The organism is Pinisolibacter sp. DMC19 (genome assembly GCF_056313985.1).
In genome coordinates this window covers 1-55,753 of the sequence record NZ_JBQUZF010000004.1, presented here as the reverse complement: position 1 = coordinate 55,753, position 55,753 = coordinate 1, and the positions used below count along the sequence as shown (strand labels likewise).

Here is a 55,753-nt window from a genome sequence, read left to right as displayed (position 1 = left end):
GCGACATCGAGGCGACCGGCCTTTCCGAAGGTCTGCGCATGGCTTTCGCCGAGGAGCCGGAACTGCAGGTCGCGACGCGGACGAAGGCGACCGCCGGTCTGGTGCGCGACGGCGAGGCCGAATGGCTCGGCCAGTTGCCCAAGCACCTCACCGAGGGCAAGCCCGACTTCGTCGTCTCGATGATCGGCATCAACGACTGGCAGCCGATCACCGTCGGCGGCAAGAGCCTCGAGCCCGGCTCCGACGATTGGAACCGCGTCTACGGCGAACGCATCGACCGCCACCTCGCGGCCCTCAAGGCGACCGGCAAACCGTTCTGGTGGGTCGGCCTGCCGCCGACCGCCGATCCCGACCTCGGTCCGACCCGGCGCGCCGCCTTCTCCGCCTTCCTGTCGTCGCTGAACGATCTCGCCCGCCCGCGCGTCGCCGCGGCCGGCGGCACCTTCGTCGACATCTGGTCGGCCTTCACCGACGAGGAGGGCCACTACACCCAGATGGGTCCGGACGTCGACGGTCAGGTGAAGCGCCTGCGCCTCAACGACGGTGTCCTCTTCACCCGCGCCGGCCGCCGCAAGCTCGCCTTCTTCGTCGAGAGCGGCATCCTGCGCCTGAAACGCGGCCAGTCCGCCGACGTCGCGACGAAGACGCCGGAGCTTCCGACCGCCCAGCCCAAGACCGAAGAGATCATCGTCGGCGCTCCGCCGCCGCTGCCGCCGGCACCCTGGGCCAAGGCCGGGCCGATGGTGCCGCTCAACGAGCCGGCACCCGGCACGGAGACCGTGCTCGCCGCCCCCGGCGCCGCCGAACCGACGGTGCTGCCCGGCGGCTATCCGGTCGCCGCCACACCGGCCCACCGACTGATGGTCGAGGGCCTGCCGCTCGATCCCCCGCCCGGCCGCGTCGACGCCGGGGCCAGACGCCTGCCCTGAGCCGGGCCGAGGAGGCAAGTGCATGTCCCAGATCGTCCCACCCTGGCTCGTCTGGGCACTCGCCTCGGCGGTCTTCGCCGCGGCGACGGCACTCTTCGCCAAGATCGGTGTCGCCGACGTGCCCTCGGGGTTGGCGACGTGGATCCGCACCCTCGTCGTCGTCGCCCTGCTCTCCGGCCTCCTCGCCGTCACCGGCGATTGGCGTCAATTGCCCGCCATTCCCTCGCGAACCTGGATCGCGCTGGCGCTGTCGGGACTGGCGACGGGCGCCTCGTGGCTCTGCTGGTTCCATGCGCTGTCGCTCGGCGACGCCGCGCGCGTCGCGCCGATCGACAAGCTGAGCGTCGTCTTCGTCGCGGTTCTGGCGACCGCCTTCCTCGGCGAACGCCTCTCGGGGCTGAACTGGGCCGGCGTCGGCCTGATCGCCGTCGGTGCGACACTGGTCGCCCTGCGCTGAGCCGTCTCTCGCACCCGACCGCACGCCATCCCGGCACGCGGATTGCTAATTCTCCCGTCGACCGGCCGAAATCCGGGCGAGATCCCGGCAAATGCTGCCGTTCTCGCGCGGTCTCGGCAGGAAATGCCGGCAACGGGAGAGTTTCGCGTCCATGTCCACCACCACCATGAGCCCGGTCGAACGAGCCGGCTTCTCCGCCGCCATCCGCGGTCGCTACAATCCCGACTTCTCCGCCCCCTTCGCGCTGGGTGACGACGACCGCGCCATCATGACGATGCGCGGCCTGTCGACCACCGAGCAGGACACCGCCGCCACGATCTGGAGCGGCGCCCGCGACGCCGTGGCGAGCGGCTCGGCACTCTCCTACCTGAAGGGGCTCGACGCTTCGTCGCTGCAGGTGCTGCAGCACGCCGCCTGCCTCGCCGACCCGATCTCGACCGGAAGTCTCTCCGAAGAAGGGGCCGAGAACCTGTTGGTCAAGCCGACCGAGGGCATCGACCGCAACCACGACGGCCTGCTCGAGGTCGGCGTCGCCCGGACGATCGCCTTCCCGCCGCCCGACGCCTCGCCGTCGCTGCGTTCCGCCTGGAATACGACCGTCGACGGCATGAATTCGCAGGACGCGCTGATGCTGGTCGCGAACATCGCCTTCCCGGCGACCTCCGTCGACGGCTCCACGACCAGGGCGGTGGACTTCTCGTCCAAGGACTTCGACTGGTCGAGCTGGATGGCCTCGGTCATGGAGGGCACCAAGGCCTCGGCGCCCTACAACACCGAGGAAGCCACACGCCGCACCATGGCCCGCCTCGAGCGCTTCCTCGACGCGCTGAAGGACAACGGACTGGCGTGAGGCCCGGGCTGTCGGGCTGCGAATTCGGTGCTGGACAGAGGCCCTTCATCCTGAGGTGCCCGACGTAGTCGGGCCTCGAAGGGCGAAGGGCCGAGAGGCACGGCCCCGTCGAGGCTTCGTGTTTCGAGGCTCGGCTTTGCCGAGCACCTCAACATGAAGCCGAACGGATGCGACGAGACGATCACCATCCCTTCGAAAGAAGCCGAAAGCAGCCCCCGAAAACGAAGACGGCGCGCCCCGCGGGACGCGCCGTGATCGTTTGGCGAGGACCGATGCCGATCAGCGCGGCAGTTCGGTCTTGCCCATCAGGTCGAGGTCGATGGCACGCGCCGCCTGACGGCCCTCGCGGATCGCCCAGACGACCAGCGACTGGCCGCGACGCATGTCACCCGCCGCATAGACCTTGGGGATCGAGGTCTTGTAGGCCTCTTCGTTCGCCTCGACGTTGCCGCGGCCGTTGAGCGCGACACCGAGCGACTGCAGCATGCCCTCGTGGACCGGCGAGACGAAGCCCATGGCGAGCAGCACCAGATCGGCCTTGATCACCTTCTCGGTGCCCGCAACCGGCTGGAACCGGGCGTCGACCTCCTGGATCGTCACTTCCTTCACCCGGCCGTCGACACCCTCGAACTTGGTCGCCGTGACGCCGAAGATGCGCTCGGAGCCCTCTTCGTGCGAGGAAGACGTGCGCAGCTTCAGCGGCCAGTTCGGCCACGTCGCGAGCTTGTCTTCCTTCTCGGGCGGACGCGGCATGATCTCGAGCTGGGTCACCGAGAGGGCGCCCTGACGCACCGAGGTGCCGATGCAGTCCGAACCGGTGTCGCCGCCACCGATGACGACGACGTGCTTGCCGGCCGCCAGGATCGGCTCGACGTCGCCGAGCGGCTCGTCGGAGACACGGCGGTTCTGCTGCGGCAGGAACTCCATGGCGAAGTGGATGCCCGAGAGCTCGCGGCCCGGCGCCGGCAGATCGCGCGGCTTCTCGGAGCCGCCCGACAGCAGCACCGCGTCGTGATCGGCGACGAGGGTGGCGGCATCGACGTCGACGCCGACCTTCTTGCCGAAGTGGAAGACGACGCCTTCCGCCACCATCTGCTGGACGCGGCGCTCGACGACGGACTTGTCGAGCTTGAAGTCCGGGATGCCGTAGCGCAGCAGACCGCCGGCCTTGGCGTTCTTCTCGAAGACGTGGACCTCGTGGCCGACGCGGGCGAGCTGCTGGGCGGCCGCCAGACCGGCCGGACCGGCGCCGACGATCGCCACCTTCTTGCCGGTCTTCGTCTTGGGCAGTTCCGGCGCCAGCCAGCCCTTCTCCCAGGCGTTCTCGACGATGGTCGCCTCGATCGTCTTGATGGTGACCGGCGAGTCGAACAGGTTCAGCGTGCACGACGCCTCGCACGGCGCGGGGCAGATGCGGCCGGTGAAGTCCGGGAAGTTGTTGGTCGAGTGCAGGTTCTTCGACGCGGTCTCGTAGTCGCCGTCGTAGACCAGATCGTTCCAGTCCGGGATCTGGTTGTTGACCGGGCAGCCGCGGTGGCAATAGGGCACGCCGCATTCCATGCAGCGCGCCGCCTGACGTTCGACGTCGGGCTGGCCGAGCGGCAGCGTGAACTCGTTGTAGTGGCGAATGCGATCCGCCGCCGGCTGATACTTCAGCTCCTGACGGTCGTATTCGAGAAAGCCGGTGACCTTACCCATCGTGTCACTCCGATCATCGTTTCGTCCGGCTCGACAGACCCGCCCTCTCGTCCGAGGGGATCGTCGCCGGGTGTTGTCTGATGTCGAGGGCCGACCGTGGTCGGCCCTCCGTTCACCCGTGGCCGAGGATCACTCGGCCGCCTGACGCTCCGCCGCCATCCGCTGCAGGGCCTTGCGGTACTCGACCGGCATGACCTTGACGAACTTCGGCCGGAAGACCTCCCACTTCTCCAGGATCTCCTTGGCGCGGGCCGAACCCGTCCAGTGGAGGTGGCTGGAGATGAGCTGCCACAGACGCTCGTCGTCGTGGCGGGTCATGTCGCCGGTGACGTCGACCTTGCCCTTGAAGTCGAGGTCGCCGCCCTGGTGGTGCAGCTTCTCGAGCAGGACGTCCTCTTCCGGCACCGGCTCGAGCTCGACCATCGAGAGGTTGACGCGCTTCACGAAGGAACCGTCCTCGTCGAGCACGTAGGCGATGCCGCCCGACATGCCGGCGCCGAAGTTGCGGCCCGTCTGGCCGAGCACGACGACGATGCCGCCGGTCATGTACTCGCAGCCGTGGTCGCCCACGCCCTCGACCACCGCGATGGCGCCCGAGTTGCGGACGGCGAAGCGCTCGCCGGCGAAGCCACGGAAGTAGCACTCGCCCTCGATGGCGCCGTAGAGCACGGTGTTGCCGACGATGATCGACTTCTCCGGCACGATCTTGGAGACCGGGTTCGGCTTGACGATCAGACGGCCGCCCGACAGGCCCTTGCCGACGTAGTCGTTGGCGTCACCGACCAGTTCCAGCGTCACGCCGCGCGCCGCCCAGGCGCCGAAGGACTGACCCGCGGTGCCCGTGAGGGTGACGTGGATCGTGTCTTCCGGCAGACCGGCATGGCCCCAACGCTTCGCCACTGCGCCCGACAGCATCGCGCCGACCGAGCGGTTGACGTTGATGACGCCCGTCTCGATGCGGACCGGCTTGCGCTCTTCGAGCGCTACCTGGGCTTGCGCGATCAGCTTGCGGTCGAGCACGTCGTCGATCGGGTGCTTCTGGTTCTGGGTGTGGAACATCTCGGTGCGTTCCGCCTTGGGCAGGTAGAACAGACGCGAGAAGTCGAGACCCTTGGCCTTCCAGTGGGCGATCGACGCCTTCTTGTCGAGGATGTCGGTGCGGCCGGTGATCTCGCCGAGGCTGCGGAAACCGAGGCTGGCGAGGATGCGACGCACTTCTTCGGCGACGAAGAAGAAGTAGTTGATGACGTGCTCGGGCTGGCCGAGGAAGCGCTTCCTGAGCACCGGATCCTGCGTGGCGATGCCGACGGGGCAGGTGTTCAGGTGGCACTTGCGCATCATCAGACAGCCGGCGGCGATCAGCGGCGCGGTGGCGAAGCCGAAGGCGTCGGCACCGAGCATGGCACCGATCACCACGTCGCGACCGGTACGCACGCCACCGTCGACCTGGAGCTCGACGCGCGAGCGCAGACCGTTGATGACCAGCGTCTGCTGCGTTTCGGCGAGGCCGATCTCCCACGGCGAACCCGCGTGCTTGATCGAGGTGAGCGGGGACGCGCCCGTGCCGCCCTCGAAGCCGGAGATGGTGATGTGGTCGGCGCGCGCCTTGGCGACGCCGGCGGCGACCGTGCCGACGCCGACTTCCGAGACGAGCTTGACCGAGACCTCGGCGGTCGGGTTGACGTTCTTCAGGTCGAAGATCAGCTGCGCCAGATCCTCGATCGAGTAGATGTCGTGATGCGGCGGCGGCGAGATCAGCTGCACGCCGGGGGTGGCGTGACGCACCTTGCCGATGACCGCGTCGACCTTGTGGCCGGGCAGCTGACCGCCTTCGCCGGGCTTGGCACCCTGCGCCATCTTGATCTGCATCTGGTCGGAGTTGACCAGATACTCGGTCGTGACGCCGAAGCGGCCCGAGGCGACCTGCTTGATCGCCGAACGGAGCGAGTCGCCGTTGGCGAGCGGCACGAAGCGATCCGCCTCCTCGCCGCCCTCACCGGTGTTCGACCGACCGCCGATGCGGTTCATCGCGATGGCGAGCGTGGTGTGGGCTTCGCGCGAGATCGAGCCGTAGGACATGGCGCCGGTGGCGAAGCGCTTGACGATCGAGGCGGCCGATTCGACCTCCTCGAGCGGGATCGCCGCGCTGCCGATCTCGTCCGCCGACTTGATGCGGAACAGGCCGCGGATCGTCGTCAGACGCTCGTTCTGCTCGTCGATCGGCTTGGAGAACTCCTTCTGGAAGGTCTCGAAGTCGTTCTTGCGCACGGCGTGCTGCAGACCGGCGACGGTGCCGGCGGTCCACACATGGGCTTCACCACGCATGCGCTGGGCGTATTCGCCGCCGACGTCGAGCATCGAGGCCAGCACCGGATCGGCGCCGAACGCCTTGGTGTGACGCTCCACCGTCTCCTTCGCCACCTCGTCGAGACCGATGCCCTCGATCTTGGTCGCGGTGCCGAAGAAGTACTGCTTCACGAACTTCGACGACAGGCCGACGGCGTCGAAGATCTGCGCGCCGCAATAGGACTGGTAGGTCGAGATACCCATCTTGGACATGACCTTGAGCATGCCCTTGCCGATCGACTTGATGTAGCGATAGACGATCTCGTGCTCGTCGACGTTCTCCGGGAACTGATCCTTCATGGCGATCAGCGTGTCGAAGGCGAGATAGGGGTTGATCGCCTCGGCGCCGTAGCCGGCCAGCAGAGCGAAGTGATGCACCTCGCGCGGCTCGCCCGATTCCACCACCAGACCGGCGCGGGTGCGCAGGCCCTTGCGGATCAGGTGATGATGCACGGCGGCGGTGGCGAGCAGCGCCGGGATGGCGATGCGCTCACGCCCCACCATGCGGTCGGAGAGCACGATGATGTTGTAGACCTGACCGGTCGCCGAGATGCGGACGGCCGCCTCCGCCTGGATGCAGATCGCCTCCAGCGCCGGACGCATGCCGGCCGGACCGTTGGCCGCCGGATAGGAAATGTCGATGGTGATCGACTTGAAGCCCGAACCCTCGACGTTCTCGATGGTGCGGATCTTCTCCAGATCCTCGTTGGTGAGGATCGGCTGACGCACTTCGAGACGCTTCTGGGCTTCGGCGCCCTCGAGGTCGAACAGGTTCGGACGCGGGCCGATGAAGGAGACGAGGCTCATCACCAGCTCTTCGCGGATCGGGTCGATCGGCGGGTTCGTCACCTGCGCGAAGTTCTGCTTGAAGTAGGTGTAGAGCAGCTTCGACTTGTCGGAGAGCGCCGAGATCGGGGTGTCGGTACCCATCGAGCCGACCGCTTCCTGACCGGTGACGGCCATCGGCGGCAGCAGGACCTTGAGGTCCTCCTGGGAGTAGCCGAAGGCCTGCTGCAGATCGAGCAGGCTCTCCAGCGTCTTCGGCGCGCGCGCCGGCACCTCCGGCAGGTCTTCGAGCACCAGCTGGGTCTCGTCGATCCACTTGCCGTAGGGGTTGGCGGTCGAGATGGTCTTCTTGATCTCGTCGTCGGAGACGATGCGACCGGCATCCATGTCGATCAGCAGCATCTTGCCCGGCTGCAGACGCCACTTGGCGACGATCTTCTCCTCCGGGATCGGCAGCGTGCCGGATTCCGAGGCGAGGATGACGCGGTCGTCGTCGGTGATGACGTAGCGGGCCGGACGCAGGCCGTTGCGGTCGAGCGTCGCGCCGATCTGGCGGCCGTCGGTGAAGCAGACCGCGGCCGGTCCGTCCCACGGCTCCATGATGGCGGCGTGATACTCGTAGAAGGCCTTGCGGTCCTCGTCCATCAGGTCGTTGCCCGACCACGCCTCGGGGATCAGCGTCATCACCGCGTGCGGCAGCGAATAGCCGCCGCGCAGCAGGAACTCGAGCGCGTTGTCGAAGCAGGCGGTGTCCGACTGACCTTCATAGGAGATCGGCCAGATCTTCTCGATGTCCGCGCCGAAGAGCTTCGACGTGGTGGTCGCCTGACGGGCATACATCCAGTTGACGTTGCCGCGCAGGGTGTTGATCTCGCCGTTGTGGGCGACCATGCGATAGGGATGGGCCAGCTTCCACGACGGGAAGGTGTTGGTCGAGAAGCGCTGATGCACCAGCGCCAGCGCCGACACGAAGCGCTCGTCCGACAGGTCGGGGTAGTAGGCCGCGACCTGGTAGCTGAGGAACATGCCCTTGTAGACGACGGTGCGCGACGAGAAGGACACGACGTAGAAGCTGTCCTGGTCGCGCTTGGTCGCGCCGTTCCAGTCCGCCTCGTAGACGTCGCCGGAGAGCAGCTTGCGGGCGATGTAGAGCTTGCGCTCGAAGGCTTCCTGATCGGCGAGCGGCTGGGTGCAGCCGACGAAGATCTGCTTGTGGACCGGCTCGGTCGCCTTCACGCCCTCGGAGAGCTTGGAGTTGTCGACCGGCACGTCGCGCCAGCCGATGATCGACATGCCCTCGGAGCCGACGGCACGCTCGATGATGCCGATGGCACGCTCGCGCTCCGCCGCGTCGCGCGGCAGGAAGAACTGGCCGATGGCGTAGCGGCCGGCCTCCGGCAGGGTGAAGCCGAGCTTGGCGCATTCCTCGGCGAAGAACGCGTGCGGGATCTGCACGAGGATGCCCGCGCCGTCGCCCATCAGCGGATCGGCGCCGACCGCACCGCGATGCTCGAGGTTCTCGAGCACGTAGAGCGCATCCTTGACGATGCCGTGGGACTTGCGGCCCTTGATGTCGGCGACGAAGCCGACGCCGCAGGCGTCACGGTTCTCGGCCGGATCGAACATGCCCTGGGCCGGCGGCAGCGCCGACACTTTGGCCTCGGCCGCCGCGGTCGTCTCGGGAAGGCCTGCGCCTTCGAGTTCGGGCAGGGGCGAAATGCTGTCCGACGCGATCCGTTCCATGGGGATCCATCCTCGCTTCTGGCCGGACCCGTCGGGTCGCGGCGGCAGTTCATACGGGGCGGAGACGGGTCTGCCGCAGGCCTCTCACGAGACCCGCGGGATCGCCGGAACACCCCCCGCTTCCGGGAGCAACCCATTCGCAAGCCTCGGGCCGTTTCGGGTCCACCCCGTTCCGGTGCGTCGCTCGCCCTCTTCAAGACCCTGAAAAAACCGCAGAAATCAGCCGCTTTTCCGGTCTTCGAAGAAAATAGGTCAGCAAGACTGTCCTATTGGGTTCGCCCGGAACATCGCAGAAAACCGCGTCCTTCGCAAGAAGTGTTGAAAAGAAGAAATGCCGAGGGCGTCGTCAGAATGCCTCCAAACTGGGCGGAGCGGGCGGGCGCTGTACGACCGTCCGGCTTGTCGACGCCTCGTCGTGATGCCAAGCTCGGCCCATGATCTTCTCCTCCGACAACTGGGCGGGTGCCCTTCCCGCCGTCCTCGACGCCGTCGCCGCGATCGGCCGCGAGGGCCCCGCCGCCGCCTACGGCACCGACTCGACGACCGCCCGCCTCGAGGCGCGCCTCGCCGAGCTCTTCGAGCACGAGGTGACCGTCCTCCTGGTCACGACCGGCACAGCCGCCAACGCGCTGTCGATCGCCGCCCTCGCCCCGCCCTGGGGCGCGGTCCTGGCACACGAGGAGGCACATCTGGCGATCGACGAATGCGGCGCGCCGGAGTTCTTCGCCGGCACCCGCACGCTGCGCCTGCCCGGCACACGCGGCAAACTCGACGCGGAAGGCCTCGCCGCCCGCCTCGCCGAGATCCCGCGCGGGCTCCATCACGGCGAGCTCTCGGTCCTGTCGCTGACCTCACCCAACGAATATGGGCTGGTCTACGCGCCCGGCGAGCTCGCCGCCCTCTGCGACGTCGCGAAGGCCCACCGCCTCGCCGTCCATCTCGACGGCGCCCGCTTCGGCAACGCCATCGCCCGGCTCGGCTGCACCCCGGCGGAAGCCACCTGGAAGGCCGGCGTCGACGTCCTCTCCTTCGGCGGCACCAAGGGCGGCTGCCTGATGGCCGAGGCGATCGTCGCCTTCGATCCCGCGCTGAAGGAGAAACTCGCCTTCCTGCGCAAGCGGTCGGGCCAGCTCGTCTCCAAACAGCGGCTGATCTCGGCCCAGTTCGAGGCCTGGCTCGCCGACGATCGCTGGCTCTCCGCCGCGGCCCACGCCAACGCCATGGCCGACCGCCTCGCGACCGCCCTCGCCGCCGCGCCGCGCGCCCGCCTCGCCTGGCGCCCGCAGGCCAACGAAGTCTTCGCCTTCATGAGCGGGACGGAAGCCGAGCGCCTGCAGGCGGCAGGCGCCCGCTTCTACGACTGGTCGACCGCCGCCCTCGGCCCCGAGGACCGGCCGCAGGCGGGCGAAAAGCTCTGGCGGTTCGTCACGTCCTTCGCCACGACGGAGATGGAAGTCGCCGCCTTCGCGCAGCTGCTGCGGGGGTGACGGCGCGATTTCGCGCGTGCCGCGGCGTGGGCGCCGCCGGTCAGTCGATCACGAAGTCCGCAGCGAAGCGCTGGTCGCGCAACGGCCGTACCAGCGCCGTCGATTCGGCATAGACCGGATGCGCCTTGTAGGCCGTCAGCGCCGCCTCGTCGTCGAACTCGCCGTAGACCACGAAGTCGACCTCGTTCGACCAGATGTCGCGCTTCAGGTTGGCGCTGACCACCAGCCGGCGGGCATGGGGATTGGTCTCGAGCAACCTCAGACCCGCCTCGACCTGGGCGCGGTTCGCCGGATCGGCGACGGTGAAGAAGACGACGTGTCGGATCAAGATGCGGCCTCTCGGCTCGATCGGAGCGTTGCGGCAACACCTCTATCCGGTCCCGTCGGGCTTTCAAAGGGGGCGAGGCCCCGCGAAACGAAGGCGCCCCGCCGTCCGTGGGGGACGACGGGGCGCGGGAAACCGACCGGGGGGCGATCGGGTCTCGGGGTCGAGCCTCCGGGGGGAGTGAGGCGCGACCCCCGTTCGCCGTCAGGCGGCGGCGACGGTCGGCGCTGCTTCGATCGCAGGCGAGGCGGGGGTGGCCTCGATCGGCTTCGCCGAATTGGTCTCGGCGGCCGTGGCGATCGGAATGCGGCGCGACTTCAGGGTCTCGGGAATTTCCCGGACGAGATCGATGTGGAGCAGCCCGTTCTCCAGTCGAGCCCCCCGCACGATCATGTGATCGGCGAGCTGGAACCGACGTTCGAAGCTGCGCGCGGCGATGCCGCGATAGAGATAGTCGCCACCTTCGGTCTTCGCCTCCTTGGCACCCTTCACCGCGAGCACGTTCTGCTCGAGTTCGATGCCGAGTTCGGCCTCGCCGAAGCCCGCCACCGCCATGGTGATGCGCCAGGCGTTCTCGTCGGTGCGAGCGATGTCGTAGGGCGGCCAGTTCGGCTGCGAGGTTTCGCCCGAGCCGATCGTATCCATCAACGAGAACAGACGATCGAAGCCGACGGTGGAGCGATAGAGCGGAGAGAAGTCGATACGCATGGGATGTCCTCCTTCAAGTCGAGCGACATGAATCGAGTCTTCGCCGTCTTCTCCTCACGCGACCCTCTGACCTTCCGGTCTTTCTCTGGCGCCGCCGGGAGAGGCGAACACTCTCGCGGACCCGTTCGGCGTCCGCTGGACTGATCTGGGAAGGGGGGCGAGACCTTTCAAGAGGCGTCCGCGGAATTTCGCCGATCCCCCCGCGCGCGACCGCGCGCTCGGTTGTGGAGCGGTCGCCCCCGCGCTATGTCCGAAGGCAGACCCGGAGACGCGACCCACGATGCCGGCCCTCGATCGCCTGTTCGACCATCCCGACAATCCGATCCCGCCGGGTGCCGCCTGCGGCACGCTGACGGCGCCCGACGGCACGGGCCTGCGCTGGGCGACCTTCCCGCCGCTGGCGGCGCGAACGCGCGGCACGGTGCTCCTCCTCCAGGGGCGCGGCGAATACATCGAGCGCTGGTTCGAGACGATCCGCGACCTCCAGGTCCGCGGCTTCGCCGTCGCCACCTTCGACTGGCGCGGCCAGGGCGGCTCGGAGCGGCTGACCCGCCACCCGCACAAGGGCCACGTCGGCTCCTTCCGCGCCTATGGCCTCGACCTCGAGGCCGTGCTGGCCGGCCCCGTCGCCGCGCTGCCGCGACCGCTCTTCGTCCTCGCCCATTCGACCGGCGGCCTGATCGCCGCCGCCGAGATCGGCCGCCTCGCGCCTCACGTTTCGCGGATCGTCATGGCCTCGCCCTTCTTCGGCCTGGGCGACTTCGGCGTACCGGTCGGCTTCGCCCGCAAGCTCGCCAAGACGCTGCGCAATCTCGGCTTCGGCCGCAGCTGGGTCTTCGGCGGCGGCGCCACCGCCGTCCACACCCGCCCCTTCGCCGGCAATCGCCTGACCTCCGACCCCGTCCGTCACGCCCGCGCCGCGGAACTGTCGAGCAGCCATCGCCAGGTGGCGATCGGTTCGCCGACCATCGGCTGGCTCGCCGCCGCCTTCGCCGCGCAGGACCGCGTCTTCGCCCCCGACGCGCTCGACGCCTGGCGCGTGCCGACGCTGGTCCTCACGGCGAGCCGCGACGAGGTCGTCGACGGCCGTGCCGCCGAGCGCTTCGTCGTCGCGACCCGCATGACCGAACTGATGGTGATCCCCGGCGCCCGCCACGAGCTGCTGCACGAGCGCGACCTCTACCGCGAACAGGTCTGGGCCGCCTTCGACGCCTTCGTGCCCGGCACGCAGATCGAGGAACCGAAGGCCGCACCGACACCGGCGCCCGTGCCGGAACCGGAGGCCGAGCCGACCCCCGCCCCTGTCACCGCGAGCGAAGCGCAGGTCGCAACGGGCGTGGCCGCCGCCGTGGTCACGGCCGCCGCTGTCGCGGCGACCGTCGTCGCGGAGGAACCCGTCCCGGCCTCAGCCGAGGGCGAGACGACGAAGGACGATGTCGTGGAGCCGGGGATCGCCGGAGGCGACGACGCGGCCGCCGTCGGCGGCGCTGCCGCCGGTCCAGGAGGTGACGACGCCGCCGGCGCCCTCGATCACCGGGATCAGGGCGACGATGTCGTAGGGCTTGAGCCCGCTCTCGATCACCACGTCGACGAAGCCCGCGGCGACCATGCAGTAGGCGTAGCAGTCGACCCCGTAGCGCGACAGCCGGACCGCTGATTCGACCCGGTCGAAGGCCACCCGTTCCTCTTCGACGAAGATCGACGGCGAGGTGGTGAAGAGCACCGCGTCCTCGAGCCGCGCGCAGGCCCGCGTCTTCAGATCGCGCGCGCCGTCGGGCCCGCGATACCACGCCCGCTTGCCGTCGCCGACGAAGCGCTCGCCGGTGAAGGGCTGGTTCATCATGCCGAGCACCGGCTGCTTGGCCCTAGTCAGGCCGATCAGCGTGCCCCACACCGGCAGACCGGAGATGAAGGCGCGCGTGCCGTCGATCGGATCGAGCACCCAGACGTGTTCGGCGTCGAGCCGCTCCGAGCCGTATTCTTCGCCGAGAATGCCGTGATCGGGCCGGTTGCGCAGGATCAGCGCCCGCATCGCCTCTTCCGCCGCCCGGTCGGCGACGGTGACGGGGTCGAAGGCCGCGCCCTCGAGCTTGTTCTCCACCGCGAGACGCGAACGGAAATGCGGCAGGATCGCCGCGCCGGCGGCGTCGGCGAGCCGGTCGAGAAAGGCGACGAGCGTGTCGTCGCGGTCGGGATTGCCCATGGCCGGTCCTCGAATGATGCCCCGCCCCTGCAATGCGACGAACCGCGCCCGGAGGCAAGTGCGGGCGAGCCCGCGCCGCTCCCTCCCCTCGCCGACCGCCCCCGCGCCGCACCGCGCGACATGGTTCACCGCGACCTCGCCCTGCGGCTCACACGGGGACGCATGCACCGGCCTCTGCATCGATGGATGGGTCGAAAATCAAGCCATGCAATTTTTGCATGACCGCATTCGTCAAAGTACTAGCATGAATGCAAATTCGTGCTTGACGTTTTTGCAGCGCAATATATTCTCGAATGCATCGCGGTCAGCTGCCTCGCAGCAGATCGTGGGCCCTTCTCGGGCGTTTCCTCCCTGATACCACTTTCGGGCCGCCGCCTTTCGCGTGCGGCCCGTTTTTTTTGGTTTGCACTGCGGCAAAACTGTGTCGAGATTGCGTCTAAACCGCCTCATTCGGCGGCGAGGGCGGTCCCATCGAAAATGCCGCGCCAAGACCCCGCCAATTCGCCGACGATTCCCGTGATGTCGCGCTTCAGCCGTTCGAAGCCCGCCGTCTTCGCCAGCGTCGTCTCGTTCATGTAGAGCGAGCGGGCGATCTCGATCTGCAGCGCATGGACGCCGCCGGACGGCCAACCGTAGTGCTCGGTGATGTGGCCGCCGGCATAGGGCTTGTTGCGGGCGACGCGATAGCCGGCCTCGCGGAAGAGCGAAGAGACAATGTCGGTGAGCCGCCCGTCGCAGCTGGTGCCGTTGCGGTCGCCGAGCACGATCTCGGCCCTGGGATCGCCGACGATCGCGCGCGGCGTGGTCGGCATCGAATGGCAGTCGATCAGCACGGCGAGACCGAACCGTCGCCTGAGGCCGGCGAGCGTGTCGCCGAGTGCGGCGTGATAGGGCCGCCACAGCCCGTCGATCCGCTCCATCGCCTCGCCGACGGGAATGCGGCTGCCGTAGATCTCCTCGCGTTCCGAGACGATCCGCGGGATGGTGCCGAGGCCGGCGGCGACACGCGGAGACGTGGTGTTGGCGCCGTCGGGCAGCGCGCCCGAGAACATCCCCGGATCGAGCTCCAGCGCCTCGCGATTGGCGTCGAGATAGGCGCGCGGGAAATGGGCGCGCAGCACCGCGATGCCGCGTTCGGCAGAAGGCAGGCAGAACTCGTCGACGTAGGCGTCCTCCGAGCGCCGGACGGCGCGGGTGTCGAGCCGGGTCTCGACCAGGAACGAGGCCGGGTAGACCGCGCCCGAATGGGGACTGTCGAGCAGGATCGGTGCGGCCGGGGTCTCCGGCACCCTGAGATCGAAGGCGGGATGCTCCCGAAAGTCCCGAACGATCTGCAACACCCGTCTCCCTCACGCGCGCAACGACGCACCACCCGAGCCGTCGAACAATTTGCCTTCGGCCGCCTTTCCTGTCCACAATGGTACGAAAGGTCGCATTCGAACAGGGGACGGCACGAATGCCGTCGCCGTTTCACCGGATGTTTACCGCACTCGGTCCCTTATGATCGAATGAATTCACCGCCAACTGGAAGAGACGAAATGGACCCGATGGCGCGCATCATTCTCGCCGAGGACGACAACGACATGCGCCGCTTCCTGGCGAAGGCGCTGGTCAACGCCGGCTACGAGGTGGTGTCCTACGACAACGGCCGCTCGGCCTACGAGCGCCTGCGCGAAGAGCCCTTCACCCTGCTCCTCACCGACATCGTGATGCCGGAGATGGACGGCATCGAGCTCGCCCGCCGCGCCACGCAGCTCGATCCGGACCTGAAGGTCATGTTCATCACCGGCTTCGCCGCCGTGGCGCTGAACCCCGACAGCCAGGCCCCGAAAGACGCAAAGATCCTGTCGAAGCCCTTCCACCTGCGCGATCTGGTGCGCGAGGTCGAGAAGCTCCTGGCGGCGTGATTCCGCCGGTTTCGGGGTGGGGCCGTGGAAAGTTGTCCACGGACCGCGCGTGAAGGCTTGCAGCCTCCGTCAAACCTCGTTATAGACCCCCTCGCCGCGGCGATCCCGATGTCGCGGCACCGAGTGGTTCGGGCGTGTAGCTCAGCGGGAGAGCACTACGTTGACATCGTAGGGGTCACAGGTTCGATCCCTGTCACGCCCACCACCACTAAAATCCTGAAAATGCTGAATTATCGGCCTTTTCAGGATCTTCCTTTCTCCGCACCGAAGTAGTTCGCGGCAGTCTGGCGGCAGGCGGCGGCTGCATTTGGGAAAGCAAGGCTGCAAGAAGCGGCCAGCTTACCGTATGGCACCGATCACCACCGCCACCACGCGCCGTCGTGGTGGCTGGACGGTTGCTTCTCGTGGATTGACCGAGACGGAAGAGTCCGAAGAGGGATTCCGCTCGATGGTGGCATGTGCGAGTCTGGCGCATGCGCAATGGGATCTCGATCACTCTTGGCGATGCTGACCGGCGGCGGCTCGACGCTCTGGTTGCGGATCGCAATACGGCACAGAAACACGTCTGGCGCGCCCGGATCGCGCTGCTGACCGCCGACGGCGTCGGCACGAGCGCGATCATGAGCGAGACCGGCACGGCGAAGACGACCGTCTGGCGCTGGCAGGCGCGCTTCATGAAGGAAGGCGTCGACGGCCTCCTGCGCGACAAGACACCCCCTCCCGGCCAAACACCCGTCGCGGACGCCAAGACCTCGACCGTGGTCGCCATGACGCTGAAGCCGCCACCCTTCGAGGCGACGCATTGGACGGTTCGCGCCATGGCCAAAGTCGCCGGTTTGGCGGTCTCCACGATTCAGAAGATCCGGAAGGCCGGAAACTCTTCCATCCGGTGCTCCAAGGTTGGGGGGCGGACCACTCACCCGAGGACTCCGGTCTCAGCTGGATGAGAGATGGGGGTCACAGCAGTGTAGGCGAGACTCAGGCCGGCCCTTTTAACTGGCGATTCTCAAATATTTCTGCGAGATTGTTCGGCGTCATACGCTCTGGCCATACACTTTTATCGACATTTACTTTCATTCTTTCAAAAAAATCAACAAGAGACCCCCTGTCTTTACGGTCCGTCTTCAGCATATACTCCTCGCACATATCCAGAAAGCGACCCGCATATACTTCATCATTCTGTTCGCCGGTATCCATAGCGCACCCTCATGTTTCCTAGGCATCAGCGACGTTCAGCGCAAATACGATTCATCTCTGCTTCGCCAACAAAAGAATAAGACTGTGGAACTGAAATATGGTAGTTACAGAGCAGATCTCTTGCCCCAATCTTTTGCGACAAAGAATGAAACCCCCCTAACATTATTGCATACCCAGTTTCAATTCCCTTAAAATATTCATAAAATTCATTTTCATGAACAGAAATTTCATTACCGTAATTACTCCAAATACTATCTACACTCATTTTATTTACCCCAGACAATACAGACCACCCAATCAATGAACTAACCGGTCGGGTTGCGTAAATTAACGCAATAGAGCCCGAGCCGACGCGGAGTGTGAACCGCCTCCTTACCTCAACCTTTTTCTCTAGCGAAGATATAAGGCTCACGAAACGAGGACTAATACTAATAATTACATTCTTCATGATAGACGCGCTTCAACATAGAAGTAGCAAACACATGGCGCTCGAAGCGCCTCCCGACATTTGACGCCGTAATTGTATCAAGATCAGAGATACAAAGCTACTCAAGCTCCTAGAAGGCACCGCCCGACGCAACCTCCATTTTACGTCCCGGAAATTACATGCTAGCTGTTAACAATCTTGAGTCGTTGGGGCTTTTGCGATGAGTGGTTCAAACTGGAGTATCGGCGTTTGGTGCGACACAATAAGTTCGAGTCAAGAAACGGAATGCGAAATTCACGTCAACTATTGGCGCGTCTCCGGCTTGAAGCACAACGGCGACAAGAAAAACACCATGAAGTCCGACCTATTGGACATCGGACTTCTTATATCTCATGTGAATAAAATTGAATCCATAAATATATTCATGCCCTTCCCCTTAACACATGAAGCAATCTCAGACTTGGGCGGACTATTTTCGAACACTAGCCTTGCTCAAGGTGTATTTAACGAAAATCTTTCTGCGGAGAAGCCACCGTCATCTTCTGCTTCCATAAAATGGGTAGACCTAAAATCTTCAAACAAAATATTCTGTCGAGTAAATGTATTTTCTTCAAAAATATCAGACGACATAGAAACGGATGATTTCAGCGAAGGCGAATATAAAGGGACAATAATAAAGATAAAAAAGAGAGTTATAGACCGGATTAACGGCCATGGAGTCGATGAAAACGGGAATTTTTATTTCCGCTTCAGAATCGCCCTACCGAAAGATGGCGAAAATCCTTTTTTTGGATCAGTCGTTCCAGGCGACAGGCATCTTTTGAGTGGATTCGAAGTAGTTGAATTTATTGATTTCAGAATCAATGAAGCCAGAACGCTACCAGACGAGATAGATGAATTGATTCAAAAATGCTTTGTAGAAAACAAAGTAAAGCTCGGAAATACAACATTTTTGGCTGCGCTACCCTCGCACTGCAACCTAACGGTTGACAATCAACAATCAGTAAAATTCAGAAGACTTGAAAATAAGATATGGGACCCATACATCAAAGGTGGGGCCCCGAAAAACATGACTGTATATCACTGGAAGAAGCCAATTTCAACAGAAGAAATTGGAAAATTCTATGATTTTTCTGCTTTCATGAAGATTCATGTCAGAAAAGCTAACTGGTTAACGCTGCTTATTTATACAATTTTTGTAGTTATTCTATCTATTCTCGGGAGCCTTCTTGCAAGTATGTTGTTTAGTGCATTTTACCCCGCCGCTCCCTGCTCGGGGAATTCTGCTTTACCGGTAGCCCCCGCACGAGTTTCGCCGACAGCCGTAACTCATGTTCCCGTCGCAGACCCGCCAGCCCACGGAGAAGGAGGGGCGAATCGATTCGAGCACCCCCTAGAGCCTCCATCGAAGTCGGATTAGGGCTATGCGAATCGCTGTTAAAGCGGTAGTTTACAAGTAAAATTTGGGGATTTCGATCCGATGATCACGAGCGCTAAACTCAAATATGAGCATGAAGCCGATGATTTGCCGGCGTGTCATCTAGAGGTTGGAGGGTTCGCTAGTGGATACGACAGGCTATTTTCCTTTATGCACCCGCTGTCAGATGATTATCCTGGTATTAAAGGATGGTATTTTCATAAAGTTTTACCCGGGCTGGCTAACGGTACACGCCTGATTTTGCCGATAGAAAGGCACGGAGAGATAGTAGGTATAGGCATCGGAAAGAAGGATCGGACTGAGAAAAAAATATGCACGATACGCGTGGCTCCGTCTTATATTGGGCGTGGGCTGGGACTCAGAATTATGGATAAGCTTCTTTATTGGCTTGATACAGACAAGCCGCATCTCACCGTAAGTGATCGCAAGATTGAAATGTTCTATCGTATCTTTGATAAATATAACTTTAATCTCACTTCTAGGCACATTGGTGTATATGTGCCGGGTCGTATCGAATTTGGATATAATGAAGTAGTAAACAAGAATGATGGCAACAGTCAGTCGCGTGCGAACCCTACTTGTGAACTTTGGCGGATAGGCTAGCCACATATACCGGATGAAAACTCCCTCATTATTCTGAAATTGTTACTGGTCTTTCGGATTTTCATGGGGCCATTTTGGGTTATCAGGGTAATGAAATTTGCCCTCGGTTAACGTGTGGCCTTCGTGATCGGGTGATTTCGGTGGCGCAGGGCGGTCGACTCTGACCTTTCGGTGCCACCCTGACCGCAGCCTTCTCGCCCTTCCTCTTTCATGAGGCGAGGAGCTTGGGTAATCGGACGAGGTTGTAGGCCGCCACAGCAAAAGTGAAATGCACCTCCGGGAACCCTCGGAACTTGGTCTTCCTCTGTCCGGCCGATGCCTTGACCCAGCCGAACACCTCCTTGATGCGTTTTCAAATCCGGATGCTGAGCGCGTAGCTGGGATGCCGCGTCGCCCGTCCGTCGATCGCAGAGCTGCGCCTTGAGGTATTCTGCGCGACGGGCGGCGTGGCACCGAGTTCGCGCAGATCCTCGACGAAGTCTCGGGGGGGCGAAGCCGCGGTCGGCGCCGACCGTCACGTGCCTCTTGCCCAACGCCGAGGTGACGCCCTCGACCATCTCGACCGCCGCCATTTGTTCGGCATTGGCGGGAACGCGTGTCGCTTCGACTTCGATGACAAGGCCGTTGCGGTTCTCCATCAGCACGTGGCCCATATAGCAGAGCACCGCGCGGGCGCCCGGACTCTTGCGATAGAGCATCGCATCGGGATCGCTGTTCGAGGCGTGCGTCGCGTTCGACCGCCTTTCTCCGTGAAAGTCGACCTCGCCATGGTCGCCCTCGGCCGGCGTGCCGGACGATCCGCCGTCGGAGGGAGTGGTTCGCCGGAACCGACTACGTCGCGGCGACGGAAGCTCTTGACGTTGCCCCGAGTTTCATCCGGCTCCGAGTTCGCTCTCGCGGCCGGGATTGCCGGTGCCGTGGGGACGGGCACGGGCGCAGTCCCTGCCGGACGCCGTCGCCGAGCGGGGGGCCCGGCGACGGATGCACGGTCGATCGTCGGCCGGGTCAGCGATAGCGGCAGACGCGTCGGTCGAGAGCAGGGCTGTAGTGGCAGGCATGGGCGCGGTGGTGCCGCCGGCTGCCGTCCGACATCATGACACCCGGGGTGCCGTACATGCCGGAACCGTCGACCATGCGGGAGCCGTAGACGTCGGCGCAGCCCCCCAGCATGAGGGTCAGCACGAAGGGCAGAAGGAGCTTTCTCGAGATGGCGATCATGACCGGTCGTCCTTTGGTGAGGTTGAAGGCACCGACGGCTCGGGGCGAGCCGCGGCGACGAGGTCGAAGCCAGCCTGCCCTTCGGTGAGAAGATCCGTCGCGCCGGCCGCCGGTCGGCTCTCCGATGGAGAGGGTCCGATGCGAGCATGGCGGTTCGGCCGGGACGAAACGCCGGAGCCGTGTGGCGGGGGGCACGAACACCGTCCGGCGGATCGCAGTCGTCGTCCGAGGCCGGGGACGAGGGGCGTCTCTCACCACTTCCGTCGGAACGGCAGGCTGCGACCCGACCGGATCGTGGTCGCCGGTCCCGTCGGCGCACAGGATCGGAATCTACTCACGGCGAAAGCGCGGGCGCTCGCCGAATTCTCGTCGGACACACCGGGAACGTGTTACGATCGCAAGAGATCCACCGTCAGAAGTGGATCCCTCGGAGAGTGTGCGTCGCATGTCGAACGACCAGCCGGCTCCGCCCACCGATACCGCGACACCACCGGCCGAACCGCGCGACGGCCTCACCGTGGTCGGCATCGGCGCCTCGGCGGGCGGGCTCGAGGCGTGTCGGCGGATGCTGACCTTCCTGCCGGCGGGCCACGGCATGGCGATGGTGCTGGTGCAGCACCTCGACCCCCACCACGAGAGCCTGATGGCGGATCTCCTCGCCGGTCACACCACGATGACCGTCGCCGCCGCGCGCGACGGCGAGCCGCTCCGCCCCGACCACCTCCATCTCATTCCGCCCGGCACCGAGCTGACGGTCGACGGCGGCGTGCTCCGCGTCTCCCGCCCGGCCGCCCGTCACGGCGCGCGGCTGCCCTTCGACGCCTTCCTCGCGTCGCTGGCGCGCGACCACGGGCCGCGGGCGATCGCGGTCGTCCTGTCGGGCTCCGGCGCCGACGGCAGCGGCAGCCTGAAGGCGGTGAAGGACGCCGGTGGCTTCGTCGTCGTCCAGGACCCGGCCGAGGCCGGTTTCGACGGCATGCCGCGCAGCGCCATCGCCACCGGCACGGTCGACAGCATCCTGCCGGTCGACGAGATCGGCCCGGCCCTGATCGCCCGTCACCGGGCGACCGCGGAGCATGGCGGCGCCGAGGCGGTCCCGTCGGGTTCGCCCGATCGCCTCGCCGACATCGTCGAGCTCCTGCGGACGCGGACGCCGCACGACTTCCGCCTCTACAAGCCCGGCACTCTGAGGCGACGGATCGAGCGGCGGGTGGTGGCGACGGGCAGCGTCGATGTCGACGCCTATCTCGCGACCCTGCGCGACGATCCGTCGGAGCTGAGCGTGCTCGCCGCCGACCTGCTGATCAACGTCACCGAGTTCTTCCGCGACGCCGAGGTGTTCGAGCGTCTGGCGGCGACGATCGTGCCCGATCTGGTGGGCGACCGCGCGCCCGATCACCCGATCCGCGTCTGGGTGCCGGGATGCAGCACCGGCGAGGAGGCCTACTCCCTCGCCATGCTGTTCCTCGAGGCGATCGAGGCCTCGAAGCGCACCATCAGGCTCCAGATCTTCGCCTCGGACGTCGATGCCGACGCGGTGGCGGTGGCGCGCGAAGGGCTCTATCCGGCGACCGTGGCGGCCAACCTCTCCGCCGAGCGGCTCGCCCGGTTCTTCACCCGGGAGGAGCACGGATTCCGCGTCTCGCCCGACCTGCGCGGCGTCGTGGTCTTCACCGTGCAGGACGTGCTCGCCGATCCGCCGTTCTCCCGCCTCGATCTGGTGTCCTGCCGCAACCTGTTGATCTATCTGGGAAGCGAAGCGCAGCAGAAGGTCCTGGCGCTGTTCCACTTCGCTCTTCGCGAGGGCGGCCTGCTGCTGCTCGGCAGCGCCGAGACCGCCGGCGACGACGAGCGCTTCGAGGCGCAGCCCAAGCCCGGGCGTCTCTTCCGCCGGATCGGCCCCGGTCGATCGGGAGACTTCGGCCCGGTGTCGGGTGGTACCGGCATCGCTCCGGCGCTCCGCCGCCATGCGGAGCGGACGCCGAAGCGCCAGTCGTCGCTTGCCGATCTCTGCCGCAGCCTGGTGATCGAAACCCACGCGCCCGCGGCGGTGTTGATCGATCGCGACTACGAATGCCTCTACACGCTCGGGCCGATCGACCGACACCTGCGTCTGGCGCCCGGCTCGCCCAGCCACGACCTCTTCGCTCTGGTGTCCGATCCCCTGCGCATCAAGCTGCGCTCGGCGATCGGGCGCGCCGCCGAGGAGGACGCGCGCGTCGTCGTCGACGGCGGCGTCTTCCAACGCGACGGCGAGGACGTCGCCTTCGCGATCGACGTCCGGCCGGTGCACGAACTGGGCGAAGCGATGTTCCTCGTCTGCTTCGTCGACCGACCGGGACCGCCCGGACGCCGCGACCGACCGGCCGACGGCGACGCCGATCCGCGCGTCGCCGAACTCGAGCGCGAGCTCGACGCCACGCGGCGGGAACTGCAGGGGGCGATCGGCAGCCTGGAGTTCTCGCTCGAAGAGCAGAAGGTGGTCAACGAGGAGGCGCTCTCGGCCAACGAGGAGTTCCAGTCGACCAACGAGGAACTGTTGACCTCGAAGGAGGAGCTCCAATCGCTCAACGAGGAACTGACCGCCCTCAACGGCCAGCTCCAGGAGACGCTGGAGCGCCATCGCACCACCTCGAGCGATCTGCAGAACGTCCTCAACTCGACCGACGTCGCGACCCTGTTCCTCGACACCAACCTCGACATCCGCTTCTTCACGCCGGCGATCCGGTCGCTCTTCAGCATCATCGCCGGCGACGTCGGACGGCCGCTCGCCGATCTGCGCTTCCTCGCCCACGACGAAGCCCTGCTCGCCGACGCGCGCGCGGTGATGCGCGACGGGACGCCGATCGAGCGCGAGATCGAGGCGCCGAACGACCTGTGGTTCATCCGCCGGGTTCTGCCCTACCGGACGCTCGACGATCGCATCGCCGGGGTGGTCATCACCTTCGTCGACGTCACCGAACGGCGGCGCACGGCGGAAGCGCTGGATGCCGCCAAACGCCGTGCCGAGCAGGCCAGTCTGGCCAAGTCGCGTTTCCTCGCCGCCGCCAACCACGATCTGCGCCAACCGTTGCAGACGCTCTGCCTGTTGCAGGGCCTGCTCGCCGAGGCGGTCAAGGGCGAGCGCGCCGAGCGGTTGGTCGGTCGGCTCGAGGATGCGCTCGGCGCCATGACCGGCATGATCGACACGCTGCTCGACATGAACCAGATCGAGGCGGGGACGGTCCACGTCCGGGTCGACGACGTCGCGATCGGCGAGGTCTTCGCCCGCATGAACGGCGAGTTCGCCTATGCGGCCGAGACCAAGGGACTGACGCTGCGGGTCTTCCCGTCGACCCTGACGGTACGTACCGACCGGCGCCTGCTCGAGCAGATGCTCCGCAATCTTCTGGCCAACGCGTTGAAGTACACCCAGCACGGCAAGGTGCTGCTCGGATGCCGGCGGCGCGGTGCGACCGTGTGCATCGAGGTCTGGGACACCGGCATCGGCATTCCCGCGGACGAACTCCGGGCGATCTTCGAAGAGTATCATCAGATCGACAATGCCGGACGCGACCGCACCCGTGGCCTCGGCCTCGGCCTGTCGATCGTCCAGCGCCTCGGCGACCTGCTCGACCACCGCATCCACGTCCGATCGCGCCCGGATCGCGGATCGGTCTTCACGATCGACGTGCCACAAGCGGCGAACGGCGCCGCGCGTCGGCCGGGCCCCGGTGCCGATACCATCCCGCCGACGGCCGCGGGCAGGCGGAGGGCCGGATCGATCCTGCTGGTCGAGGACGAGCCGGACGTGCGCGATCTGTTGGAACTGGTCCTCGAGCGCGAAGGTCATCTCGTCGTCGCCGCGTCCGATGGTGCCGCCGCGCTGGAACCGGTGGTCGAGGGAACCGCGCGGCCCGATCTGGTGCTCGCCGACTTCAATCTGCCGGGCGGCATCGACGGGCTCGAGGTCGTGACGCGGTTGCGCGAGGCGGTTCGGCACGCCGTGCCGGCGATCATCCTGACCGGAGACATCTCGCCCGACACGCTGCGCGAGATCACCGACCGGGGCTGCGTGCACCTCGACAAGCCGGTGACGACCACGGCCCTGCTCGCCGTCGTCGACCGTCTGCTGTCGCACCCGTCGAGACCCGGCGAACGCACGGCGAAGATCGACGCGGCGCCACCGGCCGTGCCGACGGTGCAGGTCTGGCTGGTCGACGACGACGCCGGTGTCCGCGAGACGATGGGGGCGACGCTGACGGCGGAAGGGCTGTCGGTCGAGACCTGCGACAGCGGCGAGGCCTTTCTCGCGGCCTACCGGTCGAGCGGCGACGCCTGCCTGCTGATCGACGCCGCGCTGCCGGGCATGAGCGGTCTCGAACTGCTTCACCGGCTCGACGTCGAGGGGCTCTCGCTGCCCTCGATCATGATCACCGGCCATGGCGATGTCGCCAAGGCGGTCGAGGCGATGAAACTGGGCGTGGTCGACTTCCTGGAAAAGCCGGTCGATCGCGCCGAACTGCTGGCTTGCGTCCGGCGGGCGCTGGACCATGCGCGCGACGACGAGATGCATGCGGCGTCGCGCGCGGCGGCCGGACGCCGCGTCGCCGACCTGACGCCGCGCCAGATCCAGATCATGGACCTGGTCCTCGCCGGGCATCCGAGCAAGAACATCGCCTTCGATCTCGGCATCAGCCAGCGGACGGTCGAGAACCATCGCGCCGCGATCATGCGCAAGACCGGAGCGGCGTCGCTGCCCGCGCTGGCGCGCCTGATCGCCGAGATCGACGACTGACGGTCTCGGTTCGGTCTTCGAGCGGGTCATTCCAGAATGTCGACGACGCGCCGTGTGGTCGGATCGACCAGGACGGGCTTGTGATCGACGATCGTGTAGCGGAAGGCGCGGACCCCGTATTCGGCCGGGACGTCGTGATAGGTCACGCCCCGCTCGGGCAGGATCGTCCCGATCCGCAGCTTTCGGCCGTAGGCGAAGGAGACCGGGGGGTGGCGGACGACGTATTCGCGAAACCGCGGCCGTTGGTCGACCCCGAAGAGCCCGTCGGCGAAGCTGCCGTCCCCGGCCAGCACGGCGATCGGAACGGCGAACAGCGTGACCAGTGAAGCAGCGAGAACCCAAGTGTGCATGGCCGTCTCCCGCCATCCACGATCGGACGGAACGACGGATCGCAGCATGATCGACGGGGCGGCTGGCCGGGAGCTTCGGAATCTACCCATTTCATCGCCCCGCGCCCGGTTTTCGCCCCCTATGACGTGACGGCACAACCGGTGGGGGACACATCGAGCGATGCGTCGGCCGTTCACCGCACCGCGTGGATCGCCCGGCCGGTCGTCTCGAAGGCGGTGATGTCGGCGAAGGTGGTCTCGGCGATCGCCCGCAGGGCCTCGACGGTGAAGAAGCCCTGGTGGCCGGTGATCAGGACGTTCGGCAGGGTCTGGAGCCGGGCGAAGACGTCGTCGCGGATGACCTGGTCGGAGAGATCCTCGAAGAACAGATCGGCCTCTTCCTCGTAGACGTCGAGCCCGAGCAGACCGATCGTACCCTCCTTCAGCGCGTCGATCACCGCGCGGGTGTCGATCAGGCCGCCGCGACTGGTGTTGATCAGCATCATCCCCCGCTTCAGGTTGCCGATCGCGGTCGCATCGATCATGTGCCGCGTCTGCGGCGTCAGCGGACAGTGCAGACTGACGACGTCTGCGATCGCCAGCAGATCCGGCAGGTCCATGTAGGTGACGCCCGCGGCGAGGCAGTCGGGATCGGGCGTCGGGTCGAAGGCGACGATGCGGCAGCCGAAACTCGCCATGATCCGCGCCACCCCGCGTCCGATCCGCCCGGTCCCGACCACGCCGACGGTGCGGCCGTGGAGATTGAAGCCGAGCAGACCCTCGAGCGCGAAATTGCCTTCGCGGACACGGGCGTAGGCGCGGTGGATGTGGCGGTCGAGCGCCAGGATCAGCGCCACCGTGTGCTCGCTCACCGCTTCCGGCGAATAGGCAGGAACCCGGGCGATCGTCACGCCGTGGCGTGCGGCGGCGGCGAGGTCGACGTTGTTGAAGCCGGCCGAGCGCAGGGCGACGAGGCGGACGTCGAGGCTCGCGAGGGTCGTCAGCACCGCCTCGTCGATCCGGTCGTTGACGAAGGCCGAGACGGCGCCGGCCCCGCGCGCCAGAACGGCGGTCTCGGGCGAGAGGTGCGCCTCGAGGAAGACGAGCCGGTGCGCCCCTCCGGCGGCGGCGAGGAACTGCCGGTCGTAGGACTTGGTGCTGAAGATGGTGACGTTCACGGCGAGCCCTCCGGCGGTTCCGCCTCGCCGATCGACCACCGATCGCGGAAGGACGAACGGACGGATCGCGGGCGCTCCAGCCTGGGCGCGCGAGCCCGGGTCGGGAGGGTCGGAATATACTCGAGCGCCGCGCGCCATCCGGGCTCGCCCCGGAAACGGCCGGACCCGACCGGCGGTCGATCGCCGGAATGTTCGACGCCCATGCGAGGAGCGCGGTGGTGACCCCATCGCCGACGACGTCGCGAGACCGGGCCGACGCGGCCTGTGGTGTCTCGAGTACATTCCGAGGGTGACGCCGGCGGCCGATCGATGGTCTCTGTTGGATCGTGCCCTCGACAGGCGGAGCGAAGCTCTCCCCCGACTCTCGCCCCGTTCGACCGTCGAAGGCTCGACCCGGACCTCGAGGTCCCGCCGTCGGACCGCCCAACTCCCCCCTGGGCGATCGTCCGGCGGCCCCCTCGTCTCGCCGGCCCCGGCCGCCCGACCTTCGAGGCGAAGGTGTCGCGGCTCCCGGCCCCGCGACGTTTCGCCCGTTCGTTCGGCAAGTCACCGAATGCGTCTCCGACGAAGAACCGTTTCGGCCGACGACCGAAAGCAACGCTCGAGGAGGAGTGTCATGGACACCCGACTGCGTATCTCCGTGCTCGTCTACATGATGGTGCAGGCCGTTCTGTTCGGCGCCGCAGCCATCCTGATCCTGGCCACGCCGTTGACCAGCCATGCGATGAGCCTGTTCCCGTGGTTCATCGGCGTCAGCGCGGTGGTCTCCCTGCCGCTGTCCTGGATGATCGCGCCGCATCTGCGTGCCCGGCTCGAGAAGCGTGCGGTCCTCCTGCCCGAGGCCTGACCGCACGTGCAGCGTCCCCGGCCCCTCCGCCGCCCTCGCGGTGCCGGGACCGGGGCGCCGCGACGGCGGGACGACTGTGAGTATGAACGAAAGCGCCGTGCGGTCGGATCCGACCGCACGGCGTTCGTCTGTCCGGCGGGCCGCCGAGGATTGGAGGAGGCATCCGACCCTCGGCGTTCGATCGACCGTCGCGGCGGCGATCGACCGATGTCTCGTCCGTGTCAGTCGCGGTAGCGGCAGACACGATGACCGACGGCGCGGCTGTAGTAGCAGTAGCGGCCGGCATGATGCGGCCGCGTCGCGTCGGCGATGACGGCGCCGGCGGCGGCACCGGCGACACCGCCGATCAGAGCGCCACCGACGCTGTTGGAGGCGGCACCGCCGATGATCGCACCGCCGACACCGCCGATGCCGGCGCCCTCCGCCATGCGAGTGTCACGGGCGTTGGCGCAGGCGGCGAGGCCGAAGGCGACGACGGTCAGGATGGCGAAGGTCTTCAGGGGGGGCATCATGGGGAGGTCCTCTTCGGGATCGGAGTGTCGCGACGACCGGGGTGGTCGTCGCGACCGGGAGGTCATTCGGGCTGGCCGGGCTTGCGGAGCAGTTCGGGCGCGCCGCCCGTCGCAGGGCGGGGCCGATCCTGCGGGCGGGCCATGTCCTTCGGGGCCTGTCCGGGCATCGTAGCGCCGTCCCGTGGCATCAGTGGGGCCGGGTTCGGGCGTGCGGCAGCGTCGGGACGTCGCACGGCGGACGGTTCGCGCGTCGGCGAGGCCTGCCTCGGCGGACGCTCCACCGGCGCGGTCGCCGCCGGCGGACGGCCGTCTCCGGTGATGTCCGGCGGCGGACCCGGCATGTGCGGCGGCTGTGTCGGGTTGACGAGGGGGCCGCGATCCCCGCGGACACCGGCGCGCCAGCGGCGGTCGTTCACCCAGGGGCGGGAGCCGTAGTGCGCACCCCAGTAGTCGCCGATCCCGAAGGTCAGGACCGAGAGACCGAACATGGCGCCGTCGCTCGACAGGCGCATGCGTCGTCCGGACTGGACGAAGTCGATGCGATTGCCGGGGAACCAGCCGCGTTCGCCGTCGGCCGACACGTCGCACCAGGTGGCGCGACGCAGACAGCCGAAGATCTCGAGGCTGTCGCCGGAGACGACGCGGGCGACGCGCGGGTAGTCGGTGCCCGGCCCGGCGCGCAGGGACGACGACGAGCGGGCGAAGCCCTCGGCGGCCAGAGCGGCACCGGGGACGACGAGGAGGGTCAGGACCAGTCCGAGGGCGGACGTCGTGGAGCGGGTCGACATGGGATCTCTCTTTCCACGGGTCGAGCGACCCGTTCGGGTGTGGCGCCGTCGTTCATCCGGTGGTGGCGCCGCGATGCGGGACGTTGTGCGATTCCGCGAACCAGAGCTGGCGGTCGGCCTCGCGCGAGATCTCGGTGAAGATGTCGGCGGTGTCGGTGTCGCCGAAGCCCTCGGCCTGATCGATCGCCCGACGGGCCGACTGGCCGAAGGCGGCCAGACCACTCGCCACGGCGAAGAGGTGCTTCGTGGTGTCGGCCAGGCCGAGATCGTAGGGAACGAGGAAGGAGCCGACGGTCGCCACCTGGATGGTTCCGTGGGCGGTGCCACCCAACCCTCCGGCGCGCTCGGCGAGGAGGTCCGACCAGATCGAGACCGCCTCGGCCATGCGGTCGAACAGCTCGTGGATGGCGATGAAGCCGGGACCGCGCACGTTCCAATGCGCCTGCTTCATCTGCGCCTGGAGGTCGATCGACGCGGCGAGGTGCAGGTTGAGCAGTTCGATCGAGCGGGCGCGAATGTCGGCGTGGAGGGTGTTGTGGGTCGTCGACAGCGGAAATCCCGTCTGCTCGCGATCGGCACGGCCGGTCTCGGCCTTGGCGGGTGCCGGGGCGGGCGACGGGGCGACGACGGCGATCGGGCGCGGCTTGGGCGAGGTGGGCGACGAGGTCATGTTGGTCTCACTTCCTGGTTGAGCCGACGATCACACCGCCGACGACGGCGGCGATCAGCATCGGGATCTTGTGGGCGACGACGAGACGACCGGCCTCGCCGAGCAGAGCGTCGTCGGTCGAGGGAGGCGACCGGGACGGGGGCGGAGCGCGGACGAGACGGCGGATCAGCAGGGCCTGCACCAGCCCGACGATCGCCAGACCGGCGGCGACGACCAGCGGCGCGCCGACCGGACCGACCAACGGGCGCAGCCAGATCCATGCCGCCGCGACCGAGCAGCCGAGCGCCGCGAGAGCGGATGCCGCCGCGAGAAGCCCCAGCCCGGCGACCGCGACGAAGCGTGCCGGGGAGCGGGCTTCGGGGCAGACCGACCCCGCCGATCGGGTCGCCGAGAGGACCCGCACGGCGAGGCCGAGCCATGTCGGAAGTCCGGTCACCGCAGCAACAGCCGGCCGCCGATCACGCCGACCCCGACGGCGACGGCGAGGGCGGCGAGCGGATGCTCCTCGATCGCCTTGCCGAGCGCGTCGGCGGCCCGAGCGCTCTCGGTTCCGACGTCGTCGGCGATGCGGCGCGCGCCGTCGTCGAGCGAGGCGGCGGCTCGGCCGACGACGTCGCCGACGCGGTCCTTCGAATGATCGACGAGACCGGCGAAGTCGCGCTTCAGCGCGGCGAGATCCTCGCGCAGAGCGGCGATGTCGGGGTCGGTGACGGTGGCTGTGTTCATGGAGGAATCCTCCGGCCGGCAGCGCGGCGGCCGCACCCCCGAACCTGTCGACGCCGCCCCATTCGGGGGCACGTCGACGCGGGAGGCTCCGAACGACGAAGGGGCCGAAAGCGATCCTAGACAGACCGACACCGTGTCGAGCAGGGACGGAATCTACTCGAGCGAACGGCCCCGTCCGCCGCGCAGGCCTTCCCGGCGGCGCGTCGTCTGCCGCTCACGCGACGCGGCATCGGAGCGATCCCGGGCCGCTCGAGTAGTTTCCGAGGCTGCCCGCGCGCCTGCACCCCTCCTAGGCTCCGTCTCGTCCCCCCGTGTCGCTGCCCGAACGATGGCTCCCGAAGGCGCGGCGCCCTCCCGGTCGCATCCGGAATCGTCGGTGGTGCCTCGACTTCACGGACGGCGATCGAACGGTCGCCCCTTGGGGGTGGAAGGAACATCGATGAAATCGCCCATCCGGCATCTGGCCGCCGAACACCACGATCAGGCCGCGTCGCACCATCACGCCGCCGCCCATCACCATCATCAGGCGTCCCACTTCTACGACCTCGGCGACCCGGCATCCGCCGATCGCCACGCGACGGCGGCCCTGGAACACAGCGACCTCGCGCATCGCTTCGCCGGCACCGCCCACGGCCACATCCAGGCCCTGCCGGACGAGGCGTCCGAACGCTGACGGTCACCGATCACGTGCCCGACCCCCGTCCGCCGGACGGTCCGCCTCGGGTGCGAATTTCGATCGCGGACGGCAATCCGCCGGTTCCGCGAAACCTCGAGACACGAGAGAGAGAGACCATGAACAAGGATCGTATCGTCGGTTCCGCCAAGCAGGTGAAGGGTGCCGTCGAAGAGACCACCGGCAAGCTCCTGGGCGACGCCAAGCTCGTCGCCGACGGCAAGGCCACCAAGGTCGAGGGCAAGGTCCAGAACCTCGTCGGCGGCACCCGCGACGCTCTGAAGAAATGACCGCGCCGTCGTTGCTCCCTCGGGGCGGAAGCGCCCCGAGGACCCGACCCGCCAATCATCGAAGGAAGATACCCATGACCGTTTCGATCCGGATTCTCGCGAGCGTCGCCGTCGTCGGCATCGCGCTCGCCGGCCCTGCCTTCGCGCAGGGCGTCGTACAGACCATGTCGCTGATGAAGGTCGACGCGACCTCGCTGGCGAGCGGCTACCGCACCTCCAAGGTGGTCGGCGCCACCGTCGTCAACGAGGCCGGCGAGACCGTCGGCAAGATCGACGATCTGATCGTCACGCCGGCCGACAAGGTGCCCTTCGCGGTGCTCTCCGTCGGCGGCTTCCTGGGGGTCGGCGACAAGCTGGTCGTGGTTCCGGCCAGCGCCCTCGAGGTTCGCGACGCCAAGATGTTCCTCGGCGGCGCCACCAAGGAATCGCTGAAGAGCCTGCCGAAATACAAGTACACCAAGTGACGACGAGACCGGCCGGGGACACGCGAACCCGTTCGCGTGTCCCCGGAGGTCCTTCCACGAAGGGAGACCATCATGGGCATCGGTACGATCCTCCTCGTCATCCTGATCCTGATTCTGGTCGGCGCTCTGCCGACATGGTCGCACAGCGCCAACTGGGGCTATGGCCCGAGCGGCGGCATCGGACTGGTCTTGATCATCGTCGTCGTGCTTCTCCTGCTCGGTCGACTGTGACGCCATGGTCCCCGACCGCGCCAGGGTCCGTCTCGGCACCGTCGTCGTCGCCGTCGGTCTCGGCCTCGCCGGCTGCGCCGGTCATGCCGAAGGCGGGATGGCGCCGACCGCGCTGCGGGCGGACGCCACGTCGCGCGTCGACATGCTGGCCGTGACCACCCGCGCCCCGACGGGGCTGGTCGACGCGCCCTTCGACGGCGACCGCGGCGCATCGGTCCGGATCGACCGCCTCGTCGTGTCCATTCCGCCGGAGGCGAAACGAACCGTCGGCGCGGTGCAGTGGCCCTCGGGCCGGCCCACCGATCCGGCGCTCGGCTTCGCCGTGCTGCGCTCCGACGCGGTCGAACCGCAGGCGGTGAAGTCCTGGTTCCACCGATCCGGCAGGCATCGCGTGCTGGTCTTCGTCCACGGCTTCGACACGCGCCACGACGAAGCCGTGTTCCGTTTCGCCCAGCTCGTCCACGACAGCGGCACAGACTTCCTGCCGGTCCTGTTCTCGTGGGCCTCGCGCGGCTCGGTCTGGGCCTACGACTACGACAAGGACAGCGCCACCGTGTCGCGCGATGCGCTCGAAGGGTTGCTGCGCACCGCCGTCGCCGATCCCGGCGTCACCGACGTCACGGTGCTCGCCCATTCCATGGGGAGCTGGCCGGCCGTCGAAGCGCTGCGGCAGATGGCGATCCGCGACGGCGGCGTCTCGAGGAAGATCGGCAACGTGATCCTCGCCTCGCCCGATCTCGACGTCGATGTCTTCCGCGCCCAACTCGATCGGATCGGCGACCATCCGCGCTTCACGCTCTTCGTCTCGCGCGACGACCACGCGCTCGAACTGGCGAAGTTCGTCGGCGGCAGCGGCGCCCGCCTCGGAGCCATCGACCCGTTCACGCCCGCCAACCGCGCGCTGTTGGAGAAGCGGGGTGTCGACGTCGTCGATCTGACCGCCCTCCAAGGCGGCGGTGCGCTCAACCACGACAAGTTCGCCAAGAGCCCCGACGTGGTGCGTCTGCTCGGCGAACGCTTTCTCGCCGGCCAACCGGTCTCGGATGCGCACGTCGGTCTGAGCGACCGGCTCGGCGTGGCCCTGGTCGGCACGTTCGGTTCGGTGACCACGCTCGTCACGGCCCCCGTCGTCGCGGTCACGGCGGGCCGTCCCTGAGACGACGCGAGGTCGGTGCCGCGTGTGCCCGACGACCGAGGAGAGGAACGAGATGTCCAAGGAAAACGACGAAGCCGAATTCGAGGTGGTCGAAACCACGCTCGAACTGGCCAGAAAGGCGATCAAGCGGACGCTGCGCGGCATGCGTTCGGGCGAATGTCGCAAGGCGTTCCAGGCCGTCAAGGCGGAGCGCCGGAAAGAGGCGGTCGACCGTGCGGTCGCCATCGGCGTCCAGATCCGCACGCTGCGGGCGGAACTCGACGTGATCTTCGAGGTCGATGCCGCGACGAAGAAGTCCTGACCGATGGACCCACGCGGGCCCGCCGTCCTTCACCCATCGCACGAGAGGATTGCCATCATGACCATCTCCATCGGAAACCTCCAGCCGATCGTCTCGCTGATCGCCGGCGTCCTGATCCTGGTGATGCCGCAACTGCTCAACTACATCGTCGCCGCCTTCCTGATCGTCTCGGGCCTTCTCGGCCTCGGCCTGTTCAAGTGACGCGATCGCGGCGCGGAGACGGTGGACCACGTCCGCGACGTCCTGCACCACGACGCCACCTTCCGAGCGACGAGCGAAGGCCTCGACGCCCGCCGGACGCCGCCGCGGCGAGCGGCGCGGTGCCGTCTCTGCTCGAGTACTTTCCGATCCTGCCGAGGGCGCGGGCAGGCCGCTAGGGTCGGAGCGAAGGGCAGCGCGACGAGTGCTCCCGAGGAGAAGATCCATGAAGATCACCGACACCGTCATCGCCGTCTTCGCCGACCACAATGCCGCCGAGGCCGCGATCCACAAGCTGAACGACGGCGGCTTCGAGATGAAGAAGCTCAGCCTCATCGGCAAGGGCTTCCACACCGAAGAAAAGGTCGTCGGCTTCTACAACACCGGCGACCGCGTCCGGTTCTGGGGCACGCGCGGCGCCTTCTGGGGCGCGCTCTGGGGTCTGTTCTTCGGCGGACTGTTCCTGACCGTTCCGCTGGTCGGTCACGTGATCGTCCTCGGCTATCTCGCCGCCGTGTCGGTATCGGTCCTCGAGAACGCCGTCGTGGTCGGCGGGCTCAGTGCGCTGGGCGCGGCGCTCTACGGGCTCGGCATCCCGAAGGACAGCGTGATTCGTTACGAGGGCGCGGTGAAGGCCGACGGCTTCCTGGTGTCGGCACACGGGACGGCCGAGGAGATCGCTCGCGCCCGGGCCATCCTCGACCTGACCGGCCCGGCGAGCATCGACGTCCACACGCACGCGAAGCCGGCCCCCGCGGCACCGGACGGCGCGACGGCCCAGCCCGCCGTCGCCTGAGCGCCGGATCCGTGCCGGCTCGCCATATGGGTGCCATCGACCGCCCTGCCACCGGCGGGGCGGCCGGACACCCGTCGAGAAAGGGGGCGACATGTTGATCCGATACGGCTGGGAGATGACCTTCGTCTGCGCCGCGCCGGCCCCGATGGTCTGCCTGCTGGACCTCCACCGCAGCATCCTGCCCGCGATCCGAACCGAGATGCCGTTCGCCTCCGAACCGCCGATCCGGTCGCGGCTCTATTTCGACCTCTTCGGCAATCGCTGCCGTCGTTTCGTGGCGCCTGCGGGGCGCCTGCGGATCTCCGCCGGCGGCGTGATCGAGGACGACGGACAGGCGGACCCGGTCGCGCCCTTCGCGGAAGAGGTTCCGGTCGCCGATCTTCCCGACGCGTGTCTGATCCATCTGGTCGGCAGTCGTTACTGCGAGACCGATCTCCTGAGCCAGATCGCCTGGGATCTGTTCGGTTCCGTGAGTCCGGGCTGGAGCCGGGTGCAGGCGATCTGCGACTTCGTCCACGATCGCATCACCTTCGACTACGCGCGCGCCCGGCCGACCCGCACCGCCTTCGAGGCTTTCCACGAGCGTGTCGGCGTCTGCCGCGACTACGCCCATCTGGCGATCACGCTGTGTCGCTGCATGAACATCCCGGCGCGTTACGTGAACGGCCATCTCGGTGACATCGGCGTGCCGCCGAGCCCGAACCCGATGGACTTCAGCGCCTGGATCGAGGTCTGGCTGGGAGGCCGCTGGTACGCGTTCGACGCCCGCAACAACAGTCCTCGGATCGGGCGTCTGCCGATCGCCCGCGGTCGCGACGCCGCCGACATTCCCCTCGTCAACTCCTTCGGCCCGCACGTGCTGGAGGCGTTCCGGGTGTGGTGCGACGAGGTCGATGCCGGCGGTGCCGTCGTTCCATGGGATGCGGCACGCCGGTGAACGGCGAAGGCGGGCGCATCGGTCGAGGCGTCGTCCGACGGCGCCGGCCGCGCCTCGTGGCCTCGACGACCCGGCCGCGGATCGTGTTTCGGCGTGGAACTCTGCCCCCTGCCCGGGGAGATCGCTCGCCGTCTGCGGGGTGAGAGACGCGGCAGCCCCCTACCACCCGCGCGGACGCGGGCCCGTGTTCGTATCGACGACTTCCGGCGTCGCGGTCTCGACCGGTCGCGTCCAGCCGCCGCCGAGGGCCTTGGCGAGGGCGATGTGGTCGGTGGTGATCGCCACTCGGCTCTGAATCAGGGTGTCTTCGGCGGAATAGAGCGAGCGTTCGGCGTCGAGCACGTCGAGGAAGCCCGAACTGCCGGTGCGATAGAGCTCGCGCGACAGGGTGGCGGCACGCCGGTACTGGTTCGCCGCCTCGGCGAGGCTGCGGGCGCGGCTGCGCTCCTTGGCGAGGGCGACGAGGGCGTTCTCGACGTCCTCGAGCGCGGTCAGGACGGTGCTGCGCCAGGCGATCAGATATTGATCGCGCACCGCGGCGGCACCGTCGCGAGCGGCGACGAGTTTGCCGCCTTCGAAGATCGGTACCTTCACCGACGGCCCCCAGGACCAGGCGACGGTCGATCCCCGACCGAGATCGCCGAGGCGGGTGGCGGAGGTCGAGATCGAGCCGGTGAGCGACACGCTCGGATAGAGCGCGGCTTCGGCGGCGCCGACCTTCGCGGTGGCTTCGGCCAGGCGGCGTTCGGCGGCGCGGACGTCGGGGCGTTCGGTGAGGACGTCGGCGGGGACGCCGGTGGGCAGGACGCGACGGGGGGCCGGGATCGAGCCACCGCGCGCCATCTCCCCGGCGAGGGCGCCGGGGACGCGGCCGGTGAGGATCGACAGACGGTGGACCGTCTGGGCGAGGGAGGATTCGAGACCGGGGATCTGGGCCTCGGTGCTCGCCGCCTGGGCGGCGGCCTTGGCGTCGTCGACCGCGGCGGCCGAGCCGGCTTCGAAGCGCGTCCGGGTGAGGGCGGCGGTGGCGCGCTGCGAACTCGCGGTCCGGCGGGCGAGCGCGATGCGGGCCTGGAGACCGCGAGCCTCGGCATAGTTCGAGGCGACGTCGCCGACGAGGGTGCGCAGGGCGGCATCGAGGTCGTCGTGCCTGGCGTCGAGTTCGGCGCTCGCCGCTTCGACGGAGCGGGCCTCGGCGCCGAAGAGGTCGAGCTCCCACGAGGCGTCGAAGCCGGCCTGGAACAGGCTGGAGACGCGCGAGCCGGAACTCGCCGACGACGCGGCCGACTGCTGGCGCGTCGCCGAGCCCGAGCCATCGACGGTCGGCAGCAGGCCGCCGATCGCCTCGCGACGCAGGGCCCGGGCTTCGCGGATCTTGGCCTTGGCTGTGGCGACGTCGAGATTGCCGGCGACCGCCTCCTCGATCAGGCGATCGAGAAGGCGGTCGCCGAAGGACTTCCACCACTCGCCGAGGGGCGTGCGGAGGGCCGGCTCGGCGACGCGCGAGGCGCCGTTCGTCCATCGCCCCGGCAGGGCCATCTCGGGGGCCACGACGTCGGGGCCGACGCTGCAGGCGGCGAGCAACAGGACGAAGGGGAGCGCGGTCGCGGAGCGAATGGTCATGGGGCTCAGTCTCGCGCGAGGGCGGCGACGGGATCGAGCAGGGCCGCGCCATGGGCGGGCAGCCAGCCGAAGACGACACCGATGAGGGTGGAGCAGGCGAAGGCGGCGAGGATGGTCGTCGACGAATAGACGAAGACGTAGGTCGAGCCGAGCAGCGTGAAGACGAAGCCGGCGCCGAAGGCGGCCACGATGCCGAGAATGCCGCCGATCAGGCAGACCAGCACCGCCTCGGTGAGGAACTGGCGCAGGATGTCGGAGCGCCGGGCGCCGACCGCCATGCGCACGCCGATCTCCTTCACCCGCTCGGACACCGACACCAGCATGATGTTCATCACGCCGATGCCGCCGACGACGAGCGAGATCACCGCGATCGCGGCGATCAGCAGCGTCATCGTCGAGGTCGTCGAGGTGATGGTCTGGCGGATGTCGTCGGTGTTGAGAATGAAGAAGTCCTTGGTGCCGTGGCGGCGGGAGAGGAAGGCGGTGGCGACCTCTTCCGCCAGCGACGTGTCGACCGTGTCTGCGACGCGCAGCAGGATCGAGCGCAGCGAGGTGTCGCCGAGGAAGCGCACCTGCACCGTCGTATAGGCGAGGAACACCGAGAGCGTGCCGCTCGAACCGAAGCCCTGCTGCTTCTGGGTGACGCCGATCACCGTGCAGGGGACCTTGCCGACCAGGATAACCCGGCCGATCGGGTTCTCGCTCGCATCGGGAAACAGCGTCTTGGCGGTGTTCTCGTCGATCACCACCTCCTGCGACATGGTCCGCGCCGCCTCCGCGTCGAAGAAGCGGCCGGTCTTCAGCTTCGTCGCCTTGACCTGGAAATAGTCGGGGCCGACGCCGTTGACCTGCGCGCTCGCCTCGATCGCGCCGAGGCGCAGGGTGGTCGAGGTCGAGACGGTCGGCGTGACGCCGGCGGCCCAGGTCTCGCGGGCGAGCGCCTCGGCGTCGGCGAGCACCAGGGTCTTGATCTTGGTCGAGCGCACGTCGCCGAAATCCTTGCCGGGGAAGATCTCCAGCGTGTTGGTGCCGAGGCTCGAGATGTTGGAGAGCACCTTCTGTCGCGACCCCTCGCCGAGGGCCACCATGGCGACCACCGAGGCGATGCCGATGACGATGCCGAGCATGGTGAGGAAGGTCCGCAGCCGATGCGAGAGCATGGCGAGCACCGCCATGTGGAAGGATTCCTCGAAGCGGGCGAGGAGGGCGCGCAGGGCGCCGACACCGCCGGGCGTCGCGCCCGGTCCCACGCCGGGAGAGGCCGTCGCAGCCACGCCCTCGACCGGCGCGACCTCGTTCGGCTGATCGGAGACGATGCGGCCGTCGGAGATCACCACGATGCGGCGCGCGCGCTGCGCCACCTGGGCGTCGTGGGTGACGAGAATGACGGTGTGGCCCTCGGCGTTGAGCTCGGCGAGGATCTTCAGGACCTCCTCGCCGGAGCGGCGATCGAGGGCGCCGGTCGGCTCGTCGGCGAGCACCACGTCGGCACCGTTCATCAGGGCGCGGGCGATCGAGACGCGCTGCTGCTGGCCACCGGAGAGCTGACCCGGCCGATGGCCGACGCGCTCGGCGAGACCGAGACGGGCGAGCAACGCAGCGGCGCGCTTCTGCCGCACGTCGCCGGGCGTGCCGGCGTAGATCGCCGGGATCTCGGTGTTGCCGAGGGCGGTGAGCTCGGACAGCAGGTGGTAGCGCTGGAAGATGAAGCCGAAGTGCTCGCGCCTGAGCTCGGCGAGTTCGTCCGGATCGAGATCGGCGGTGGAGCGCCCCTCGAAACGATAGTCGCCGTGCGAGGGACGATCGAGGCAGCCGAGGATGTTCATCAGGGTCGACTTGCCGGAACCCGAGGCGCCCATGATCGCCACGAACTCGCCGGCGTGCACCTCCAGATCGACGTCGGAGAGCACGGCGACGGAGCCTTCGCCGGCCGGATACTCGCGGCCGACGCCGGAGAGCGAGATCAGCGGCGCGTCGTTCATGTCACAGCCCTCCGGGCGGGCCGGGCATCGCCGACGTCTTGGCCTCGGTCGAGCGGCGGCCGACGACGACCTTCTCGCCGGCGGCGAGCCCCGAACGGATCTCGGCGCGGACCTTGTCGTCGAGACCGACCACGACCTTGCGCCGCTCCGTCGCCCCGCCGGAACCGACCACCTCGACGGCGCGCTCGGAACCGGCACCGGTGGTGGAGAGGGCGGCGGTCGGCACGGTGACGACGCCCTTGGCCTCGCCGAGGATCACCTTGACCTGGGCGGTCATGTAGGTGCGCAGCACGCCGTCCGGATTGGGGACCTCGAAGCGGCCGTAATAGTAGATCGCCGAGGAACTCGACGACGAGGACGAGGACGAACTCGACGCGGTCGAGGTGCTCGACGAGGTGATCTGGCTGTCGGAGCGCAGCGAATCCGGCGCGGGGTCGAGCGCCTCGAGGCTGCCCTCCCAGCGTCGGTCGAGATCGCCGAGGATCGAGAAGGAGACCGGTTGACCGAGCTTCACCTTGGGCGCGTCGGCCTCCGAGATCTCGGCGCGGATGGTCATGCGATCGATGCGGCCGAGCACGACGATGGTCGGCGCCGACTGCACCGCGTTGACGGTCTGGCCCTCCTGGGTGACCACCAGGAGCACGGTGCCGTCGATCGGCGCGACGATGCGGGTGTGTCCCAGATCGACGCGGGCCGAATCGACCTTCACCTCGGCCTGGGTGATCTGGGCGGTGAGCGAGTCGATCTGGGCGCGCGTCGTCAGGACCGTCGCCCGTGCGCTCTCCAGCGCGTCCTTCGAACTCGCCTGCTTGGCGAAGGTGGTGGTTTCGCGTTCGAGCACCGCCTCGGCATAGACGAGGCTCGCCTCCTTCTGACGCTTCTGGGCACGCACGTCGGCGAGCGCCGCTTCGGCGCTCTTCAGGTCGTTCTCCTGGCTGACGTTGTCGATGGTGGCGACGAGGTCGCCGGCCTTCACCGTGTCGCCGATCGCCACCTTCATCGCGGTGATGCGCCCCGACACCTGGGCGCCGACGGCGACGAGGCGGACGGGACGCAGGGTACCGGTCGCCTGCACCGTCTGCTGCACGTCGGCGATCGTCGCCTCGGCGACCAGCAGATCGGCCAGCGGATCACGCGCCGTCTCGCCACGCCACCACCACAGGCCGGCGAGGAGGCCGGCGACGCCGAGGCCGGCGATCGTCGTGCGGGTCTTGGGGGTCATGCGGGAGCTCCTGGAGAAGGCGACGACGGACACACCACGACCGGTCGCCCCGTCCGCGGGCCGCCCGACGCGTCGCGCGCCGCCTCGCCCGGAACGACTGCGGACGTGGCCATGGCGTGTCGTTTCCGGTAGGTTTCCGTGCGACGATCCGTCCACCCCGACGGTGGATGGAGGCGGCGAACGGTGGCTGGCATTTTTTGATACGCCACCGTATTCTTATTCATGGAAATGGCGTCGCCGTCAAGCGGCGACGGTTCGGCGGCAGGCCGTGGAGGGTCGAAATGACGGGCGACGGTCCGCAGGTGATGGGCGTGGATGCGCCGCGGCGACCGCGCGGACGGCCGAAGGTGGCGACGGACGCCGAACAGCGCGACCGCATCGTGGAGATCGGGCGCAGCCTCTTCCTCGAGCGCGGCTACGGACGCGTCACCATGGACGAGGTGGCGGCACGTGGCCGCGTCTCGAAGACGACGCTCTATCGATTCTTCGCCAACAAGGGCGATCTCTTCGCCGCCGTCGTCGAGGCCCATCGGCACTCGATGCTGGCCTTTCCCGACGGTCTCGACGAGCTCGCCGTCGACGATGCCCTGCGGGTGATCGTGCGCGTCGACATCGACGCCGCGGAAGATCGCGCGCGCCACGCCCTGCTCGAGATGGCTCTGTTCGAGACGATCGCCCACCCCGAGCTCGGCGAGACGATCTTTCGTCACGGACCGGAGAAGTCTCGCCTCGATCTCGCCGCTTGGCTGCAACGGCGATCCGACCGCGGCGACCTCGTCGTCGACGATGCCGATCTCGCCGCGCGCATTCTGATGGACATGGTCTTCGGAGCCAGTCGCCCGCCGCCGATCGCGGGCGAGACGGAGGAGCCGGCGGCGCGACGCCGGCGCCTCGAAGGCTGTATCGCGTTGTTCCTGCGCGGCGCCCTGCCGCGATAGGCGTCCGTCGGTCGACGAGCGGGGCGCGGACCCTCTTCCGCCTGCGAGGGCGGAAGAGATCTCTTCTCGGTCCGCGGTGGCGCGGTCACGCCGCCCGGTCGGGGTCGACCATGCCGAGGAACTGACGCAGTTCCGGCGTCTTCGGCGCGCCGAAGACCTCGTCCGGCGGTCCGATCTCGTGGACGCGGCCCTGGTGCATGAAGACGACGCGCGAGCAGACGTCGCGGGCGAACTTCATCTCGTGGGTGACCATCAGGAGCGTCATGCCCTCGGCGGCGAGTTCCTTGACGACCGCCAGCACCTCCGACACCAGTTCCGGGTCGAGCGCCGAGGTGATCTCGTCGCAGAGTAGGGCCATCGGCTCCATGGCCAGCGCCCGGGCGATCGCCACGCGCTGCTGCTGGCCGCCGGAGAGCTGGTCGGGATAGGCGTCGAACTTGTGGCCGAGGCCGACGCGTTCGAGCATGCGGCGCGCCATCGCCTCGGCGTCCTTCTCCGGCGTCTTCCTGACCACCATCTGGCTCAGCATGACGTTGCGGCCCGCCGTCAGATGCGGGAACAGGTTGAAGTTCTGGAAGATCATCCCGACCTTCAGCCGCAGCGCCCTGAGGTGCAGCTCGTCGGGCAAGAGCTGGGCGCCGGCGACCATGATCGAGCCGTCGTCGATGGTCTCGAGCCCGTTGACGCAGCGCAGCAGCGTCGACTTGCCCGAGCCCGACTTGCCGATGATGGCGATGACCTCGCCGGGATCGACGTCGAGGTCGATGCCCTTCAGCACCTCGTTGTCGCCGAAGCGTTTCTTCACGTCAGTGATGGCGATGAGCGACATCGAGCCTCCTTTCCAGAACGCGGGCCGAGGTCGACAGCGTCCAGCAGATGACGAAGTAGATGAGGGCGACGAACCCGTAGACGGTGAAGGGCATGAAGGTGGCGTTGGTCACCACGGTGCCCGCCTTCGACAGTTCGACGAAACCGATGATCGAGGTGACGGCGGTGCCCTTCACCACCTGCACCGAGAAGCCGACGGTCGGCGGCACCGCGATGCGCAGTGCCTGGGGCAGGATCACCCAGCGCATCTGCTGCAGCCAGCCCATGCCGAGCGCCGAGGAGGCTTCCCACTGACCGCGCGCGATCGCCTCGACGCAGCCGCGCCAGATCTCGGCGAGGAAGGCCGCCGACCAGCAGACGAGCGTGACGCCGGCGGCGAGCCAGGCCGGCACGTCGACGCCGAAGAGGCCGAGGCCGAAGAAGGCGAGGAAGAGCTGCATCAGGAGCGGCGTGCCCTGGAAGAGCTCGACCCAGCCGATGGCGAAGCGCCGGCCGAAGGTGCCGCCGCCGATCCTGAGACCGACGAGGCCGAGGCCCACGATCGCCCCGCCGACGAAGGAGACGAAGGAGAGGAGCAGGGTCCAGCGCGCCGCCAGCAGCAGGTTGCGCAGGATGTCCCAGGTGGTGAAGTCGCTCATCGCGCCGCCCTCCGCGGGAAGATCAGCCGGCCGATCCCCGTCATCAGCCGTCGCAGCGCCACGGCGAGCGCGAGATAGACGACGGTCGCCAGGATGTAGGCCTCGAAGGCGCGGAAGGTGCGCGACTGGATGAAGTTGGCGGCGAACGTCAGGTCCTCGGCGGCGATCTGCGAGACGACCGCCGAGCCGAGCATGACGATCACCACCTGCGAGGAGAGCGCCGGCCAGATCTTCTCCAGCGCCGGCACCAGCACCACGTGGCGGAAGGTCTCGATCGGGCTCATGCCGAGGCTGGCACCCGCCTCCCACTGGCCGCGCGGCGTCGCCATGAGGCCGGCACGGACGATCTCGCAGCCGTAGGCGCCGAGATTGATCACCATGGCGAGGTTCGCCGCCTGCAACTCCCCGAGCCTGACGCCCAGCGACGGCAGGCCGAAGAAGACGAAGAAGAGCTGGATCAGGAACGGCGTGTTGCGGATCAGCTCGACATAGGCGACGACCACCGGCCGCGCCCATTTCGGTCCCGAGACCCGCACCCAGGCGCAGAAGATCCCGAGCAGGATGCCGAGGACCGCGCCGACGGCGGCGAGCTCGACCGTGATCATGATGCCCTTGCCGATCACCGGCGCATAGGCCGGGATCCAGGCGAAATCGAAACGAGATCCCATGGCGTCCCCTTCTCGGCATGGGCGCCCGGACGGAGCCGGGCGGGAACGACGGGGCGCCGCACGCGCGGCGCCCCGGAGGTCACGACGATCAGAGATCGGCCGGGAGATCCGCGCCGAGCCACTTCTTGGCGATGGCGCCGAGCGAGCCGTCGGCCTTGGCGGCGGCGATCACCGCGTCGACCTTGGCGAGCAGCGCCGGCTCGTTCTTGGAGAGGCCGATGTAGCAGGGCGAGTTCTTGATCAGGAACTTGATCTCCGGCTTCTTCGGCGGGTTCTTGGCGAGGATCGCGGCGGCGACGACGTTGCCGGTGGCGACGAGATCGACCTGACCGGAGAGGAAGGCCGAGATCGTGCCGTTGTTGTCCTCGTAGCGCTTGATGGTCGCGCTCTCGGGGGCGATCTTGGTCAGCTCGAGATCTTCCACCGAGCCGCGGGTGACGCCGATCGTCTTGCCGGCGAGGTCTTCCGCCTTGGTCACGGCCGCCGAGGCCGGGCCGAAGACGCCGTTGAAGAAGGGCGCATAGGCAGACGAGAAATCGATCACCTTCTCGCGCTCGGCGTTCTTGCCGAGGCTCGAGATGACGAGATCGACCTTGTTGGTCTGGAGATAGGGGATGCGGTTGGCCGAGGTCACCGGCACGATCTCGACCTTGACGCCGAGGCGCTGGGCGATCAGGCGGGCGGTGTCGACGTCGTAGCCGACCGGCGCCATGTCGGCCCCGACGCTGCCGAAGGGCGGGAAGTCCTGCGGCACGGCGATGCGCACGGTGCCGCGCGCGGTGATGTCGGCGAGCGCATCGGCGCGCGCCTCGCCACCGAGCACGGCGGCGGCGAGGAGGAAGGCGGAAGCGGAGAGGAAGTGACGGCGCAGCATGCGATGGGTCCTTTCGACGTGAGTTCGCGAGGTCATGAGAAGCGGTGACGTGGCGACGGCCCGTCGGTGACGAGGAGAGCGCGCAGATCGTCGGGGCGAATGCGGCGGACGGAGAGGTCGAGACCGTCCTCGACGTCGTCGATGTGGCCGACCATCAGCCGCGCGGCTTCCGGGAAATCGGCCACCTCGAGGGCGGCGAAGATCGCGGTGTGGTCGGCATGGGAGGCGGCGGCCTCCTCGGTCGACTGGTAGAGCATCGAGACCAGCGTGGTGCGCGCGGTCAGATCGCGCAGGATGTCGACCAGCAGCGGATTGCCGGCGGCTTCGGCGAGATGGATGTGGAAGTCGCCGAGCGAACAGGTGCGCGAGCCGACGTCGCCGCCGACGATCGTCTGTTCCTCTTCGACGAGATGGGCCCTGAGATGGGCGGCATGGGCCGGATCGAGGCCGCGCATCGACAGGATCAGCCCGGTCTCGACCACCCGGCGTGCCTGGAAGGCGGCGCGCGCCTCCTCGGCCGAGGGTTCGACGACGAACCAGCCGCGGCGGGAGTTCACGCGGACGATGCCGCGCGTCTCGAGCTTCATCAGCGCTTCGCGCACCCGGGTGCGGGAGACGCCGAAGATCTCGCCGAGACGGACCTCGCCGAGCCGGGTTCCCGGCTCCAGCCGTCCGGCCAGAATGGCTTCGAGGATTGCCTCGTCGATCCGTCCTTCACTCGCCATGCCCTGGTCGACCTGTCTTGCATACAAGTCCCGTCCTTCAAGCAAGGCACGGGCCAGACGGATTCCTCAATCATTTCAGCGAGACGGAAATACGGGCATGCTCAAAATGTGGGCGCACGAACGCGATCTGCCGCCCGCTGCATCACGCCGAGGCGGCACGGAAGGTCGATCGATCGGAGTGGCGTCCGATCGACGGGTCTTTGCGGATGGGGTGCGGATCGACGGATCGAGCGCCGACGACCGAGGGTCGAAGGCCGCGATCACCGACGCCATCGCCGACCGGGTGGTGGGCGTCACGGGAAGAGCAGGCGCTCGCCCGACGAGACCACGCGGCAACCGTCGTCCGGCGCCGGCGTCATCGCCTCATTCGGCGCGGCTCCAGCGATAGAGCCAGGTCTCGGTGACGGGATCGGCGCCACGCAGCAGCCGCGCACGGATCTCGACGAAGGGCTCGGCCCCGACCCGGATACGGAAGGCGAGGCGCTGGCCCTTGACGTGCGGGTTCGGCTCGATCACCGGCTCGACGACGTCGCCCGGCCGGCACGAGATCTCCGCCTTGAGCTCGCCGGGCTTGGCGGTCTCGATGCCGGAGCCGACGAAGTCGACGATGAACAGGCGTTCCTCGTCGCCGCCGCCTTCCAGCGTCGCCGCGACGGAAGCCAGTTCGCTCTTCACCGGCCCGTCCATGCCCCAATGGATGCGGTAGGAATAGAGATACTCCCCGCCCTTGCGCAGCGGCTCGTCCGGGCGCCAGAAGGCGACGATGTTGTCGTGGATCTCCTCCTTGGTCGGGATCTCGACCAGGATGACCTTGCCGCCGCCCCAGTCGCCGAGCGGTTCGACCCAGGCGCTCGGCCGCTTCTCGTAGGCGGCCTCCATGTCCTGGTATTCGAAGAAGGAGCGCTGGCGCTGCATCAGACCGAAGCCGCGCAGGTTGGTGTCGGCGAAGACCGACATCTGCAGCGTCTGCGGATTGGTCAGCGGCCGCCAGCAACGCTCGCCCGCCGCCGTCAGGAAGGCGAGCCCCTCGGCGTCGCGCACCGCCGGGCGGAAGTCGTCGAAGCCCTTCCGGTCGTTCGGTGCGAAGAGGAACATGCTGGTGAGATTGCCGATGCCGACCTTGTCGAGATCGACGCGCGGATAGAGCGCCGCCTCGACGGTGGTGGTCGTCGTCTCGCCCGGGACGATGGTGATGCGGTAGGCGCCGGTCACGCTCGGACCATCGAGCAGCGCATGCACCACCAGCAGGTTGCCCTGGGCCTGCGGCTTCTCGATCCAGAACTCGCGGAAGAGCGGGAATTCCTCGCCCTTGGGATCGGCGGTGGCGATCGACAGGCCACGCGCCGAGGTGCCGTAGATGTTGCCGCGGCCCACCCCGCGGAAATAGCTCGCACCCTGGAAGACGACGAACTCCTCGGCGACGTCCGGCCGGTTGATCGGCGCCTTGACGCGGAAGCCCGACCAGCCGAGCACCGCGCCGTCCTTGGGAGCCGGTACGTCGGGCGGGAAGGTGAAACAGGCGTCGGTCTGCGCGATCTTCAGCGACTGCTCGTCGTCGACCGCGTTGAACTCGATCTGATCGCGATAGAGGAAGCCGCGCGGCATCCATTCGATGCGGAACGGCCCCGGCCCCTCGCGCAGATACGCGTCCTCCGGCCGGAACGCGATGGCGCGATAGCGGTCGTAGCTCAGATCCTCGAGCCCCTTGGGCAGCGCCGTCTGCGGCGGCACGAAGGGCTTTTCCGCCATCGCGCGGGCGCGACCGCGCAGCACGTGCGGCTCGAAGCGGACACCGCGCCCGTCGGTCTTCGGTGGCTCCGCGGCCCGCCCCGCCTCGGGCCACGCGCCGACGACCGATACCGGCGGAGCAGCGAGAGCCCAGGCCATCACGTCACGTCGCGTCGCAGTCATCGTTTCCTCCTCCGATCGGATCTCTCGACGCCAGAAACAGGCGAAAAGATCCGCGTGAAATGATGTGAACACGCGACACTCGGCGAATTTGCGGCGTGAAGACGGCGCGTTCCGGAAGCATCGCGCGACGCGACGACGGTTCCTGTGCGCAGGCCGCGCCATCGGAGCGGCGATACCGCCGTCGGCGATGGAAGGCGCAGCACGTCGTCTCCGTTCGTCGATCAATTCGTCGAGTGATCGCACAATTGTTCCAAGATCTGCAATGACCCATCTTCGTCCTCGACAGGCACGGTCCTACGATCGTGCGAGGAGACAGCGACATGACCATCACTCTCAGACCAGCGGAAGAGCGTGGCCGGGCCGACTTCGGCTGGCTCGACAGCCGCCACACCTTCTCCTTCGGTGAATACTGGGATCCCCGCCACATGGGCTTCGGTCCGCTCAGGGTGATCAACGACGACCGCGTCGCCCCCGGCGGCGGCTTCCCGACTCATCCTCACCGCGACATGGAGATCGTCTCCTATGTCCTCGACGGCGGGTTGCAGCATCGCGACAGCCTCGGCACCGGCTCGGTGATCCGCCCCGGCGACGTCCAGCGCATGACGGCGGGCACCGGCATCCGGCACTCCGAGTTCAACGCCTCGGCGACCGACCCGGTGCACTTCCTCCAGATCTGGATCCTGCCGGACGCCCAGGGCCTCGCGCCGGGCTACGAGCAGACCCGCTTCGAGCCGGAGGAAAAGCGCGGTCGACTGCGTCTCGTCGCCTCGAACGACGGCCGCGACGGCTCGGTCACGATCCATGCCGACGTCGCGCTCTTCGCGACGCTGCTCGACGCCGGCGAGACCGTCTCGCACGATCTCGCCCCCGGCCGCATCGCCTGGGTGCAGATCGCCCGTGGCGAGGCGATCGTGGCGGGCGAGCGCCTGCGCGAAGGCGACGGTCTGGCGATCGACGAGGGCAGCACGATCGTCCTCGAAGGGATCGACGATGCCGAAGTCCTGCTCTTCGACATGGCGCCCTGACGCCTCGCACGAAGGCGCCCGATCGACGATGAACGCACACGACGACCCCTCGGCCCCCGGCCGGGGGGTCTTTCTTTGCCCGCTCGGCACCCGACCGGTCGAAAATCGCCCCGCGTGGCGCCTGCGACACCGTGCTGTCGCCCGTGTCGTGGCAGGGCCGTTCGTCCTCGCGACGACTCGATGATCGCGATCACCATAACGATCACCCCTCCCCCGACGCCCCGTGCCGCAGGCTGTTCGCGACGACCTGACTCGATGACAGGCGACGCGAGACTCGCGAGGCGACTCGATGACGCCGGCGTTTCACACCGACTCCATTGGTCGCACCATGGTCGACCCACCCCACCAGACCTTGGGGCACCCCAGTTGTTCCAACCAAACATCTTCTGTCCGTCACAGCAAATTCATATGAACTGCGAATGTATTCGCTCAGAAAACACTGCGCATGGCATCCAAATCCATCGCCGAACGCAAGAAATGTGACACTACGTAAATGAGTACGTTTTCAGTTTAACTCAAAATTAAGGCCACTGGCGAAACCATGTCAACTGCAGAGACACAGGATGAATGCCCCGGGACTCGGGAATAGAGCCCTTTGGAGCAACGTAGAAACACGTGCCGGACGGAGGGCTCGGGTGCTGCCGAGGTCTACGCGATGAATTCGCGACCCCGAAATCGATGCCGAAACTTGTGTAAAGGGAGTGATCATGGCAAGAGAACCGGCCACATGGTGCTTCAGAGACGAGAGTGCGGCACGCATTCTCGTCGTCGACGACAGCCCATCGCTTCTTTCGCTCATGGTCGAGGCCCTGAAGGGTCTGCCCGGTATCGACATCGACACTTGTCTAGACAGTCGTGCCGTCGAAGAAATGTGTCGGACGACCCAGTACGACACGTTGGTCATCGACTATCTGATGCCCGGCATCGACGGGATCTCGGTCATCCGCATCCTGCGTGCGCAGGACGACTACCGCACCGTCCCGATCGTCATGGTCACGTCCAAGCTGGAACGCGAGGTCCGCGTCGAGGCGCTCTCGGCCGGAGCCACCGACTTCCTGACCAAGCCCTTCGACCGGCTCGAACTCCAGGCCCGCGTCTCCAATCTCCTCTCGCTGCGGCGGGCGCAGGTCCGGCTGAACTGCTGGGCCGAAGAACTGAACGGCACCGTCAAACGGGCGATCCAGACCGTAGCCCGGCGCGAGGAGGAGATGATCTGGCGTCTCGCCCGCGCCATGGAGATGCGTGACGACGACACCGGCCACCACATCTCGCGGGTCGCCGAGATCAGCCGGGCGCTGGCGCGCGGCCTCGGCCACGACGAGCACTGGTGCCACATGGTCTATCTCGCCGCGCCGCTGCACGACGTCGGCAAGATCGGCGTGACCGACAGCATCCTGCGCAAGCCGGGGCGCCTCGACGACGCCGAACTGGTCGAGATGCGCCGCCACGTCGAACACGGCAACCGCATCCTCCAGGGCGGATCGTCGGAGCTCCTGCAGGTCGCCGCCAACATCGCCCGGCATCACCACGAGAAGTGGGACGGCTCCGGCTACCCGGACGGTCTCGTCGGCGAGGCGATCCCGCTCGAGGCGCGCATCGTCGCCGTCGCCGACGTCTTCGACGCGCTCTGCTCCAGGCGCCCCTACAAGCCCGCCTGGCCGCGCGAGACCGCCGTCGCCGAGATCCTGCGCGGCGCCGCGCGCCATTTCGACCCCGCCTGTGTCGAAGCCTTCATCCGCCTTTTGCCCGACATCGAGGAAATCATGACGCGTCTCAGCGACGAGCCGGCGGCCGCCCCGCCGGTGGCCGAGCCCCCGGCGATCGAGCCCTCCACGACCGTGTCCATCGCGACCGAGGTCGAACGCGAGCCCGCCGCCGTCGTCTTCGCTCTGGGGAGGCGCGCGTCCCGATGACCACCGCACGTGCGACATTCACCGCCGGCGACGACCGGACGGACGCCTCCGACGACGTCCTCTTCACGAGCCTGCTCGATCGGCTCGAGCGGGCGCGCGAAGAGATCGAAGCCCGCTTCCTCGCCGGCGGCGAGGCCCTGGTCGAAGCGCAGGAGAGCGTCACCGAGGTGCTCGGCGCGACCGAGGCGGTCGTCAACGCGCTCGCCGACGACGACGCGCGCCGTGCCACCGAGGTCCTGACCGCCACGATGGCGCGGCTCCGCCAACGCGCCGACGGCGACGTCGACCGTTCCGCCTTCGAGGCCGTCTCGCGGGCGGGCGCCGCCATTCCCGCGCTGCTCGCCGAGATGCGCGGCGTTCTCGCCTACATCGGCACCTGTGCCACCGCGACGCGGATCACCGGCGCCGGCCGCGACGAGTTCCGCGGCTTCGCCGACGACATCGCCGGCTATGCCGCCAATGCCGCCGCCGAGGTCGCACGCTTCTCGGCCCAGGTCGACGCGATCAACGATCGGCTCGGCCAGGCCGGCGCGGAGAGCGACCGCGCCATCGGCCTCGTCCATCGCGACGCCCCCCGCGTCTCCGAGGCGCTCGTCGGCGCCACGCGGGTGATCGATCGCCGCCGCCACGACCTCGCCACCGCCGCCGAGCGGACCGCCGACCTGGTGCGCAACGTCCGCGGCCGCGTCGCCACGGTGCTCTCGTCGCTGCAGATCGGCGACGTCACCCGTCAGCGCATCGAGCATGTTCGCGATGGGCTCCACATGGTCGATCGCGCCGGCCTCGACGGCGCCGACCGCGAGGCGCTGCGCAACGCCGCGCTGGCGCTCTTCGCCGCCCAACTGACCGCGCTCAACCGCGATTTCGTCGCCCAGACCCGGCGCATCGTCGAGACCATCGACGGCCTCGGTCGCGACGCCGCCGGGGTGGTCGATCTCGCCGCCGCGATGTTCCGCACCGAGCAGGCGGAAGAAGATCCGATGCGGGTCCTCGAACACGGCATCGAGGCCGCCGTCGCCCTCGCCTCCTCGATCGACGACGCCCAGCATCGCGCCGAACGGGCCCGCGAGGAGACCAATCACCTCGCCGCCGAACTGCTCGACAACGCCGGCAGCATCGGCAATCTGCGCAGCGTCCGTGACGACATCCGCTGTCTGGCGATCAACGCCTATCTCAAATGCTCGCGCCTTGGCGTTGCCGGTCGCGCCGTCGGCGTGATCGCCACCGAGATGAGCGTTTCCGGCGAGCGCCTCGGCACCATCGCCGAAGCGGTGCTCCAACGCCTCGCCGACCTCCGCCGGATGACCCGCGACGGCGCCTCCACCGAGACGACGTCGACCGATCTCGCCGCCGATCTCGCAGGCGTCCTCGCCGCCCTCCACCGCGTCAACGACGCCAGCCGCGACAACGTCGCGATCATCGCCGCGCGCGGCGAGATCGTCGTCGGTCGCATCGCCACCATCGCCCGCGAACTCGATTTCGACGCCGCGCTCGGCGACCGCCTGGCCGAATGCGATCGCCTGCTGCGCGACGACCGTTCCGCCCTCTGGAGCGGCGAAGGCCGCGACGCCGACTTCGTCCGGACCTTCTCCGAAGAGATGGCGAAACACTACACCATGGCCGGCGAGCGCGAGATCCACGCCGCCGTGCTGGGGCTCGGAAGTCCCACGGAAGACGCCGCGCGCAGAGCGGAGCCGCCGCCGCCTGCGTCCGAAGATCTCGACGACTTCCTTCTGTGAAACACAAACCAGAAAACAGTCAGCGGTTGCAAAGCAACCTTTGGTTTACGTCGAATTAACTCATCACTGAGATGATTCGACAGTCGAATTTGGAGGGTATTCCAAATGCAAGCGACAGCATCTGAGCTCGACAAGGACACGGAAATTCCGAGATTCACCATCCGCGAGATATCGGAAATACATCAGCAGCTGCTCCAGGCATTTGCTGGTGCCAATCGTCTGTGTCTCGACATCGACGACGATGCGCAGGTCGATCTCAGCTTCGTGCAGTTGATCGAATCCGCCCGTCGCTATGCCGAGGAGAGCGGCAAGACTCTCCTCCTCGCCCGCCCGGTCGGCGCCAACGTCCGCACCATCCTCGAACGGAGCGGTCTGGCGACCGACGGCGCGCACGACTCGGCTCGTTTCTGGTTCCACGAAGAGGTCGCGGCATGACTGCACACATTCTGACCGTGGACGACTCGGCGTCCGTCCGCATGACCACCCGGCTGGCGCTCTCCGACGCCGGCTACACCGTCACCGAGGCCGTCGACGGGCTCGACGGCCTTTCCAAGGCACGCACCCGGCGCTTCGACGCGATCGTCACCGATCTCAACATGCCGAACATGGACGGCCTGAAGATGATCGAGGAGATCCGCCGCCTGCCCAACTGCGTCGGCGTGCCGATCCTCTTCCTGACGACCGAATCCGACGCCGCGCTGAAGAGCCGCGCCAAGGCGGCCGGTGCCACGGCCTGGCTGACCAAGCCCTTCGAGCCGGCACAGATGGTCAAACTCGTGAACAGGGTGCTGGGCCGATGAGCAGAGCCGATCCTCTCGACATGTTCCGCACCGAGGCCGCCGAGCTGCTCGAGCAGATCGAGCAGGGCCTGCTCGATCTCGAGCATCGGCTCGACGACCGCTCGCTGATCGACGCCGTGTTCCGCGGCCTGCACACCCTGAAGGGCTCGGGCGCGATGTTCGGCTTCGACGCCCTCGCCGCCTTCACCCACCATTGCGAGACCGCCTTCGACGCGGTCCGCAAGGGCCATGCGCCGGCGAGCGTCGAGCTCGTCGCCGCCGTCCTCGCCGCCCGCGACCACATGCGCGCGCTGGTCGAAGACCCAGAGGGCGACCATGCCGGCGTCGGCGCCATGCTGCTCGACCGCCTGCGCGAGGCGATCGAAACCGACACGCCGGCAGCACCCGCCGCCACCCCGGCCGCCACCGCACCGGCCGCCCCGGTCGTCACCGAGGCTGCTCCCCCGCACCGCTGGCGCCTGCGCTTCGCACTGCCGACCGGCACCCTGCGCAACGGCACCAACCCGCTGACCCTGCTCGACGAACTGCGCGACATGGGTCCCTGCGAGGTCACCGCCGACACGAGCTCGATCCCCTCGCTCGACCGGCTCGACCCGACCGAGTTGCACCTGACCTGGACCGCCGCGCTCGAGACGAGCCGAGGCCGCGGCGACATCGAGGACGTCTTCATCTTCGTCATGGACGACATGACGCTCGATCTCGACGACCTCGGCCCGGTCGCCGCCCCGAATGCCCCGGCAGCCCCGGTCGCCCCAGCGGCGGCCGCCGTGACGATCGCCGCCACGCCGGCCCCCGCGCCGGTCCCTGCCCCGATCGTCGTCGCGACCGAGGCTCCGGCGACCGCCGAGACCGCCGTCCACCCCGCCGAAGTCGCGTCCGCGGCGCCGGCGCCACGCAACGAGACGAGCGAGGCCAAGGCGCGTCGCAAGACGGAGAGCGTCCGCGTGCCCGCCGAGCGTCTCGACGAGCTGATGGACCGGGTCGGCGAACTGGTGATCGCCCAGTCGCGGCTCTCCCAGATCGCCGCCGGCAGCATCGACGTCCAGTTGCGCGCCGTCAGCGAAGAGATGGAACGGCTCTGCGCCGAACTGCGCACCACCATGATGGTGCTGCGCATGGTGCCGGTCGGAACCCTCTTCGACCGCTTCCGCCGCCTCGTCCACGACCTGCAGCGCGACACCGGCAAGGAGATCCTGCTGCAGACCGAGGGCGAGACCACCGAGATGGACAAGACGGTGATCGAGCGCCTCGCCGATCCGCTGGTCCATCTGGTGCGCAACGCCGCCGACCACGGGCTCGAGGACCACGACGCCCGTATGGCGACCGGCAAGCCGGCGGCCGGGCGGATCACGCTCTCCGCCCAGCAGGCCGGCGGCGAGGTGATCGTGACGATCGCCGACGACGGCCGCGGCATCGACCGCGAACGGGTCCGCGCCAAGGCCGAGAGCCAGGGTCTGATCACCCCCGGCGCGGCGCTGACCGATTCCGAGATCTACCAGCTGATCCTCCAGCCGGGCTTCTCCACCGCCTCCGCCGTCACCAACCTCTCCGGACGCGGCGTCGGCATGGACGTGGTCAAGAAGACCATCGAAGGCCTGCACGGTACGATCGACATCAAGAGCGCGCTCGGCGTCGGCACCACCGTGGCGCTGCGCATCCCGCTGACGCTGGCGATCATCGACGGCCTGCTCGTGCGGGTCGGCACCGGGCGCTACGTCATCCCCCTGCCGGCGGTCGAGGAATGCCTCGAACTGTCGCTCGAGGAGGACATGCGCTCGCGCGGTCGCAGCTTCATCAACCTGCGTGGCCGCCTGGTGCCCTTCATCCGCCTGCGCGAGATCTTCGCGACCGGCACCCGCCCCGATCCCTACCAGAAGATCGTGGTGGTCTCGACCGGCTCGGAACGCGTCGGTCTGGTCGTCGACCAGATCATCGGCGACCACCAGACGGTCATCAAGTCCATGTCGAAGCTGCACGACGACGTCGAGACCTTCGCCGGCGCGACGATCCTCGGCGACGGCGGCGTGGCCCTCATTCTCGACGTCGCCAGTCTGGTGGCGGCGGGCCGGAGCCAGGAGGCGCAGCTGCGAGCCACCGCATGAGCAACGAACACCGCACCTCCACCCTCGCGCCGCCGTGGAACGACGACGGCGACATGGAAGCCCTCACCTTCGACGTCGGCGGCGAGACCTTCGCCCTCGAGGCGGCGATCGTCCGGGAGATCCTCGATCTCCTGCCCGAGACCGTCGTCCCCGGCGCCCGCCCCTTCGTCGGCTCGGTGATCAACTTCCGCGGCAAGGTCATTCCCCTCGCCGACATCCGCCTCGCCTTCGGCATGCCGATCGCCGACCCGACCATCGACAGCCGCATCGTCGTGGTCGAGATCGACCTCGACGGCACCCCGACGCTGGTCGGCCTCCGGACCGACCGGGTCAACGAGGTCTCCACCCTGCACCGCGACGACGGCGAACCGCCGCCCCGCGTCGGCATGAAATGGCCAGAGGACCTGATCCTCAGCCTCGTCAAACACGGCGGCTCCGTCGTGATCTTCCCCGACATGGCGGCGATCTTCGCCAAGGATCGCGCCCCCGCCGTCGAAGCCTGACCCGACCCCCGATTTCATTCACGACCCATTTGCCCCGAGCCAGAACGGCTCGGCAGACTTCCAGAAAGGAACGCGCGATGCGCTTCACCATCAAGCTCAAGCTGGCACTCGCCTTCGGGTTGATCGTGCTCATGCTGGCCGGCATAGCCACGGTCGGCATCGCCAACCTGTCGAAGATCAACACGATGCTGGAAAACCTCGTCAGAGGTCCGGTGCAGCGGCTGGAATACGTCCTGTCCGCCGACGGCGCGACGTCCGAGGCGATCCGCGCCCAGAAGAACGCCCTGTTGTCGACCGACATGGCGACCGCCAGGAAGTTCTACAAGAACTTCGACGACGCCATCGCCAAGGCCCTCGACTTCCTCGGCAAGGGCTACGAGACCGCGAGCCCGGAAGGCAAGCCCTACTGGGAGGCCATGCGCAAGGCCACGCTGAACTTCAGTGACGTCTCGCGCAAGATCCCGGACATTCAGGCCTCCGGCGACGTCGCCGCCGCGATCGCCCTCTCCAACGGCGACGCCCGTGCCGCGGCCGCCGAGATGGACGCCGTCACCGCCAAGCTCATCGCGCTCCAGAAGCGGATCATGCAGACCGCGACCGAGAACGCGCAGGCGAGCTACGAGGACACCCGCCTCCAGCTGCTGGCCGCCACCGGTCTCGTCTTCCTCTTCGCCGTCGGCGTCGCCCTGTGGATGTCGCTGTCGATCTCCAACGGCCTGAAGCGCGGCGTCGAACTCGCCGAAGCCGTCGCCGTCGGCGATCTCTCCAAGCAGGTCGTCCACAAGTCCAACGACGAGATCAGGGATCTGATCTCGGCCATGGAGCGGATGACCGCCAATCTCTCGAACACCGCCGACATCGCCACCGAGATCGCCGAAGGCAACCTGATGGTCAAGCCGACGCCGCTCTCCGACAAGGACACGCTCGGTCAGGCGTTGGAGCGCATGGTCGAACGGCTGCGCGCCGTGGTGAAGGACGCGATGTCGGCGTCCGACAACGTCTCGTCGGGTTCGCAGCAGCTCTCCGCGGCCTCCGAGCAGATCGCGCAGGGTGCCAGCGAGCAGGCC

52 protein-coding genes, 1 tRNA gene and 3 pseudogenes (1 of these 56 cut by a window edge) are annotated in these 55,753 nt (G+C 67.6%); 30 read left to right on the top strand and 26 right to left on the bottom strand.

Translation table 11 applies throughout. The features are described 5' to 3' along the window. The 3 genes from ACT53U_RS11430 to ACT53U_RS11420 form a co-directional block, all read left to right on the top strand. Window positions 1–929 carry the 3' portion of an SGNH/GDSL hydrolase family protein gene (locus tag ACT53U_RS11430; protein ID WP_476155173.1) on the top strand. The gene continues 262 nt to the left of window position 1, outside the view, so the window shows 929 of its 1,191 coding nt (coding positions 263–1,191); the start codon falls outside the window, past its left edge; the stop codon is at window positions 927–929. Between the two features lie 22 nt (window positions 930–951). Continuing rightward, window positions 952–1,386, top strand: coding sequence for an EamA family transporter (locus ACT53U_RS11425; protein ID WP_476155171.1), 435 nt, complete (start codon window positions 952–954; stop codon window positions 1,384–1,386). A 151-nt stretch (window positions 1,387–1,537) separates the two neighbouring features. After that, entirely contained in the window at window positions 1,538–2,236 is a 699-nt protein-coding gene (locus ACT53U_RS11420) for a hypothetical protein (RefSeq protein ID WP_476155170.1), read from the top strand. A gap of 279 nt (window positions 2,237–2,515) precedes the next feature. On the opposite strand, the gene ACT53U_RS11415 is transcribed toward ACT53U_RS11420, so the two are convergent. Then, window positions 2,516–3,934 carry a glutamate synthase subunit beta gene (locus tag ACT53U_RS11415; protein WP_476155168.1) on the bottom strand — a complete coding sequence of 473 codons (1,419 nt, stop codon included), beginning with the start codon at window positions 3,932–3,934 and terminating at the stop codon, window positions 2,516–2,518. 129 nt (window positions 3,935–4,063) lie between these two features. Further along, window positions 4,064–8,809 (bottom strand): glutamate synthase large subunit, encoded by a 4,746-nt coding sequence (gltB, locus tag ACT53U_RS11410; protein ID WP_476155166.1) that lies wholly within the window; start codon window positions 8,807–8,809, stop codon window positions 4,064–4,066. Window positions 8,810–9,243: 434 nt separating this feature from the next. Between gltB and ACT53U_RS11405 the strand changes: the two genes are divergently transcribed. After that, window positions 9,244–10,296 carry a threonine aldolase family protein gene (locus tag ACT53U_RS11405; protein WP_476155164.1) on the top strand — a complete coding sequence of 351 codons (1,053 nt, stop codon included), beginning with the start codon at window positions 9,244–9,246 and terminating at the stop codon, window positions 10,294–10,296. A gap of 40 nt (window positions 10,297–10,336) precedes the next feature. Here the strand turns inward: ACT53U_RS11405 and ACT53U_RS11400 are convergent, their stop codons facing one another. Next, a complete protein-coding gene (locus ACT53U_RS11400; RefSeq protein ID WP_476155162.1) occupies window positions 10,337–10,624 on the bottom strand; it encodes a Dabb family protein in 288 nt (95 codons plus the stop codon). Between the two features lie 201 nt (window positions 10,625–10,825). Beyond that, window positions 10,826–11,329, bottom strand: coding sequence for an Hsp20 family protein (locus tag ACT53U_RS11395; protein ID WP_476155160.1), 504 nt, complete (start codon window positions 11,327–11,329; stop codon window positions 10,826–10,828). A 280-nt stretch (window positions 11,330–11,609) separates the two neighbouring features. On the opposite strand from ACT53U_RS11395, the pseudogene ACT53U_RS11390 reads away from it, so the two are divergent. Continuing rightward, window positions 11,610–12,494: pseudogene (locus ACT53U_RS11390) on the top strand (alpha/beta fold hydrolase); the annotation flags it as partial. Window positions 12,495–12,734: 240 nt separating this feature from the next. On the opposite strand, the gene hisN reads toward ACT53U_RS11390, so the two are convergent. Further along, window positions 12,735–13,532, bottom strand: a complete 798-nt coding sequence (gene hisN, locus ACT53U_RS11385) for a histidinol-phosphatase (RefSeq protein WP_476155158.1) — start codon at window positions 13,530–13,532, stop codon at window positions 12,735–12,737. Between the two features lie 446 nt (window positions 13,533–13,978). Then, complete coding sequence (locus ACT53U_RS11380; protein ID WP_476155156.1) at window positions 13,979–14,872, bottom strand: N-formylglutamate amidohydrolase; 894 nt, start codon at window positions 14,870–14,872, stop codon at window positions 13,979–13,981. Between the two features lie 207 nt (window positions 14,873–15,079). On the opposite strand from ACT53U_RS11380, the gene cpdR reads away from it, so the two are divergent. The 3 genes and pseudogenes from cpdR to ACT53U_RS11365 form a co-directional block, all read left to right on the top strand. Continuing rightward, window positions 15,080–15,439, top strand: coding sequence for a cell cycle two-component system response regulator CpdR (cpdR, locus tag ACT53U_RS11375; protein WP_476138239.1), 360 nt, complete (start codon window positions 15,080–15,082; stop codon window positions 15,437–15,439). 130 nt (window positions 15,440–15,569) lie between these two features. Next, a tRNA-Val gene (locus ACT53U_RS11370) sits at window positions 15,570–15,644 on the top strand. Between the two features lie 268 nt (window positions 15,645–15,912). Then, a pseudogene (locus tag ACT53U_RS11365) lies at window positions 15,913–16,311 on the top strand (helix-turn-helix domain-containing protein); the annotation flags it as partial. 106 nt (window positions 16,312–16,417) lie between these two features. On the opposite strand, the gene ACT53U_RS11360 reads toward ACT53U_RS11365, so the two are convergent. Next, window positions 16,418–16,570: a hypothetical protein gene (locus ACT53U_RS11360; protein WP_476155154.1), complete on the bottom strand. Its 153-nt coding sequence runs from the start codon at window positions 16,568–16,570 to the stop codon at window positions 16,418–16,420. 91 nt (window positions 16,571–16,661) lie between these two features. After that, window positions 16,662–16,901, bottom strand: a complete 240-nt coding sequence (locus tag ACT53U_RS11355; RefSeq protein ID WP_476155152.1) for a hypothetical protein — start codon at window positions 16,899–16,901, stop codon at window positions 16,662–16,664. Between the two features lie 514 nt (window positions 16,902–17,415). Between ACT53U_RS11355 and ACT53U_RS11350 the strand changes: the two genes are divergently transcribed. Then, entirely contained in the window at window positions 17,416–18,483 is a 1,068-nt protein-coding gene (locus ACT53U_RS11350; protein ID WP_476155150.1) for a hypothetical protein, read from the top strand. Window positions 18,484–18,543: 60 nt separating this feature from the next. Then, a complete protein-coding gene (locus ACT53U_RS11345) occupies window positions 18,544–19,104 on the top strand; it encodes a GNAT family N-acetyltransferase (protein ID WP_476155149.1) in 561 nt (186 codons plus the stop codon). A 208-nt stretch (window positions 19,105–19,312) separates the two neighbouring features. On the opposite strand, the pseudogene ACT53U_RS11340 reads toward ACT53U_RS11345, so the two are convergent. Both ACT53U_RS11340 and ACT53U_RS11335 read right to left on the bottom strand, forming a co-directional pair. Next, a pseudogene (locus tag ACT53U_RS11340) lies at window positions 19,313–19,916 on the bottom strand (transposase); the annotation flags it as partial. Between the two features lie 193 nt (window positions 19,917–20,109). Beyond that, the gene (locus ACT53U_RS11335; RefSeq protein WP_476155147.1) at window positions 20,110–20,322 is read right to left on the bottom strand and encodes a hypothetical protein; all 213 of its coding nucleotides are present in this window, start codon (window positions 20,320–20,322) and stop codon (window positions 20,110–20,112) included. 445 nt (window positions 20,323–20,767) lie between these two features. On the opposite strand from ACT53U_RS11335, the gene ACT53U_RS11330 reads away from it, so the two are divergent. After that, on the top strand, window positions 20,768–25,099 hold the full coding sequence (locus tag ACT53U_RS11330; RefSeq protein ID WP_476155145.1) for a chemotaxis protein CheB: 4,332 nt from the start codon (window positions 20,768–20,770) through the stop codon (window positions 25,097–25,099). A gap of 26 nt (window positions 25,100–25,125) precedes the next feature. Here ACT53U_RS11330 and ACT53U_RS11325 read toward each other — a convergent pair whose 3' ends face one another. After that, on the bottom strand, window positions 25,126–25,449 hold the full coding sequence (locus ACT53U_RS11325; RefSeq protein WP_476155143.1) for a DUF1236 domain-containing protein: 324 nt from the start codon (window positions 25,447–25,449) through the stop codon (window positions 25,126–25,128). Between the two features lie 173 nt (window positions 25,450–25,622). Beyond that, complete coding sequence (locus ACT53U_RS11320) at window positions 25,623–26,606, bottom strand: 2-hydroxyacid dehydrogenase (protein ID WP_476155141.1); 984 nt, start codon at window positions 26,604–26,606, stop codon at window positions 25,623–25,625. Window positions 26,607–27,222: 616 nt separating this feature from the next. On the opposite strand from ACT53U_RS11320, the gene ACT53U_RS11315 reads away from it, so the two are divergent. Then, window positions 27,223–27,453, top strand: coding sequence for a hypothetical protein (locus tag ACT53U_RS11315; RefSeq protein ID WP_476155140.1), 231 nt, complete (start codon window positions 27,223–27,225; stop codon window positions 27,451–27,453). Window positions 27,454–27,674: 221 nt separating this feature from the next. On the opposite strand, the gene ACT53U_RS11310 is transcribed toward ACT53U_RS11315, so the two are convergent. The 5 genes from ACT53U_RS11310 to ACT53U_RS11290 form a co-directional block, all read right to left on the bottom strand. Beyond that, a complete protein-coding gene (locus ACT53U_RS11310) occupies window positions 27,675–27,965 on the bottom strand; it encodes a hypothetical protein (protein ID WP_476155138.1) in 291 nt (96 codons plus the stop codon). A gap of 62 nt (window positions 27,966–28,027) precedes the next feature. Further along, a complete protein-coding gene (locus ACT53U_RS11305; RefSeq protein ID WP_476155136.1) occupies window positions 28,028–28,753 on the bottom strand; it encodes an SH3 domain-containing protein in 726 nt (241 codons plus the stop codon). Window positions 28,754–28,805: 52 nt separating this feature from the next. After that, entirely contained in the window at window positions 28,806–29,423 is a 618-nt protein-coding gene (gene dps / locus ACT53U_RS11300) for a DNA starvation/stationary phase protection protein Dps (RefSeq protein WP_476155134.1), read from the bottom strand. A gap of 7 nt (window positions 29,424–29,430) precedes the next feature. Beyond that, on the bottom strand, window positions 29,431–29,859 hold the full coding sequence (locus tag ACT53U_RS11295) for a hypothetical protein (RefSeq protein ID WP_476155133.1): 429 nt from the start codon (window positions 29,857–29,859) through the stop codon (window positions 29,431–29,433). Further along, the gene (locus tag ACT53U_RS11290) at window positions 29,856–30,149 is read right to left on the bottom strand and encodes a hypothetical protein (RefSeq protein WP_476155131.1); all 294 of its coding nucleotides are present in this window, start codon (window positions 30,147–30,149) and stop codon (window positions 29,856–29,858) included. Before ACT53U_RS11290 ends, ACT53U_RS11295 begins: the two co-directional genes overlap by 4 nt. Window positions 30,150–30,588: 439 nt before the next feature. Here ACT53U_RS11290 and ACT53U_RS11285 point away from each other — a divergent pair, with 439 nt between their 5' ends. From ACT53U_RS11285 to ACT53U_RS11245, 9 genes are all read left to right on the top strand, one after another. Further along, window positions 30,589–30,822: a hypothetical protein gene (locus ACT53U_RS11285; RefSeq protein WP_476155129.1), complete on the top strand. Its 234-nt coding sequence runs from the start codon at window positions 30,589–30,591 to the stop codon at window positions 30,820–30,822. Window positions 30,823–30,941: 119 nt separating this feature from the next. Then, window positions 30,942–31,112: a CsbD family protein gene (locus ACT53U_RS11280; protein ID WP_476155127.1), complete on the top strand. Its 171-nt coding sequence runs from the start codon at window positions 30,942–30,944 to the stop codon at window positions 31,110–31,112. Window positions 31,113–31,186: 74 nt separating this feature from the next. Further along, a complete protein-coding gene (locus ACT53U_RS11275) occupies window positions 31,187–31,576 on the top strand; it encodes a PRC-barrel domain-containing protein (RefSeq protein WP_476155126.1) in 390 nt (129 codons plus the stop codon). A gap of 72 nt (window positions 31,577–31,648) precedes the next feature. Further along, window positions 31,649–31,807, top strand: a complete 159-nt coding sequence (locus ACT53U_RS11270) for a DUF3309 family protein (protein ID WP_476155124.1) — start codon at window positions 31,649–31,651, stop codon at window positions 31,805–31,807. Window positions 31,808–31,811: 4 nt separating this feature from the next. Further along, window positions 31,812–32,963 (top strand): alpha/beta hydrolase, encoded by a 1,152-nt coding sequence (locus ACT53U_RS11265; RefSeq protein WP_476155122.1) that lies wholly within the window; start codon window positions 31,812–31,814, stop codon window positions 32,961–32,963. A gap of 52 nt (window positions 32,964–33,015) precedes the next feature. Beyond that, entirely contained in the window at window positions 33,016–33,264 is a 249-nt protein-coding gene (locus tag ACT53U_RS11260) for a hypothetical protein (RefSeq protein ID WP_476155120.1), read from the top strand. 57 nt (window positions 33,265–33,321) lie between these two features. Continuing rightward, window positions 33,322–33,465, top strand: a complete 144-nt coding sequence (locus ACT53U_RS11255; protein WP_476155118.1) for a DUF3096 domain-containing protein — start codon at window positions 33,322–33,324, stop codon at window positions 33,463–33,465. 223 nt (window positions 33,466–33,688) lie between these two features. After that, window positions 33,689–34,258, top strand: a complete 570-nt coding sequence (locus ACT53U_RS11250) for a general stress protein (RefSeq protein WP_476155116.1) — start codon at window positions 33,689–33,691, stop codon at window positions 34,256–34,258. 91 nt (window positions 34,259–34,349) lie between these two features. Next, window positions 34,350–35,195: a transglutaminase-like domain-containing protein gene (locus tag ACT53U_RS11245; RefSeq protein ID WP_476155114.1), complete on the top strand. Its 846-nt coding sequence runs from the start codon at window positions 34,350–34,352 to the stop codon at window positions 35,193–35,195. 159 nt (window positions 35,196–35,354) lie between these two features. On the opposite strand, the gene ACT53U_RS11240 is transcribed toward ACT53U_RS11245, so the two are convergent. The 3 genes from ACT53U_RS11240 to ACT53U_RS11230 are packed head-to-tail and all read right to left on the bottom strand — an operon-like array spanning window position 35,355 to window position 40,022. Beyond that, window positions 35,355–36,818 carry an efflux transporter outer membrane subunit gene (locus ACT53U_RS11240; protein ID WP_476155112.1) on the bottom strand — a complete coding sequence of 488 codons (1,464 nt, stop codon included), beginning with the start codon at window positions 36,816–36,818 and terminating at the stop codon, window positions 35,355–35,357. Window positions 36,819–36,823: 5 nt separating this feature from the next. Beyond that, entirely contained in the window at window positions 36,824–38,800 is a 1,977-nt protein-coding gene (locus ACT53U_RS11235) for a MacB family efflux pump subunit (protein ID WP_476155110.1), read from the bottom strand. A 1-nt stretch (window position 38,801) separates the two neighbouring features. Beyond that, window positions 38,802–40,022, bottom strand: coding sequence for an efflux RND transporter periplasmic adaptor subunit (locus ACT53U_RS11230; protein WP_476155108.1), 1,221 nt, complete (start codon window positions 40,020–40,022; stop codon window positions 38,802–38,804). A gap of 281 nt (window positions 40,023–40,303) precedes the next feature. Between ACT53U_RS11230 and ACT53U_RS11225 the strand changes: the two genes are divergently transcribed. Next, window positions 40,304–40,960 (top strand): TetR/AcrR family transcriptional regulator, encoded by a 657-nt coding sequence (locus tag ACT53U_RS11225; RefSeq protein WP_476155106.1) that lies wholly within the window; start codon window positions 40,304–40,306, stop codon window positions 40,958–40,960. Window positions 40,961–41,045: 85 nt separating this feature from the next. Here ACT53U_RS11225 and ACT53U_RS11220 read toward each other — a convergent pair whose 3' ends face one another. The 6 genes from ACT53U_RS11220 to ACT53U_RS11195 form a co-directional block, all read right to left on the bottom strand. Then, entirely contained in the window at window positions 41,046–41,789 is a 744-nt protein-coding gene (locus tag ACT53U_RS11220; protein ID WP_476138224.1) for an amino acid ABC transporter ATP-binding protein, read from the bottom strand. Beyond that, window positions 41,767–42,426 carry an amino acid ABC transporter permease gene (locus ACT53U_RS11215; RefSeq protein ID WP_476138223.1) on the bottom strand — a complete coding sequence of 220 codons (660 nt, stop codon included), beginning with the start codon at window positions 42,424–42,426 and terminating at the stop codon, window positions 41,767–41,769. Before ACT53U_RS11215 ends, ACT53U_RS11220 begins: the two co-directional genes overlap by 23 nt. Next, window positions 42,423–43,094, bottom strand: a complete 672-nt coding sequence (locus tag ACT53U_RS11210) for an amino acid ABC transporter permease (RefSeq protein WP_476155104.1) — start codon at window positions 43,092–43,094, stop codon at window positions 42,423–42,425. The genes ACT53U_RS11215 and ACT53U_RS11210 overlap by 4 nt, the downstream gene beginning before the upstream one ends. 88 nt (window positions 43,095–43,182) lie before the next feature. After that, complete coding sequence (locus ACT53U_RS11205) at window positions 43,183–43,968, bottom strand: transporter substrate-binding domain-containing protein (RefSeq protein WP_476155102.1); 786 nt, start codon at window positions 43,966–43,968, stop codon at window positions 43,183–43,185. A gap of 32 nt (window positions 43,969–44,000) precedes the next feature. Further along, window positions 44,001–44,720, bottom strand: a complete 720-nt coding sequence (locus tag ACT53U_RS11200; RefSeq protein WP_476155100.1) for a GntR family transcriptional regulator — start codon at window positions 44,718–44,720, stop codon at window positions 44,001–44,003. A 336-nt stretch (window positions 44,721–45,056) separates the two neighbouring features. Beyond that, window positions 45,057–46,604, bottom strand: a complete 1,548-nt coding sequence (locus ACT53U_RS11195; protein ID WP_476155098.1) for an OpgD/OpgG family glucan biosynthesis protein — start codon at window positions 46,602–46,604, stop codon at window positions 45,057–45,059. Between the two features lie 320 nt (window positions 46,605–46,924). Here ACT53U_RS11195 and ACT53U_RS11190 point away from each other — a divergent pair, with 320 nt between their 5' ends. The 8 genes from ACT53U_RS11190 to ACT53U_RS11155 form a co-directional block, all read left to right on the top strand. Further along, window positions 46,925–47,629, top strand: a complete 705-nt coding sequence (locus ACT53U_RS11190; RefSeq protein ID WP_476155096.1) for a pirin family protein — start codon at window positions 46,925–46,927, stop codon at window positions 47,627–47,629. Between the two features lie 707 nt (window positions 47,630–48,336). Further along, a complete protein-coding gene (locus tag ACT53U_RS11185) occupies window positions 48,337–49,542 on the top strand; it encodes an HD domain-containing phosphohydrolase (protein ID WP_476155094.1) in 1,206 nt (401 codons plus the stop codon). Next, the gene (locus ACT53U_RS11180; RefSeq protein ID WP_476155092.1) at window positions 49,539–51,281 is read left to right on the top strand and encodes a hypothetical protein; all 1,743 of its coding nucleotides are present in this window, start codon (window positions 49,539–49,541) and stop codon (window positions 51,279–51,281) included. The genes ACT53U_RS11185 and ACT53U_RS11180 overlap by 4 nt, the downstream gene beginning before the upstream one ends. Window positions 51,282–51,386: 105 nt before the next feature. After that, window positions 51,387–51,716, top strand: a complete 330-nt coding sequence (locus tag ACT53U_RS11175; protein WP_476155090.1) for an STAS domain-containing protein — start codon at window positions 51,387–51,389, stop codon at window positions 51,714–51,716. Next, a complete protein-coding gene (locus ACT53U_RS11170; RefSeq protein WP_476155088.1) occupies window positions 51,713–52,081 on the top strand; it encodes a response regulator in 369 nt (122 codons plus the stop codon). The genes ACT53U_RS11175 and ACT53U_RS11170 overlap by 4 nt, the downstream gene beginning before the upstream one ends. After that, on the top strand, window positions 52,078–54,183 hold the full coding sequence (locus tag ACT53U_RS11165; RefSeq protein ID WP_476155086.1) for a chemotaxis protein CheA: 2,106 nt from the start codon (window positions 52,078–52,080) through the stop codon (window positions 54,181–54,183). The genes ACT53U_RS11170 and ACT53U_RS11165 overlap by 4 nt, the downstream gene beginning before the upstream one ends. Then, complete coding sequence (locus tag ACT53U_RS11160) at window positions 54,180–54,686, top strand: chemotaxis protein CheW (RefSeq protein WP_476155084.1); 507 nt, start codon at window positions 54,180–54,182, stop codon at window positions 54,684–54,686. The genes ACT53U_RS11165 and ACT53U_RS11160 overlap by 4 nt, the downstream gene beginning before the upstream one ends. A 77-nt stretch (window positions 54,687–54,763) precedes the next feature. Then, window positions 54,764–55,753: MCP four helix bundle domain-containing protein (locus ACT53U_RS11155; RefSeq protein ID WP_476155082.1), on the top strand; the 990-nt coding region annotated here is incomplete at its 3' end.

What these genes read in the sequence shown, in the direction of transcription:
- ACT53U_RS11425 (WP_476155171.1), top strand. Translation starts at nt 952, where the DNA reads ATGTCCCAGATCGTCCCACCCTGGCTCGTCTGGGCACTCGCCTCGGCG.
- ACT53U_RS11420 (WP_476155170.1), top strand. Translation starts at nt 1,538, where the DNA reads ATGTCCACCACCACCATGAGCCCGGTCGAACGAGCCGGCTTCTCCGCC.
- ACT53U_RS11415 (WP_476155168.1), bottom strand. Translation starts at nt 3,934, where the DNA reads ATGGGTAAGGTCACCGGCTTTCTCGAATACGACCGTCAGGAGCTGAAG.
- gltB (WP_476155166.1), bottom strand. Translation starts at nt 8,809, where the DNA reads ATGGAACGGATCGCGTCGGACAGCATTTCGCCCCTGCCCGAACTCGAA.
- ACT53U_RS11405 (WP_476155164.1), top strand. Translation starts at nt 9,244, where the DNA reads ATGATCTTCTCCTCCGACAACTGGGCGGGTGCCCTTCCCGCCGTCCTC.
- ACT53U_RS11395 (WP_476155160.1), bottom strand. Translation starts at nt 11,329, where the DNA reads ATGCGTATCGACTTCTCTCCGCTCTATCGCTCCACCGTCGGCTTCGAT.
- hisN (WP_476155158.1), bottom strand. Translation starts at nt 13,532, where the DNA reads ATGGGCAATCCCGACCGCGACGACACGCTCGTCGCCTTTCTCGACCGG.
- cpdR (WP_476138239.1), top strand. Translation starts at nt 15,080, where the DNA reads ATGGCGCGCATCATTCTCGCCGAGGACGACAACGACATGCGCCGCTTC.
- ACT53U_RS11360 (WP_476155154.1), bottom strand. Translation starts at nt 16,570, where the DNA reads ATGCTGAAGACGGACCGTAAAGACAGGGGGTCTCTTGTTGATTTTTTT.
- ACT53U_RS11355 (WP_476155152.1), bottom strand. Translation starts at nt 16,901, where the DNA reads ATGAGTGTAGATAGTATTTGGAGTAATTACGGTAATGAAATTTCTGTT.
- ACT53U_RS11350 (WP_476155150.1), top strand. Translation starts at nt 17,416, where the DNA reads ATGAAGTCCGACCTATTGGACATCGGACTTCTTATATCTCATGTGAAT.
- ACT53U_RS11345 (WP_476155149.1), top strand. Translation starts at nt 18,544, where the DNA reads ATGATCACGAGCGCTAAACTCAAATATGAGCATGAAGCCGATGATTTG.
- ACT53U_RS11335 (WP_476155147.1), bottom strand. Translation starts at nt 20,322, where the DNA reads ATGATCGCCATCTCGAGAAAGCTCCTTCTGCCCTTCGTGCTGACCCTC.
- ACT53U_RS11330 (WP_476155145.1), top strand. Translation starts at nt 20,768, where the DNA reads ATGTCGAACGACCAGCCGGCTCCGCCCACCGATACCGCGACACCACCG.
- ACT53U_RS11325 (WP_476155143.1), bottom strand. Translation starts at nt 25,449, where the DNA reads ATGCACACTTGGGTTCTCGCTGCTTCACTGGTCACGCTGTTCGCCGTT.
- ACT53U_RS11315 (WP_476155140.1), top strand. Translation starts at nt 27,223, where the DNA reads ATGGACACCCGACTGCGTATCTCCGTGCTCGTCTACATGATGGTGCAG.
- ACT53U_RS11310 (WP_476155138.1), bottom strand. Translation starts at nt 27,965, where the DNA reads ATGATGCCCCCCCTGAAGACCTTCGCCATCCTGACCGTCGTCGCCTTC.
- ACT53U_RS11305 (WP_476155136.1), bottom strand. Translation starts at nt 28,753, where the DNA reads ATGTCGACCCGCTCCACGACGTCCGCCCTCGGACTGGTCCTGACCCTC.
- dps (WP_476155134.1), bottom strand. Translation starts at nt 29,423, where the DNA reads ATGACCTCGTCGCCCACCTCGCCCAAGCCGCGCCCGATCGCCGTCGTC.
- ACT53U_RS11290 (WP_476155131.1), bottom strand. Translation starts at nt 30,149, where the DNA reads ATGAACACAGCCACCGTCACCGACCCCGACATCGCCGCTCTGCGCGAG.
- ACT53U_RS11285 (WP_476155129.1), top strand. Translation starts at nt 30,589, where the DNA reads ATGAAATCGCCCATCCGGCATCTGGCCGCCGAACACCACGATCAGGCC.
- ACT53U_RS11280 (WP_476155127.1), top strand. Translation starts at nt 30,942, where the DNA reads ATGAACAAGGATCGTATCGTCGGTTCCGCCAAGCAGGTGAAGGGTGCC.
- ACT53U_RS11275 (WP_476155126.1), top strand. Translation starts at nt 31,187, where the DNA reads ATGACCGTTTCGATCCGGATTCTCGCGAGCGTCGCCGTCGTCGGCATC.
- ACT53U_RS11270 (WP_476155124.1), top strand. Translation starts at nt 31,649, where the DNA reads ATGGGCATCGGTACGATCCTCCTCGTCATCCTGATCCTGATTCTGGTC.
- ACT53U_RS11265 (WP_476155122.1), top strand. Translation starts at nt 31,812, where the DNA reads ATGGTCCCCGACCGCGCCAGGGTCCGTCTCGGCACCGTCGTCGTCGCC.
- ACT53U_RS11260 (WP_476155120.1), top strand. Translation starts at nt 33,016, where the DNA reads ATGTCCAAGGAAAACGACGAAGCCGAATTCGAGGTGGTCGAAACCACG.
- ACT53U_RS11255 (WP_476155118.1), top strand. Translation starts at nt 33,322, where the DNA reads ATGACCATCTCCATCGGAAACCTCCAGCCGATCGTCTCGCTGATCGCC.
- ACT53U_RS11250 (WP_476155116.1), top strand. Translation starts at nt 33,689, where the DNA reads ATGAAGATCACCGACACCGTCATCGCCGTCTTCGCCGACCACAATGCC.
- ACT53U_RS11245 (WP_476155114.1), top strand. Translation starts at nt 34,350, where the DNA reads ATGTTGATCCGATACGGCTGGGAGATGACCTTCGTCTGCGCCGCGCCG.
- ACT53U_RS11240 (WP_476155112.1), bottom strand. Translation starts at nt 36,818, where the DNA reads ATGACCATTCGCTCCGCGACCGCGCTCCCCTTCGTCCTGTTGCTCGCC.
- ACT53U_RS11235 (WP_476155110.1), bottom strand. Translation starts at nt 38,800, where the DNA reads ATGAACGACGCGCCGCTGATCTCGCTCTCCGGCGTCGGCCGCGAGTAT.
- ACT53U_RS11230 (WP_476155108.1), bottom strand. Translation starts at nt 40,022, where the DNA reads ATGACCCCCAAGACCCGCACGACGATCGCCGGCCTCGGCGTCGCCGGC.
- ACT53U_RS11225 (WP_476155106.1), top strand. Translation starts at nt 40,304, where the DNA reads ATGACGGGCGACGGTCCGCAGGTGATGGGCGTGGATGCGCCGCGGCGA.
- ACT53U_RS11220 (WP_476138224.1), bottom strand. Translation starts at nt 41,789, where the DNA reads ATGTCGCTCATCGCCATCACTGACGTGAAGAAACGCTTCGGCGACAAC.
- ACT53U_RS11215 (WP_476138223.1), bottom strand. Translation starts at nt 42,426, where the DNA reads ATGAGCGACTTCACCACCTGGGACATCCTGCGCAACCTGCTGCTGGCG.
- ACT53U_RS11210 (WP_476155104.1), bottom strand. Translation starts at nt 43,094, where the DNA reads ATGGGATCTCGTTTCGATTTCGCCTGGATCCCGGCCTATGCGCCGGTG.
- ACT53U_RS11205 (WP_476155102.1), bottom strand. Translation starts at nt 43,968, where the DNA reads ATGCTGCGCCGTCACTTCCTCTCCGCTTCCGCCTTCCTCCTCGCCGCC.
- ACT53U_RS11195 (WP_476155098.1), bottom strand. Translation starts at nt 46,604, where the DNA reads ATGACTGCGACGCGACGTGACGTGATGGCCTGGGCTCTCGCTGCTCCG.
- ACT53U_RS11190 (WP_476155096.1), top strand. Translation starts at nt 46,925, where the DNA reads ATGACCATCACTCTCAGACCAGCGGAAGAGCGTGGCCGGGCCGACTTC.
- ACT53U_RS11185 (WP_476155094.1), top strand. Translation starts at nt 48,337, where the DNA reads ATGGCAAGAGAACCGGCCACATGGTGCTTCAGAGACGAGAGTGCGGCA.
- ACT53U_RS11180 (WP_476155092.1), top strand. Translation starts at nt 49,539, where the DNA reads ATGACCACCGCACGTGCGACATTCACCGCCGGCGACGACCGGACGGAC.
- ACT53U_RS11175 (WP_476155090.1), top strand. Translation starts at nt 51,387, where the DNA reads ATGCAAGCGACAGCATCTGAGCTCGACAAGGACACGGAAATTCCGAGA.
- ACT53U_RS11170 (WP_476155088.1), top strand. Translation starts at nt 51,713, where the DNA reads ATGACTGCACACATTCTGACCGTGGACGACTCGGCGTCCGTCCGCATG.
- ACT53U_RS11165 (WP_476155086.1), top strand. Translation starts at nt 52,078, where the DNA reads ATGAGCAGAGCCGATCCTCTCGACATGTTCCGCACCGAGGCCGCCGAG.
- ACT53U_RS11160 (WP_476155084.1), top strand. Translation starts at nt 54,180, where the DNA reads ATGAGCAACGAACACCGCACCTCCACCCTCGCGCCGCCGTGGAACGAC.